Origin of the sequence: Spirosoma sp. SC4-14, assembly GCF_037201965.1 — a bacterium.
Lineage (GTDB): Bacteria > Bacteroidota > Bacteroidia > Cytophagales > Spirosomataceae > Spirosoma.
Genome location: NZ_CP147518.1, coordinates 1,972,816 through 2,030,486, shown reverse-complemented (window position 1 = coordinate 2,030,486; position 57,671 = coordinate 1,972,816). Strand labels below are relative to the sequence as shown.

At 48.9% G+C, this 57,671-nt stretch carries 47 protein-coding genes (2 of these 47 only partly in view); 35 read left to right on the top strand and 12 right to left on the bottom strand.

Annotated features, from left to right (window positions below):
* Nucleotides 1-70 carry the end of an ATP-binding protein gene (locus WBJ53_RS08215; protein ID WP_338875589.1) on the top strand. The gene continues 1,862 nt to the left of window position 1, outside the view, so the window shows 70 of its 1,932 coding nt (coding positions 1,863-1,932); its start codon lies beyond the left edge, outside the window; its stop codon occupies nucleotides 68-70.
* Nucleotides 71-90: 20 nt separating this feature from the next.
* Here the strand turns inward: WBJ53_RS08215 and WBJ53_RS08210 are convergent, their stop codons facing one another.
* The gene (locus WBJ53_RS08210; protein ID WP_338875588.1) at nucleotides 91-1,890 is read right to left on the bottom strand and encodes a histidine kinase dimerization/phosphoacceptor domain -containing protein; all 1,800 of its coding nucleotides are present in this window, start codon (nucleotides 1,888-1,890) and stop codon (nucleotides 91-93) included.
* Between the two features lie 410 nt (nucleotides 1,891-2,300).
* Between WBJ53_RS08210 and WBJ53_RS08205 the strand changes: the two genes are divergently transcribed.
* The 29 genes from WBJ53_RS08205 (at nucleotide 2,301) to WBJ53_RS08065 (ending at nucleotide 36,278) form a co-directional block, all read left to right on the top strand.
* Entirely contained in the window at nucleotides 2,301-3,086 is a 786-nt protein-coding gene (locus tag WBJ53_RS08205; RefSeq protein WP_338875587.1) for a response regulator, read from the top strand.
* Nucleotides 3,087-3,414: 328 nt separating this feature from the next.
* Nucleotides 3,415-4,242 carry a type 1 glutamine amidotransferase domain-containing protein gene (locus tag WBJ53_RS08200; RefSeq protein WP_338875586.1) on the top strand — a complete coding sequence of 276 codons (828 nt, stop codon included), beginning with the start codon at nucleotides 3,415-3,417 and terminating at the stop codon, nucleotides 4,240-4,242.
* The gene (locus tag WBJ53_RS08195) at nucleotides 4,232-5,929 is read left to right on the top strand and encodes a thiamine pyrophosphate-binding protein (protein WP_338875585.1); all 1,698 of its coding nucleotides are present in this window, start codon (nucleotides 4,232-4,234) and stop codon (nucleotides 5,927-5,929) included. Before WBJ53_RS08200 ends, WBJ53_RS08195 begins: the two co-directional genes overlap by 11 nt.
* A gap of 118 nt (nucleotides 5,930-6,047) precedes the next feature.
* Nucleotides 6,048-7,565, top strand: a complete 1,518-nt coding sequence (locus WBJ53_RS08190; RefSeq protein ID WP_338875584.1) for a GMC family oxidoreductase N-terminal domain-containing protein — start codon at nucleotides 6,048-6,050, stop codon at nucleotides 7,563-7,565.
* Between the two features lie 89 nt (nucleotides 7,566-7,654).
* On the top strand, nucleotides 7,655-8,530 hold the full coding sequence (locus WBJ53_RS08185; protein WP_338875583.1) for an ester cyclase family protein: 876 nt from the start codon (nucleotides 7,655-7,657) through the stop codon (nucleotides 8,528-8,530).
* Nucleotides 8,531-8,565: 35 nt separating this feature from the next.
* Complete coding sequence (locus WBJ53_RS08180; protein WP_338875582.1) at nucleotides 8,566-8,979, top strand: ester cyclase; 414 nt, start codon at nucleotides 8,566-8,568, stop codon at nucleotides 8,977-8,979.
* Nucleotides 8,980-9,010: 31 nt separating this feature from the next.
* Nucleotides 9,011-9,793, top strand: a complete 783-nt coding sequence (locus tag WBJ53_RS08175) for a nuclear transport factor 2 family protein (protein ID WP_338875581.1) — start codon at nucleotides 9,011-9,013, stop codon at nucleotides 9,791-9,793.
* Nucleotides 9,794-9,855: 62 nt separating this feature from the next.
* On the top strand, nucleotides 9,856-10,266 hold the full coding sequence (locus tag WBJ53_RS08170) for a hypothetical protein (protein WP_338875580.1): 411 nt from the start codon (nucleotides 9,856-9,858) through the stop codon (nucleotides 10,264-10,266).
* Nucleotides 10,267-10,361: 95 nt separating this feature from the next.
* Nucleotides 10,362-10,805 carry an ester cyclase gene (locus WBJ53_RS08165; protein WP_338875579.1) on the top strand — a complete coding sequence of 148 codons (444 nt, stop codon included), beginning with the start codon at nucleotides 10,362-10,364 and terminating at the stop codon, nucleotides 10,803-10,805.
* 68 nt (nucleotides 10,806-10,873) lie between these two features.
* Nucleotides 10,874-11,311 (top strand): ester cyclase, encoded by a 438-nt coding sequence (locus WBJ53_RS08160; RefSeq protein WP_338875578.1) that lies wholly within the window; start codon nucleotides 10,874-10,876, stop codon nucleotides 11,309-11,311.
* Between the two features lie 54 nt (nucleotides 11,312-11,365).
* Nucleotides 11,366-11,773 (top strand): ester cyclase, encoded by a 408-nt coding sequence (locus WBJ53_RS08155; protein ID WP_338875577.1) that lies wholly within the window; start codon nucleotides 11,366-11,368, stop codon nucleotides 11,771-11,773.
* A 93-nt stretch (nucleotides 11,774-11,866) separates the two neighbouring features.
* Nucleotides 11,867-12,478 carry a hypothetical protein gene (locus WBJ53_RS08150; RefSeq protein ID WP_338875576.1) on the top strand — a complete coding sequence of 204 codons (612 nt, stop codon included), beginning with the start codon at nucleotides 11,867-11,869 and terminating at the stop codon, nucleotides 12,476-12,478.
* Between the two features lie 23 nt (nucleotides 12,479-12,501).
* Nucleotides 12,502-12,894: a nuclear transport factor 2 family protein gene (locus WBJ53_RS08145; RefSeq protein ID WP_338875575.1), complete on the top strand. Its 393-nt coding sequence runs from the start codon at nucleotides 12,502-12,504 to the stop codon at nucleotides 12,892-12,894.
* A gap of 114 nt (nucleotides 12,895-13,008) precedes the next feature.
* On the top strand, nucleotides 13,009-13,434 hold the full coding sequence (locus tag WBJ53_RS08140; RefSeq protein WP_338875574.1) for a hypothetical protein: 426 nt from the start codon (nucleotides 13,009-13,011) through the stop codon (nucleotides 13,432-13,434).
* Nucleotides 13,435-13,548: 114 nt separating this feature from the next.
* Nucleotides 13,549-14,121 carry a DJ-1/PfpI family protein gene (locus WBJ53_RS08135; protein WP_338875573.1) on the top strand — a complete coding sequence of 191 codons (573 nt, stop codon included), beginning with the start codon at nucleotides 13,549-13,551 and terminating at the stop codon, nucleotides 14,119-14,121.
* A 102-nt stretch (nucleotides 14,122-14,223) separates the two neighbouring features.
* A complete protein-coding gene (locus tag WBJ53_RS08130) occupies nucleotides 14,224-14,637 on the top strand; it encodes a VOC family protein (RefSeq protein ID WP_338875572.1) in 414 nt (137 codons plus the stop codon).
* A 111-nt stretch (nucleotides 14,638-14,748) separates the two neighbouring features.
* Nucleotides 14,749-16,647, top strand: coding sequence for an AGE family epimerase/isomerase (locus WBJ53_RS08125; RefSeq protein ID WP_338875571.1), 1,899 nt, complete (start codon nucleotides 14,749-14,751; stop codon nucleotides 16,645-16,647).
* A 68-nt stretch (nucleotides 16,648-16,715) separates the two neighbouring features.
* A complete protein-coding gene (locus WBJ53_RS08120; protein WP_338875570.1) occupies nucleotides 16,716-17,054 on the top strand; it encodes an STAS domain-containing protein in 339 nt (112 codons plus the stop codon).
* Nucleotides 17,055-17,056: 2 nt separating this feature from the next.
* Nucleotides 17,057-19,174: a glycogen debranching protein GlgX gene (gene glgX, locus WBJ53_RS08115; protein ID WP_338875569.1), complete on the top strand. Its 2,118-nt coding sequence runs from the start codon at nucleotides 17,057-17,059 to the stop codon at nucleotides 19,172-19,174.
* A gap of 106 nt (nucleotides 19,175-19,280) precedes the next feature.
* Nucleotides 19,281-19,595, top strand: a complete 315-nt coding sequence (locus WBJ53_RS08110) for an anti-sigma factor antagonist (RefSeq protein WP_338875568.1) — start codon at nucleotides 19,281-19,283, stop codon at nucleotides 19,593-19,595.
* Between the two features lie 227 nt (nucleotides 19,596-19,822).
* Nucleotides 19,823-20,248: an ATP-binding protein gene (locus tag WBJ53_RS08105; protein WP_338875567.1), complete on the top strand. Its 426-nt coding sequence runs from the start codon at nucleotides 19,823-19,825 to the stop codon at nucleotides 20,246-20,248.
* 33 nt (nucleotides 20,249-20,281) lie between these two features.
* Nucleotides 20,282-23,446, top strand: a complete 3,165-nt coding sequence (locus WBJ53_RS08100) for a hypothetical protein (RefSeq protein ID WP_338875566.1) — start codon at nucleotides 20,282-20,284, stop codon at nucleotides 23,444-23,446.
* A gap of 16 nt (nucleotides 23,447-23,462) precedes the next feature.
* Nucleotides 23,463-26,117 (top strand): TonB-dependent receptor, encoded by a 2,655-nt coding sequence (locus tag WBJ53_RS08095; RefSeq protein ID WP_338875565.1) that lies wholly within the window; start codon nucleotides 23,463-23,465, stop codon nucleotides 26,115-26,117.
* 94 nt (nucleotides 26,118-26,211) lie between these two features.
* Nucleotides 26,212-26,745, top strand: coding sequence for a GNAT family N-acetyltransferase (locus WBJ53_RS08090; protein WP_338875564.1), 534 nt, complete (start codon nucleotides 26,212-26,214; stop codon nucleotides 26,743-26,745).
* 33 nt (nucleotides 26,746-26,778) lie between these two features.
* Entirely contained in the window at nucleotides 26,779-29,334 is a 2,556-nt protein-coding gene (locus WBJ53_RS08085; protein WP_338875563.1) for a HEAT repeat domain-containing protein, read from the top strand.
* Nucleotides 29,335-29,382: 48 nt separating this feature from the next.
* The gene (locus tag WBJ53_RS08080; RefSeq protein ID WP_338875562.1) at nucleotides 29,383-33,120 is read left to right on the top strand and encodes an ATP-binding protein; all 3,738 of its coding nucleotides are present in this window, start codon (nucleotides 29,383-29,385) and stop codon (nucleotides 33,118-33,120) included.
* Nucleotides 33,121-33,157: 37 nt separating this feature from the next.
* Nucleotides 33,158-34,024, top strand: coding sequence for an ATP-binding protein (locus WBJ53_RS08075; RefSeq protein ID WP_338875561.1), 867 nt, complete (start codon nucleotides 33,158-33,160; stop codon nucleotides 34,022-34,024).
* Nucleotides 34,025-34,061: 37 nt separating this feature from the next.
* On the top strand, nucleotides 34,062-35,234 hold the full coding sequence (locus WBJ53_RS08070) for a SpoIIE family protein phosphatase (protein ID WP_338875560.1): 1,173 nt from the start codon (nucleotides 34,062-34,064) through the stop codon (nucleotides 35,232-35,234).
* Between the two features lie 33 nt (nucleotides 35,235-35,267).
* Complete coding sequence (locus WBJ53_RS08065; protein WP_338875559.1) at nucleotides 35,268-36,278, top strand: bestrophin family ion channel; 1,011 nt, start codon at nucleotides 35,268-35,270, stop codon at nucleotides 36,276-36,278.
* A gap of 53 nt (nucleotides 36,279-36,331) precedes the next feature.
* Here WBJ53_RS08065 and WBJ53_RS08060 read toward each other — a convergent pair whose 3' ends face one another.
* The 3 genes from WBJ53_RS08060 to fmt form a co-directional block, all read right to left on the bottom strand.
* Nucleotides 36,332-36,865, bottom strand: coding sequence for a dihydrofolate reductase (locus WBJ53_RS08060; RefSeq protein WP_338875558.1), 534 nt, complete (start codon nucleotides 36,863-36,865; stop codon nucleotides 36,332-36,334).
* A 3-nt stretch (nucleotides 36,866-36,868) separates the two neighbouring features.
* A complete protein-coding gene (locus WBJ53_RS08055; RefSeq protein WP_338875557.1) occupies nucleotides 36,869-37,867 on the bottom strand; it encodes a polysaccharide deacetylase family protein in 999 nt (332 codons plus the stop codon).
* A 134-nt stretch (nucleotides 37,868-38,001) separates the two neighbouring features.
* On the bottom strand, nucleotides 38,002-38,925 hold the full coding sequence (gene fmt / locus WBJ53_RS08050) for a methionyl-tRNA formyltransferase (RefSeq protein ID WP_338875556.1): 924 nt from the start codon (nucleotides 38,923-38,925) through the stop codon (nucleotides 38,002-38,004).
* A 317-nt stretch (nucleotides 38,926-39,242) separates the two neighbouring features.
* Between fmt and greA the strand changes: the two genes are divergently transcribed.
* From greA to WBJ53_RS08030, 4 genes are all read left to right on the top strand, one after another.
* Entirely contained in the window at nucleotides 39,243-39,716 is a 474-nt protein-coding gene (gene greA, locus WBJ53_RS08045; RefSeq protein WP_338875555.1) for a transcription elongation factor GreA, read from the top strand.
* 115 nt (nucleotides 39,717-39,831) lie between these two features.
* Nucleotides 39,832-40,221 carry an HIT family protein gene (locus WBJ53_RS08040; protein WP_338875554.1) on the top strand — a complete coding sequence of 130 codons (390 nt, stop codon included), beginning with the start codon at nucleotides 39,832-39,834 and terminating at the stop codon, nucleotides 40,219-40,221.
* Between the two features lie 516 nt (nucleotides 40,222-40,737).
* On the top strand, nucleotides 40,738-41,250 hold the full coding sequence (locus WBJ53_RS08035; RefSeq protein ID WP_338875553.1) for a hypothetical protein: 513 nt from the start codon (nucleotides 40,738-40,740) through the stop codon (nucleotides 41,248-41,250).
* 524 nt (nucleotides 41,251-41,774) lie between these two features.
* Nucleotides 41,775-42,734, top strand: a complete 960-nt coding sequence (locus tag WBJ53_RS08030) for a hypothetical protein (RefSeq protein WP_338875552.1) — start codon at nucleotides 41,775-41,777, stop codon at nucleotides 42,732-42,734.
* A gap of 209 nt (nucleotides 42,735-42,943) precedes the next feature.
* Here WBJ53_RS08030 and WBJ53_RS08025 read toward each other — a convergent pair whose 3' ends face one another.
* Nucleotides 42,944-43,864, bottom strand: a complete 921-nt coding sequence (locus tag WBJ53_RS08025; RefSeq protein ID WP_338875551.1) for a metallophosphoesterase — start codon at nucleotides 43,862-43,864, stop codon at nucleotides 42,944-42,946.
* Nucleotides 43,865-43,997: 133 nt separating this feature from the next.
* Complete coding sequence (locus WBJ53_RS08020) at nucleotides 43,998-46,727, bottom strand: DUF5686 family protein (RefSeq protein ID WP_338875550.1); 2,730 nt, start codon at nucleotides 46,725-46,727, stop codon at nucleotides 43,998-44,000.
* A gap of 212 nt (nucleotides 46,728-46,939) precedes the next feature.
* Between WBJ53_RS08020 and WBJ53_RS08015 the strand changes: the two genes are divergently transcribed.
* Complete coding sequence (locus tag WBJ53_RS08015; RefSeq protein ID WP_338875549.1) at nucleotides 46,940-48,319, top strand: M24 family metallopeptidase; 1,380 nt, start codon at nucleotides 46,940-46,942, stop codon at nucleotides 48,317-48,319.
* A 748-nt stretch (nucleotides 48,320-49,067) separates the two neighbouring features.
* On the opposite strand, the gene WBJ53_RS08010 is transcribed toward WBJ53_RS08015, so the two are convergent.
* The 6 genes from WBJ53_RS08010 to WBJ53_RS07985 all read right to left on the bottom strand — a co-directional run.
* Nucleotides 49,068-50,192, bottom strand: coding sequence for an efflux RND transporter periplasmic adaptor subunit (locus WBJ53_RS08010; RefSeq protein ID WP_338875548.1), 1,125 nt, complete (start codon nucleotides 50,190-50,192; stop codon nucleotides 49,068-49,070).
* Nucleotides 50,161-53,490 (bottom strand): efflux RND transporter permease subunit, encoded by a 3,330-nt coding sequence (locus tag WBJ53_RS08005; protein ID WP_338875547.1) that lies wholly within the window; start codon nucleotides 53,488-53,490, stop codon nucleotides 50,161-50,163. Before WBJ53_RS08005 ends, WBJ53_RS08010 begins: the two co-directional genes overlap by 32 nt.
* 418 nt (nucleotides 53,491-53,908) lie before the next feature.
* Nucleotides 53,909-54,241 carry a hypothetical protein gene (locus WBJ53_RS08000; RefSeq protein WP_338875546.1) on the bottom strand — a complete coding sequence of 111 codons (333 nt, stop codon included), beginning with the start codon at nucleotides 54,239-54,241 and terminating at the stop codon, nucleotides 53,909-53,911.
* Nucleotides 54,242-54,457: 216 nt separating this feature from the next.
* Nucleotides 54,458-54,676 (bottom strand): hypothetical protein, encoded by a 219-nt coding sequence (locus WBJ53_RS07995; protein ID WP_338875545.1) that lies wholly within the window; start codon nucleotides 54,674-54,676, stop codon nucleotides 54,458-54,460.
* 84 nt (nucleotides 54,677-54,760) lie between these two features.
* The gene (fbaA, locus tag WBJ53_RS07990; RefSeq protein ID WP_338875544.1) at nucleotides 54,761-55,840 is read right to left on the bottom strand and encodes a class II fructose-bisphosphate aldolase; all 1,080 of its coding nucleotides are present in this window, start codon (nucleotides 55,838-55,840) and stop codon (nucleotides 54,761-54,763) included.
* Nucleotides 55,841-55,985: 145 nt separating this feature from the next.
* Nucleotides 55,986-57,671: the 3' portion of a gliding motility-associated C-terminal domain-containing protein gene (locus WBJ53_RS07985; protein WP_338875543.1), read on the bottom strand. It continues 759 nt past the right edge of the window; only the last 1,686 of its 2,445 coding nucleotides appear in the window; its start codon lies beyond the right edge, outside the window — the gene reads right to left on this strand; the stop codon is at nucleotides 55,986-55,988.

The following is a 57,671-nucleotide window of genomic DNA, read 5'->3' as shown; positions in this document are numbered from 1 at the left end:
CGGAACGCTGACAACCATGTCGGAAGAAGGGCAGTATACAGAAGTAACGATTCAGCTTCCTGCCGACTAACGCACTGCCTGTGGGCGTTGTTACATCCGCAACCGACGGCGAGGAACCGTTAAGCGAAACAATGTTCCATTCTGTTTAATTAGCTCAAAAGTTCCCTCCAGTTGCTGACTCAACAACGTAACCAGGTGTCGGCCAAACGAATGCCGTTGTCCTGGTCGGTTCCAGTCGTCCCTATCTACTCCTGGACCATTGTCCCGAATTTCCAGAATAAGATCCGCTCTGAACTCGTCGGAGGACTCCGTTAAGCCTACATATAACAACGGGTGCTGGCCCAGGTTATAAGCATATTTCAGCGAATTGGTAACCAGCTCGTTCAAAATTAAGCCAAGTGGCATGGCTAGGTCTACATCCAGTTCCAGATCGTCGATAGCTAGTTGCAGCTCAAAATCAGTATGCCGATAGCCATAGGCTTTCAGCAAATTATCGATCAGCTCGGTCAGGTAATCCCGTACGTGAATGGTTGTAGTCTGATCGGTCTGATAGAGTCGCTGGTGAATAAGCGACATTGCTTCGACCCGCTGCTGCCCAACCCGCATGGTCTGAATGGCATCATCATCGTCGAGCTGGGTAGTTTGCAGGTACAACAGGCTCGACACAATGGCCAGATTGTTTTTTACCCGATGATGAATTTCTCTCATCATCAGCGTTAGCTGGTCCGATTGCTGCTGAATTTTCCGACGGCTATGCCGTACGCGCACATACAAATTATATAAGGCAGCCACCAGAACAGCCAAAATCAGCAGGCCAGCCACAGCAGCCCCAATCTGGCGTGTCTGCTGGGCATTAGCTTCGCCCAGTTTCTGAATTTCGGCTTCTTTTTCGCGAGTCTGATAGCGGGTTTCCAGTTCTGCTACCTGACGGCTACGTTCGGCATTGATAATACTATCGTGGTTTGCCGTTTGAAGGCGATAATAGTGGAGTGCTTTCTGATAGTTACCCCGCTTTTCCCACAATCGGCTGAGGTGCCCATTTATTTCCTGCAGAAATGTACTCTTCTCAATTCCAGTTGTTTCGACCCACTGCAATGCCTGCTGGCAACAGATTTCAGCCTCATCGAGCTTATTCTGAGGAATTAGCGCGTATGGCAGGCTCAGGTTCGCGTATCCGATCAAATAATCGCTTTTCTGTTGCTCGCCAAAAGTCCGCACTTCTTTAAAAGCGCGTTCCGACCGGGTATACTGCCCCATGTTTTTATACAGTAGACCAATATTATATAAGGCCTGGTAATAGGATATTGAGTCCTTAGCCGCCCGGTAGTAGGCAAGTACCTTCTTCCGGAGCTCCAGCGCTTTCTGATAACGACTAGCTTTCGATTCGTAAATAGCCAGGCCTTCATAACTTTCGATCAACAGATCGGTATACTGTTCCTGCCGGGCAATGGCCAAACATTGATTGATGTAATTCAGAGCCCGTTTATAGTCCTGCAATCGATCATAACTCGAACTAATAAATAGCAACGTGCGGGCATACTGTCGTTTATCACCCAGTTCTTTAAATAGCCCCAGCGCTTTCAGATACCACTTGATTGCCTGTCCATAATCGCCGGTTTGTTCGTTCCAGAAACCCAACCCCCGGTAGCCCAGACTGATCGCTTTTCGATCGCCCGATGCAAGTGCCATATCGAGCGCCTGCTGAAAGGCCTCCCTGGAGGAAATGTATTGTCCGGCATAGGCCAGCGAATCGCCCACATGACGCAACGCCCACATTTTCAGCGAATCGGGAGCTTTATTAAGTGAATCAGGCAATAAATTCGATTGAGCCAGCAATACGTTACGGACAATGCAAAACAGGAAAATAGACAACAGGTAGTATTTACTCATACACTATGCGGCTCAAAATATACCTCTGACCAAGGCTCTTAACCCTTTCTGAAGAGCGTTTAAAGTTATATGATTTTTATTTTATATTTGCTAATCTATAGATTAACAGATTTATGAAAGAATGCCGTTATGGCCACTAGCTGCACAAGCTATTCCGGCCATACATTTTTAGTACACTTGTCGATTTTGTCATTACTTCGGGTTATACAGAAGCCTTACTACTAGTTAACTTATCAGGTAGTGACAATTAGTATTACCGTATAATTAATAAAAGCCGTATAATAAATGCTTACGGTGTAAAATAGATACTTTCACTGCCAAAACTCGGTATTTCGCGGTGGATTAACGCCTTAAGTCGGAAGAATTGAGAATAAGTATCTACTCATATACCCATAAGAGTTACTAATATCATGACTGCCAGCCCCGTTAGACCTGTTTCAATTTTAATCATTGAAGATGAAGCAATCTTAGCTCTTGAGCTTTGCGTTAAACTTGAATCCGAAGGATACCATATCGTTGGAACAGCTACAACGGGTCGCCAGGCACTTGCCTTGCACAAAGAACAACATGCCGATATTGTCATTTGTGATATTAACCTTCGGGGCGATTGGAACGGCATAGAAACGGCCCGGCAACTCCTTGCCCAGGGGCCCGTACCAATCATTTACCTCTCAGCCCTCACCGACCGGGAAACGCTGGAACAGGCAAAAGCCACAAAACCAGCCGCTTACTTAACAAAACCCGTTACGACCGACAGTCTGCGCATAGCTATTGAAATTGCCCTGAGCAACTTTGCCTATGTCAATGGCAGCAACAAGCCCGCCGTTGTTGAACCCATGTCGAACGCAATGAGCCCCCGCGAAGGTGAAACCATCTTACAGATTGGCGATTATATCTTTATTAAGCAAAACTATCAGTTTGTGCGGTTGCACAAAGCGGAAGTCCTCTATGTAGAAGCCGAAGACAAATACACCACCGTAGTTACGCCCACGCGTAAGTTTGTCCTACGCCTGTCGCTGGCGGTATTGCTGCAACGCCTGGCCGATATGGCCCTGATTCGGGTTCACCGATCTTTTGCCGTTAATCTCTCCCATGTTGAGTCGTTCAGCGACTACGAAGTGCAGGTTCCGGGGCAGACCGTTCCGCTGGGCCGGGTCTATAAAGAAGAGTTTTTACACCATTTCCGATTCCGCTGATTTAACCTCTCCCTACTTCACGCCCAAAAGCGTGTCGTTCACTCCATGAGGTCCGTTGTTCACGGCAAATGTCTTTTCGGGTGATTACTTATTTGATAGTTTTGATTCGTACTTCAAAACCAAGTCATTACCTAAGCCTTCCTCTTTTTATATGAAACACAACAACTCCTGCTTAGAATTCGATCTGTAATACTATAGCGCTGCTATGGTACTTCCGTTTTCTACTTTGTCTGGCCCAAGGGCATCCTACATCCTCACTCGTTTGCGCGGGTGTTGTTAATTATTCTCGTGCATTAATTTTTCTTTTTTACCACAACTACTCTGTTACATGTCAAAGAAAGTTCTGGCAATCCTATCAGAATATGGATACTGGGGGATTGAACTGGTGGGTCCGTTGACAAAACTCGAAGAAGCCGGCTACACCGTCGAGTTTATGACCCCAAAAGGAAAGAAAGCAGAAGCCTTGCCCCCTAGCTACGACACAACGTATGTAGATCCACCGTTAGGCGTTTGTGTAACCACTCCCGAGGCAGCCGAGATGGTGAAAGCCTTTGAAGCAACAAATCGACTGGAAACCCGGCGGAATATGTCGGAGGTAGTTCCTGAGCGCCCTTACTTTTCGACCTCCGATTTTTTGCGGAAGTTCGAAAAATACTTCAGCGATCTGAAAGTAGCCCAGGACGAACTGACCAGCGAATATGACGCGTTGCTTCTGGTTGGTGGCAGTGGCCCCATCATCGATATGGTGAACAACCAGCGCGTACACGACATCATTCTGGCATTCTACAAGAAAAACATGCCGATCGGTGCCATTTGCTACGGGGTTGCTCCACTGGTTTTTGCCCGCGATTTCAACGAGCGCCGGTCCATTATTCGGGGTAAGCACGTAACCGGCCACTGCATCGAATACGACTACCACGACGGCACAGGATTTCTCCACACCGACCTCAACATGGGGCCCCCACCCTACGTGCTCGAATATATCCTGAGCGATGCAGTTGGCCCGGAAGGTCAATTCCACGGCAACTTCGGAAAAGAGACTTCAGTTATTGTCGATTATCCGTTCATTACGGCTCGCTCGCTACAATGCTCATTTGAGTTTGGAGACCAGTTCGTTAATGTACTTGACAATGGCTTGAAGCGGTATGGCTGGTAAAACCGGAAATCAGAAAATCATCGAGCAGTTTCTGGCCGATGGCATGGACCACATGTTTGGTAATCCTGGTACGGTAGAGCAGGGCTTCCTGGATGCCGTTGCCGATTACCCCGACATGAAGTACATCCTGACGCTTCAGGAAAGTGTGGCGGTGATGATGGCCGACGGCTACGCCCGTACTACCCAAAAGCCAACCCTGGTGCAGCTCCACAGTTCGCCTGGTATTGGCAACGCCGTTGGTGCCTTGTATCAGGCCAAACGTGGCCACGCGCCACTGGTTGTGATTGGCTCCGACGCGGGCTTGCAGTATATGAATATGGATGCTCAGATGGCCAACGATCTGGTGTCGATGATGGCTCCCGTTACGAAGTATTCGACACTGGTTCTTTCGCCAGAGTCGCTGCTGCGCACACTACGCCGGGCCATCAAGATAGCGGCAACGCCACCTATGGGCCCCGTCTATGTATGTATGCCAATGGATGTGCTGGATGCGATCAACAATGAACCGGTTGTTCCAACCAGTTTGCCTTCTACACGGGTTGTTCCTGCTCCCGAACAGATCGAAGAAGCGGCCCGCTGGCTGCTGGAAGCCGAAACGCCAGTCATTTTTGCGGGCGACGGCGTAGCCTATTCCGGTGCCAACGACGACCTCGCTCACGTTGCTGAGCTTTTGGGTGCCGATGTCTACGGAGCCGATTTCGGCGATGTCTTCATAGACAATACGCACCCGCTCTACAAAGGCACAACGGGACACATGTTTGGCGACTATAGTTACCCCATGACCAGCAAAGGCGATGCGAATCTGGTTGTTGGCACCTATATGCTGCCAGAGGTTTTTCCACGGCTGGAAGACATCTACAAGCCAGGAGCCAAAGTGATTCACTTCGACCTTAACGCCTACGAAATCGCTAAAAATCACCACGTCGACCTGGGGGTTGTCAGCGATCCGAAGCTCTCCTTACAAGCGCTGGCCGAAGCTATCGAACGGCTGCAAACCGACGATCAGAAAGCAGCAGCGGCCAGTCGTTTGCAGGCTGCCCGCGCTGCAAAACAACCCGCACCCGCTGCCAGCGCATCGGAGCCAGAAAACGGCAAACCACTGAAAATGGCGCAGTTTGCCGAGCTACTGGCGCAGAAAGTGCCTGACGATGTCATTATTTTCGACGAAGCCCTAACCAACTCTCCCGCCGTGCAGCAGGCAATTCCGCCACGGTTACCCGGCTCCTACTTCGTAACGCGGGGCGGCTCACTTGGTGTTGGCTTTCCGGGGGCTATTGGCGTCAAACTGGCTCATCCCGATAAAACAGTAATCGGATTTTCGGGCGATGGCGGTAGTATGTACACCATTCAGGCCTTGTGGTCGGCCGTTCGGCACAATACGGGAGCCAAATTCGTGGTCTGCAACAATGGGTCGTATAAACTGCTTCAGCTAAATATCGACGTCTACTGGAAAGAGCGTACGATCGACAACCGGGCGCATCCGCTTTCGTTCGACTTGTCCTATCCTGCAATTCGGTTCGATTTACTGGCCCAATCGATGGGTGTCGATGCGGTTCGGGTAGAGAAAGCCGAAGAAATTGGCCCAGCCATCGAACGCATGATGGCCGACGATAAACCGTTCCTGATCGATTTAGTTCTGGAAGGCAACTTCCACCCCGATTGGGTAAAAACCAATTGTTCGCAATAAAGAAGTTTACGGTTTGTCGTTTATGGTTGCTTCGCCTATTTAGGTTCTGAACAAGCGAAGCAACCATAAACGATAAACCATAAACCGAAAAAACCCTACCTCTTTTTTAACCGTACTCATGAAATCACATTGTCACTACGCTATTATTGGAGCGGGTGCGTCAGGAAGTGTCATTGCCAATCGGCTTAGTGCCAACCCTGCCTTTGAAGTGGTTGTACTCGAAGCCGGTGAGTGGGATAATGATGCCACAGTATCTGATCCTGGCGGATTCGTACAACTATGGGGTTCGGCCGTCGACTGGGCGCTTCCAACAACTCCGCAGGCAGCTATGGCTAATCGCGAACTAACCATCAACCAGGGCAAAGTGGTTGGCGGTAGCACGTCGATCAACGCCATGATGTATGTACGTGGTAATGCGGCCAACTTCGATCAGTGGAACGAATTAGGTGCCGAGGGCTGGAGCTATGCCGATGTGCTGCCCTACTTCAAAAAGCTGGAAACCTATGAATGTGGGCCGTCGGAATACCACGGCGACACGGGCGAACTATCGGTCGTGAATTGCCCCGACGATGTGATGCGTTCGGAAGAGTTTCTTCAGGGCGCAGTCGAACTCGGATACGATGGCCCACACTGGGACTATAATGGAGCCCGCCAGGAAGACGGAGCCGGGTTTCTGCAATTTCATATTACACCCAACGGACAGCGTTGTAGTGCTGCCACGGCTTTTCTGCAACCTATACAGGATCGATCTAACTTCACGCTCGTTACCGGGGCACAGGTAACCCGCATTCTGATTCGCGAAGGCAAAGCCGTTGGCGTTGAGTACATTCAGAATGGGCAAACAAAACAGCTTCTGGTCGAAAACGAAGTGATTGTTAGCGCCGGAACCCTTAGTTCGCCCAAACTGCTGATGCTATCGGGCATTGGCCCTGCCGAACACCTGAGCGAGCTTGGCATTCCGTTACACGTCGACCTGCCGGGTGTTGGTCAGAACCTTCAGGACCACGTACAGTTGCCGGTCATTTTCCGGGCAAAAAGTGATCGACCCATGACCACACTGCTCACCGGCAACGTTCTGTTTACCCGCACCGACAAAAGCGCGATTGCTCCTGATTTACAATTGAATTTCACGCCCAGTATTCCGGCACCGCTCGCTCCGGTTCTGCCCGATTTTGGCGGTAGCGTCTGCATTTTTCTGGCCATTCTTGTGCAGCCCAAGAGCGTTGGTGACGTAAAACTTCGGTCGGCTGACCCGCTCGACAAACCCGTGATCAACCCCAATTATTTGCAGGAAGAAGCCGACATGGACGTGCTTCGGAAAGCCATTGACCTGTGCCGAAAACTGGCCGAAACCGACGCATTTTCGTCGCTCAACGGGGGCGAACTGGCTCCGGGCCCCGGCGACCCCGACGGTTTTATTCGCAGCCAAAGCTCTACCCTCTGGCATCCGGCTGGAACCTGCAAGATCGGAAACGACGAAATGGCCGTGGTTGACTCACAGCTAAAAGTTCGTGGTGTGGCGGGGCTGCGCGTGGCCGACGCATCGGTAATGCCCGTTGTTACGAGCGGTAATACGGTTGCTCCCTGCTTTATGATTGGCGAAAAAGCCGCCGACATGATTCTGAATGGGGCCTAGCTGGCCCTGGTCAGAAAACCTCTGCTGAACACGATTAAGTAGTGTAAACCAAATACTGAAAAACCACTAATCAAACCCTACAACTCCCAATGGCACAAGGTAATCCAAACAAAGCTATAGCCCGGCGTTACTTCCACGAGATCATGAATCAGGCCAGTAAGGATACGGCCTACGAAATTCTGTCTGACGATTTTGTCTTTACGCTGCCAACTCATCCCGAGCCATTTCACGGTCCCGACGGCTTCCTGGGTCTTGTGCAAATGCTGCATGGTGCCTTCCCCGATTTTTATATCGATCCGCAGGATATGGTAGCCAATGGCGACTGGGTGGCAACACGCTGGGTAGGCGGTGGCACGCACACGGGCGGGCCGCTATTGACCGTAAAAGGCAACGTTGAAGCTACCGGTAACTACTTCCAGATCGACGGCATGACCTGGCATACCATCAAAGATGGCAAGATTGTGGAATCAATCGGGCACGAAGATACGCTCGGCCTGATGCTACAACTTGGCGTAATTCCGGCCGCCGAAGGAGCCAAAGCCGAAACAACAGCGGCCGAAAACGAAGCCCTGGTAGCGAAATATTTCGGGGATATTATGAGCGAAGGAAAACTGGACGTGGTCGAAGAAATTCTCGATCCGCAGTTTGCCTTTATCATCCCAACCCAACCCGAACCAATTGTTGGCTACGACGCTTTCAAAGGGTTTGTCGGCTACCTGCGCAATGCCTTCCCCGACATCAAGTTTACCGTATTGCGGCAAATGGCCGAAAACAATAAAGTAGCCAGCCGCTGGCAAATTGAGGGCACGCACAACGGTGAGTTCCTGGGTGCTCCGCCAACCGGCAACCACATCAAAGATTTCGGTATCGACATTTTCACGATTCGCCACGGCAAAATCGTTTCGGTCCACGTCAACGAAAACGACTTCGGACTCATGCAGCAACTGGGTGTTATTCCAGCCTAATCGAATTCAATTGGTTCTCTCAACGACCTAAAGCCATGTCTACCGAAGCCAACAAAGCCGTTGTTACCCGGTATTGGGAAGACTTCTGGAACAAAAAGCAGGGTGATCTGATCAACGAAATCACGGCTGCCGATCTGAAGCTTCATTTTCCGCCGGGGCAGGCTCATCAGCCACCTTCACTGAAGAAATGGTTCGAAACGGCCCAGTCGGCATTCCCCGATGTGCATTTCACCATGCACGATCTGATTGCGGAAGGCGACAAAGTAGTCTGCCGGTGGTCGTATGAAGCAACAAATACGGGGGGCTTTCTGGGCAATGACGCCACTAACCGAAAAGTTACGGATCAGGGTATCAATATGTTTCGTATCGAAAACGGGAAGATAGCCGAACTATGGATGTCGGGCGATAGCCTGGGTTTATTGCATCAGCTCGGCGTTATTCCCGGATAATCAATCGCAAACCAAGAAGCCTACATCTCCCATGCAACCAGCCAATCAACCCCTTGCAACGAGTCCGTCCGAAGCTCTGCAGGCCACCCAGATGGCGTATCTGCAACGGGGCGACATCGACGGTATGATCGCGGCCTGTTATACAAACGATGCCCGAATGCATGGCTTTATGTTTCGAGCCCAGGGACATGCCGCCATTAAGGAACTGGTGCTTTTGTATCTGGAACGACTTGGCTCATTGGGCGATCGGACGATGGATAAATACGAGCTGGGCGACAACTATATCTGGCTCGAAATGACCATCCAGAATCCGCAGGGCGATCCGATCAAAACCTACGAAGTGAAGTTTCTGCGCAACGGCAAGGTTTACCTTCAGTTGTTCGGGCTTCGTCAGGGAACGCTTTGGCAACCCGGCGATTTTGCAGGTTTTACGGCACCAGACACAACCGAAGCCCGTATGTTTCATGAGCGCTACCTCGACTTCCACAGCCGGGGCGATGCCGATGGACTGGCCGATGATTTTTTTTCGGACGATATACGGTTGATTACGGCTCGGGTCGATGTGAGCGGGCGCGAAGCGGTTCGGCAAATGTTTCATGATTTGTTCGCCAAAGAATCGGGGTTTACACCTCTTTCGGTCGAAAATATCACCAGCGATTCAGATTATGTATGGTTTGAAGCAACGGTTACGAGTTCGCTGGGCAAACGGCGCGTCTACGACATTATGCTGGTTGGTGATGGCAGGGTTCACTTACAATTGGTGGGGCAACTTATGGGAATTCTTCCTACAGAAGCAGCTTTTGGCAGTGAATAAGTCAGAAGAAAAGTCATTCAACGACTAATGGTGCGCTAAACCACAATGAATTCAAGGCCAATATGAATCCTTTTGTCTTTGTCCTATTGTTCGCCACAACCCTAACCGCCTATGCGTATCAGGGTACCACCAGAGCAGATAGCACCAGCGCTCTGCCGACTCCGTCGGTTAAAGCACATGCCCATTACGATGGCATTGTTTCGCTATCTACTAATGGGAAGTATACCTTTTTCTGTTTAGGTGGTCCGTCGGTAGGCATTAGTGAGGGACAGTGGCGCATTGCCATTAATTTCTATCCCTCGCTCCGAATTGGCCGACCGGAAGGTGGCACATCGACCCTGGTTGTACCATCGTTGGGCGCTGGTTTTTATGTGGGCTATAAACGAGCGATACTCATCATCCCCTTCCACTACATAACCGAAGAGCGACGATGGATAATGACAGCTGGATTAGGCTGGCGAATTACGAAGTAGTCACCGGTCATTTGTTATTAACTATTTACCAATGACCAGCAACCAATTACCAATTACTTAATTAAAACCAAATAACCCTTTTAAACACACAAGCTATGGCACTCACGCCCGAAGAAAATAACGCGATATGCATCGAGTTTTTCGACACAGCCTGGAATACTGGCGTCGTTCGCGAAGATTTACTATCGTCTGATGCGGTCGACCATTCTTTAGTCGGTGGAAAGACCAAAACCGAACCGGGTTCGGGCAGCTTCAAGCAAATTATCGGTATGTTCCGCCATGCCATGCCCGACATCCACCTGACCATTCTGGACCAGATTTTTGCTGGCGACAAGGTCGTTCACCGCTGGAGCCTGACGGGCACCGACACGGGCGGTGTAATGGGAATGCCCCCCAGCGGCAAATCGCTAACGTTTATGGGTACAACCATTGCCCGTATGCAGGATGGAAAAATTGCCGAACGCTGGGCCAATGTCGATGAACTTGGTCTGTTGCAGCAACTGGGCGTTGTGCCTCCTCCTCCCGGTGCTGGCGAATAATGCGATCATTTTTTGACTGGTATAAAAGCTAGCCAGGCATCTATCAATCTTAAAACAAACCTGTCGGAATGACTCGTATTGAAGAGAATACTAAAACAATACGCGAGTTCATGGAACTCGTCTGGTCGAAGGGAGATATTGACGTAGCCGAACGAATTGTTGATCCGGGCTTTCAGTTTGTTCTGGCATTTGCTCATTTAGATGGGCGGGATGCCTTTCTGGGGCTTGTTCAGCGGAACCGGAGTATTTTCGAAAACCTGACCTATTCCGTTGCTCCCGACGACATCGTTGCTGAAGAACTGAAAGGAGCTGCTTTCTGGCAAATGGACTCCAAACATATTGGTACGTGGCGCAATGTGCCAGCCAGCAACAAACAGGTTTCCATCCAGGGTATGACGTTCTTCCGTTTCAACGAAGACGGTAAGATTATCGAAGCACGAGTTCAGAACGATGTCATGAGCCTGATGAGTCAGATCGGCGGTATCAAAAAACTCTACGACTTCTAAACCATGTACGCTTGAGTACTACTCAATTTTCCATTCAATAAATACCAAATCATTATGTCTGTCGAAGAAAACAAAGAACTCGTTCGGGGGTATGTTAAGGCGATTCTGGTCGAACGCGACTTCAGCAAGTTCAGTCACTTTACGGCACCTGGTTTCTACATCGACCGTTCGGCGGTTCCGGAAGCAATCAAAGGTGAAAATGCGCTGCATAACCAGATGGACATGCTCTATGGTGCTTTCCCCGATCTGGATCTGCAAATTGTTGATATGGTAGCCGAGGGCGACAAAGTGGTTGTTCGTTTTGCCGCGCCAGGTACGCATACAAACACGTTTGCCGGTATTCCCGGAACAGGCCGGAAAGCAACCTGGAAAGGGCTGGTTATGTACCATGTTGTCGACGACAAAATTGTTGAAGCCTGGGCTAACTGGGACGACTGGGGCCTGATTGAGCAGCTTCGCTAAGCTTACTACATTACGTCACCTTCCTCTAATTTAACAGAAATGGAAACTAGCACCTTATCAAAGGTCCTGATACGGTTACCGAATCTAATCACCATGTTTTTTTCGTTAACGTTGGTTACGGGGTTTCGTTTGCTCAACGACCGATTCCACTGGAATACCGCTCCAACGTTTGATATTACCAACTGGAACGATGTGCTGGTGTTAGTTTCGTTTCTAACTACGCTGCTTTTCATTGTTACGGCCTGGCTAGGCTTTAGCGTGCTGATTGAGCGGGTGCCTTATCAAGGCTCATTCAATCGGTTCTTTTTCGATACGGCCCGCTTCTCGGCCATATTCCCGCTCCTGATGTGGTCGTTTCTGGCCGAATCACCCCAGCACTTCCAGCTTTTCGTATGGGGACTGGCCACCTGGCATTTTGCCATGGCTCTCTGGTACGTATGGCCAATGCTGTTGGGCAAATCGCACCGAACGGGCCATTCGATCGACCTCAATAGCCACATCGTTATCAGTGTGGTCTACTTTGGCTTAGGGCTTGCCTATTACTTGCTGATCGCTAAAAAATGGGAAACTGCCCCCAACAATACCTTACGAATCGCACTCGTGCTGATAACGATGGTGGCCATTGCCATCTGGTCAATTGATCGGTTATTGAACTTACAGAAACGGCTTGTACAGGAAGCTGCACCCAAAGAACTAACGACTTAAATCTTCCTCTTTTTTCGTTCGTCATGACAAACGTACCCGATACTCCACTGGGAAAAATGTACCGTGAGCACATCCAGCTTATTCTCGACAAAAACATCGAGGCTCTGCTGGATCAGTACACCGACGATGCGCTCCTGATTAGTAGTTTCATGAAGAAGCCCATCATCTATAAAGGCCGCGATCAGATCAGAGAGCACATGCAGGGCATTCTGGGAATCGACGGTTTGGAAACCGACATCGTATTCTGGGGTGAAACCGACGATCCGCAGACATTGATGATTACCGAACAAATTACGATGACAACCAAAGATGGGGAAGCCAATATGCGCTTTGCCGATAGCTGGGTACTGCGCGATGGCAAAATTGCCATCCACTTTGCCGGTATGGTTCAACACCCCGACGGGTCGCTGGCCTAATTCGGTTTACGGTTTATGGTTGCGTTGCTACAGAAAGGTGTATGCTACTATGCAGAGCAACCGTAAACCGAAAACAGTAAACCATCAACCCAACACTCATAACCCAAACACTCAATGCTGACTCAAGAATCTATCCAGAAGTTTGTTGCCGATTGGTATTACAAATTAGATGTTCACGTGCCAATGGTTGAAATACTGCCCCTGCTGGCCGACGATGAGCTGGAATGCGTATTCCCAGAGGTAACGGTTTATGGCTATGCTGGCTTCGAAAGCTGGTACCAGCGCGTAATCCGTACGTTCTTCGATGAGGTACACACCGTTACCAAAGCCGACGCCACCATCGACGGCGACACGGCAACCGTTTCGGTTGTTGTTCACTGGGAAGCCAGCGTCTGGACAGCCCCTGAAGCGACCAGCAAGCGCATCGACGCCGATGCCTATCAGACCTGGAGCCTGAAAGCAGGCCCATCGGGCGAGCCCATCCTGACTAAGTATGTCGTTGATGATTTCGTTCCCCGCGAAGGGTCAGCATCTCTATAATGGGTTTATGGTTTTTAGTTTATGGTTTATCCACGAGAGGAGGTACGTGTTGCAGCGCAACTATAAACTAAAAACCATAAACCAATCACCACAGACCATAAACCAAACGAGCACATGAAACTGATCGGCAAAAAAATCGGGGTACTTTTCGAGAGCGACTACTTCGAAAACGAAATCTTTTACTACAAGTATCGCTTCCCCGAGGAAGGTGCTGATCTGCACTTCCTGACGCGGTTATGGGGGCAGGAACGAATCACCTTCCACGGTCACGAATACAAGGTGCCGATGGATTGCTGGGAGAGTTTCGAGAACATGAGCGACGAAGAGCTACGGAGCTATTCGGCCATTATTGTGCCTTCGGGCATGGTTTCCGACCGGCTTCGGTATACAGAAGATGTTACGAAGATTCCACCCGCTACCGAATTTCTGAAGCGTGTTTTCGCCGAAAAGTCGGTTCTGAAAGGAATCATTTGCCATGGGCTATGGCTAACAGCTCCAGCTCCTGAACTGGTGGCGGGTCGGCCGCTCGTTTGCCATAATAACCTCATTGGCGATGCCAAAGCTTATGGTGCCATCTACACAAACGAAGATGTTGTTGTCGATGGCGATCTGGTTACAGGCCGTTCGGGAGGGCATGCCCATCTGTTTGCGAAAAAAATTATCGAACTGTTATCCACGCCAGATTAACTGTTGAACAAAATGGGTCAAATGATACTGTGTTGAATCCTTTGCCCACCATTCCTGCAACTGCCTAACTCAACCACCAACGCATTTGTAAACAGAGTAGTTATGATTTTTTCGCACATCGCACTGTCCTGCACCGACCCCATCGCTACCGAGAAATTCTATAGCGATCATTTCGGTTTCCGGCGGGCTCGGGTCATACCCTTAGGCGACGATAACCAGATCGTATTTCTAAAAAACGATCAGCCTGTTTATCTGGAACTGTTCCGGGCCGATGCCGAAAAACCGGGATTACCGGCGGCTACCAACGATGGCCCCCACTATTCGGGTATCCGGCATCTGGCTTTTCAGGTCGATGATATTGAGGCAACCATACAGGCTATGGGTTCGGCTGCCGACATTACCCTCGGCCCACTCGATTTCAGCGATTTCATTCCAGGCTGGAAAACCGTCTGGATCAAAGATCTCGATGGCAATATCGTCGAGATTAGCCAGGGCTATACCGACGAAGTAGCATAAGGGTGTATGGTTTACGGTTGCTCCACCTGTGAGCATACTTCCTTCTTATGCAGCACAACCGTAAACCAGAAACCGAAAACTGAAAACTAACCAAACCCCAATCAAGCATTTATGGCAACCGATATTACAAACGTGGCTCCTGGTGCCGATGGCCTAACCTCTGCGACACGAACCGCTAATATGCGGATCGACTTTACGTTTACAGATACGATCTCGGGCTATGTAGTCGAATTTATTCCGTCTGAGAAAGCATTTATTCTCCAAACATCCGATGGTCGTCAGTTTAAACTTTACCTGATCACCTCCACCTACGCCCGGTCGGTACGAAATCTAAACGAGCCCTATCAGGATGCAACAGGAATGATGTTCGAACTGCTTTCGCAGAAAGGGCAGTATGTTCATGCCTATGGCACATTTTATCCGGGACTCGACAACGAAGAGCCCGTATTTGAGGTGCAATGGATGATTTTTCCGGGTCAGAAACCCTTACAATACCGCCACGAAAGTCAGGACTGGTGGATTCATCAGATCAGTTCCATTGCATCCAGCTATCTGAAATGGCAATTCAACTATCCCGAAGAATCCATCGACTATAGCAAGTATCGGACGATGCTACACCTGGCCGGTGCTAAAAAAGGCGATTACCTCCAGGAAACCGATACCATTTCGCGGATGGTTTACGGGTTTGCTTCGGCCTATATGCTGACCGGTAACGATGCGTTTCTGGAAGGAGCCGAAAAAGGTACTGAATACCTCCGCGAACACATGCGCTTCTTCGATCAGGATGCCGATCTCATCTACTGGTACCATGGCGTGAAAGTAGACGGTGCGAAAGAAACCAAACTGCTCACGTCTGAATTCGGCGACGATTTCTACTCGATTCCGATGTATGAGCAGATTTATGCGCTGGCGGGTCCAACCCAGACCTACCGCATCACTGGCGACAAGCGGATCATGTTCGACATCGAAAAAACCATCGATCTCTTCGAAACCTACTACAAAGACACCGAAAAAGAAGGCTATTTCTCGCACATCGATCCCATTGGTCTCGATCCGCGCGATGAATCGCTGGCCCACAACCGCGCCCGTAAAAACTGGAACTCAGTTGGCGACCACGCCCCAGCCTACCTCATCAATCTGTATCTGGCTACGGGTGAGAAAAAATACGCCGACTTCCTGGAATATACGTTCGACACGATCACCAAATATTTCCCGGACTACGAAAACAGCCCGTTTGTTCAGGAGAAATTCATGGAAGACTGGAGTAAGGATCAGACTTGGGGCTGGCAACAAAACCGGGCCGTGGTTGGGCATAACCTTAAAATAGCCTGGAACCTGATGCGGATGCAATCACTCCGGCCGAAACAGGAATACCTCGATTTTGCCAAAAAGATCGCTGAATTGATGCCAAAAGCGGGATCTGACCAACAGCGGGGTGGCTGGTACGATGTGGTTGAACGGGTTGTTAGCCCAAGCACCAAACGGCATCAGTTTGTTTGGCACGACCGCAAAGCCTGGTGGCAGCAGGAACAGGCCATTCTGGCCTATATGATTCTGCATGGTCTGCTGGACGATAAAGAATACGAGAAACAGGCCCGCGAAGCCGCTTCGTTCTACAACGCCTTCTTCCTCGATACCGACGACGGTGGCGTATACTTCAACGTGTTCTCAAACGGTATGCCCTATCTGATGGGAACCGAACGCTTCAAAGGTAGCCACTCGATGAGTGCTTACCACAGCACGGAGCTTTGCTACCTGTCGACGGTTTATGTTAACCTGCTGATTACGAAGCAGCCAACATACTTCTACTTTAAGCCATACCCCGATTCGTTCAAAGATGGAATCCTGCACGTATCGCCGGACATTCTGCCTCAGGGTAGCGTATACATCAGCGAATGCTACATCAACGACGAACCCTACCAGGATTTCGACGCGCAGGGACTGACCGTTAAACTGCCCGACTCCGGTGAGCAGGTACGGGTGAAAGTATTACTCACTCCGGTTCAATAGGACTTGTTGCTGGTTGCTCCAATCAACCAGCAACGCCTAAACTTCAACTTTTCAAACTTTATACAGGCATGAATGTAACGTCCAGCACGGTTGATGACATCACCGTTATAGAAGCAACCGGCAGCATCGACAGCAAAACTGCACCCGAGTTTGAACGAAATGCCATCGCTGCCATTCAGGGTAAAAGCGCAGCCATTATCAACCTGTCCAATGTCGATTTTCTGTCGAGTGCGGGCTTGCGGGTACTGCTGATGATTTATCGGCAGATAAAAGCGCAGAATGGCAAAGTCGTACTGGTAGGCACCTCGGAAGAGATTCTGGATATTATGGCAAACACGGGTTTCCTGTCGTTTTTCATTACGGCCGAAACCCTGGAAGAAGGCATAAAAACCCTTAAAGCAGCGTAATTATGCTCGATAATCGGATCGATTATTACCCGACTCACGAACACCAGGGCATTAAGTTCAGGCGTGGTCATACGTTGCCGTTCGGTGCCACAATGGTAGCCAACGGAGTTAATTTCAGCATTTTCTCCAGTGCTGCTACCAATTGCACACTCGTACTTTTTGAACGGGGGGCCGACGAGCCTTTTGTCGAAATTCCGTTTCCCGACGAGTTTCGCATTGGCAATGTCTACAGCATGATTGTTTTTGAACTCGACTACGAACGGCTGGAGTATGGCTACCGAATGGATGGGCCCTACAATCCAACGGCCGGACATCGGTTCAACAAATCAATTATTCTGAGCGATCCCTACGCGAAAGTGATCGGTGGACGCGATACGTGGCTGGCAAAACCAAACTGGGACAACATCTACCCCTATCGTTCCCGCCTGGCGTTCGAAGACTTCGACTGGGAACACGATCACCCGCTCGAAACACCGATCGAAGATCTGGTCATCTACGAAATGCACGTTCGTGGGTTTACGCAACACCCAACGTCAAAGGTCAAAAATCCGGGAACATTCAGTGGGCTGCGGGCCAAAATTCCGTATCTGAAAGAACTGGGAATAAACTGTGTTGAGCTACTACCGATCTACGAATTTGATGAGTGGGAAAACAGCCGCGAAAGTCCAACAACGGGCGAAGTGCTGCTCAACTACTGGGGCTATAGTACCGTAAACTTTTTCTCACCCAAGGCAGGCTATGCCGCTACCGGAAAATTTGGTATGCAGGTCGACGAGCTGAAAACGCTCATTAAAGACCTGCACAAAAATGGCATTGAAGTCATGCTCGATGTGGTATTTAACCACACTGCCGAGGGCGACCACCGGGGACCTACCATTTCGTTCCGGGGTATCGACAACAAGACGTATTACATGCTTACGCCCGAAGGCTATTATTTTAACTTTTCGGGAACAGGCAATACGCTCAACTGTAATAACCCTGTGGTTCGAAACATGGTACTCGACTGCCTGCGTTACTGGGCGTCGGAATACCATATCGACGGATTCCGCTTCGATCTGGCAGCCATTCTCGGACGCGCTCAGGATGGTAGCCCACTGAGCAACCCACCCCTGCTGGAATCGCTGGCCTCCGACCCCATTCTGGCCAAATGTAAACTTGTTGCCGAAGCCTGGGATGCGGGTGGTCTTTATCAGGTAGGATCGTTCCCGGCCTACGGACGCTGGGCCGAGTGGAATGGCAAATACCGCGATAGTGTGCGTAAATTCCTGAAAAGCGATCCGGGCGAAGTTGGAGGCATGATTCAGCGGGTTATGGGCTCGCCCGACCTCTATCATCAGCGTGGACCAACGGCCAGCATCAATTTCATTACCTGCCACGACGGTTTTTCGCTCTACGACCTGTTTGCCTATAATGAGAAACACAACGAGGCAAATGGCGAAAACAACAACGACGGCGCCAATGATAACAACTCCTGGAACTGCGGCTGGGAAGGCGAAACCGACGACCCGGCCATCAATTTCCTGCGCCACAAACAGATCAAGAATTCGCTCGCTATCCTGCTGGTGAGTCAGGGCGTTCCGATGCTGCTCATGGGCGACGAAGTTGGTCGGACACAGAAAGGCAACAACAATACCTACTGCCAGGACAATGACCTGAACTGGTTTAACTGGGATCAGGTAGAGGCTAATGCCGATCTGTACAATTTTGCCCGAAACATGATTCATTTTCGGCGTTCGCACCCAGTTCTGCGTAGCCCAACGCATTTTCAGTATTGGGATTACAAAGGCAGTGGCTACCCCGACATTAGTTTCCACGGCGTAAAAGCCTGGAACTGCGACCGGTCGCAATACAGTCGATCATTTGCGTTTCTGCTCTGTGGCGACCATGCCAAGCAGGGTATTGTGAAAGACGACATGATTTATGTTGCCATGAATATGTTCTGGGGTGGGCTTCATTTCGAGTTACCAGCCCTGCCACCCGAGAAAAAGTGGTATCTGTTTGCCAATACGGACATGCCTGCTTCGGCCGACATCTACGAAAATGGCAAAGAAGCACTACTGGCAAATCAGTCCGACTTTTTGGTTGGCGCCCGAAGTGTTGTAATCCTGATTGGAAAATAAGCGCACAAGGATGAGTTATAAATGATTATAGTCCTATCGTTTTTTCTCTATCATTCATAACTCATCATTTATCATTCTTTTTTCACCCTCAAAACCAAGCATTATTATGAGTTTTCAAATACTGGCCGAAGCAAAAAAAATCGCCAAAATCACGCTGGTAGGCGAAATCGATTCGCTGTCGGCACGGGAGTTTCAGAAAGAGATTGAAAAAATGGCGGCCGAATCGCCCGATGAACTCGTTCTTTTCGTAGAAAATCTCTCGTTCATTTCATCGGCGGGGTTGCGCGTACTCATTTTCGCCAAACAGAAAATGGGTACCAATCTGGCTATTTTCATCGTGAAGCCCCAGGAAGCCGTTCTCGATACGCTGGATAAAACCGGCCTGCTACACAGCGTCAATATCGTGGATCAGTACCTCTAGGGCCGAACCGCTCGAGTTCGGCCCGGTGGGAACGTATTCGCCTGACTGTGGCACGGTTAAAGGTGGGTACTGATCGGAAATAGTTGTCGGTTTACAGGGGGCTTCGTTTGTTCGGGTCCCGGCTTTTGCGAAGCCCTGTAAACTGACAACTTCCCCTAAGCCATAGTTCAGCGAATTATTTCCCACTACCCCAATCCGGGTTTGCAAACCATTTCAACCCCATACTGATGGAACGTAAAACGTTTCCGGGTACGCTCGATTCACTCGCAGGTATCCGGCAGGTGGTCAAAGATGCATCTCTGCAGGCAGGCTTGTCAAAAAAAGCCGCTTACAATCTCATGCTGGCCATTGATGAGATTGCCACCAACATAATTGTACATGGCTATGAGGAGACAGGTACCGAAGGCCCCGTTGATGTGCTGGTTGAACATACCGACGATACCCTTCGTGTCATTCTGGAAGATGAAGCCGTTCCTTTCGACCCTCTCAAGCGTGAACTCCCCAACGAGGACTTCTTCGCCAAACCGCTCGAAGAACGACCAATCGGCGGCATGGGTATTCACCTGACGGTCAATGCTGTAGACGAGTTCAACTATGAGTTTATCAATAACCGGAACCGGAACATTTTTATCGTAAAAACGAGCAATGCGTGAGTAGGCAGGTTGTGGTGAGTACAGGAATACGACATGATTGAAGTTTATAATAAAGTCGCCTATACCAATCCCTTTCCGGGGCTAAGGAGCTTCGAACGCGAAGACTCCTACCTCTTCTTTGGGCGCGACAATCAGATTCGTGACCTGAAAGAAAAACTTACCTATTCACGTTTTTTAGCCATCGTGGGTTCGTCGGGCAGTGGTAAATCATCCCTCGTAAAAGCAGGACTGATCCCTCACCTGGTCGATAGTGGCTTAGCTTCATCGCGAAATCGGTGGCAGATTGTTTTCTTCAATCCAGAAGCTACGCCCATCCATAATTTCGCCCGGGCGCTCTACCAGACCTTCAGTGAAACCAATCGTCAGTTTGCTACAAGTTTCACTCCCGAAGCCATAGAGTCGCTATTACGATCGGACCCTAATGCCATTGTCGACTGGTATCGGGATACCAACCTGATGATCGTTATTGATCAGTTTGAGGAGTTATTCCGGTATCAGCAGACAGAAATAAATCGGGTTGAAGTTACCAGTTTCATTAACCTGATTCTGGATGCCAGTAGCCGACAGGACTATGAGGCCTATGTGGTGCTGACCATGCGCTCCGATTATCTCGATGATTGTACAGACTACGAAGGGCTAACCGAAGCCATAAATCATGGCTATTATCTGTTACCCAAAATGAATAAGGATGAGATTCGGCAGGCCATCACCACCCCTATTCATGTGATGGGGGCATCCATTTCGGATGCCCTCATAACCCGTATCCTGCGCGACATTGGCGACAAAGCCGACCAGCTTCCCATTCTGCAACATGCCCTGATGCGCACCTGGAACCACTGGCAGCTTAACCGAACAGCCAGCAACCTGATCGATATAGCCAACTACGAAGCCATCGGAACCATGCAAAAGGCGATAACCTTACATGCCGAGGAGGTATATGCCGATCTGGCCGATGAGAAAAGTCAGCGCGCTGTCGAAAAATTATTCAAAGCCCTCATTGTGTTGGGCGAAGGCGATGCGGGCGTCATTCGCCCTGCTTCGGTCGAAAGCCTTACGGCCATAACAGGCGTGGCTCACTATCTGCTGATTGATGTGCTGAATCGGTTTCGCGAGCCAGGAGTCGCTTTTCTGACTCCTATCGTAACCGTTCATGCCGACCCCGATCTGATTATCGACATTTCGCACGAGCGAATCATGAATCTCTGGGACCGGCTGCAAACCTGGGTAAAAGAAGAAACCGAGTCGGCAAAATTTTACAAACAGGTTAGCAGTTCGGCTATGCTCTACCATGAAGGCAAAACGGGGCTTTGGGCAAATCCTGAATTGCAGATCGGGTTGAAGTGGCTGGCCGAAAACCGGCCAACACAGGCATGGGCCAATCGGTATGACCCTTACCTGGAGCGAGCCGTCAATTTTCTGGAGTATAGCCGCGACCAATTCGATTTCGATACCAGAAATAAAGAACAACGGCAAAAAAATGAACTCCGCCGGGCTCGTTTTTTTGCCATCTTTCTGGGAATAGGTGCCCTGATTTCGCTCCTGTTTCTGATTGTCTCAGCCGTTCTGCGCACTCAGGCCAAACAAAGTGAAGAGGAAGCGCTGGCCGAAAAAAAAATTGCCCTGTTTGAGCGAAACCGGGCCGAAGAACAGACTCGCGAAGCCGTTACGCAAAAGAAAATAGCCGAACAGCAGGAAATTATTGCCGAACAACAACGACGGCTAACGGAAGAACAACGGGTTATTGCCGTACGTGAGCAGCAAACCGCCGACGAAAAACGGAAGGAAGCCGAAGCCGCCCGAAGCATAGCCGTTGAGGAACAGAAACGGGCTAATGTAGCGCGTCAGGAAGCGGAAAAACAACGCCAGCAGGCACAACTGGCCCAGCAATATGCCGAACTTCAGAAAGGGCGGGCTCAGGAATCTCAAAAAGAAGCAGAATCGCAGCGAACCCGAGCCGTTTCGGCTCAAAAATTTGCCGAACAGCAACGGGGTAAGGCCATTGCCCGGTCGGTAGCCATTCAGTCGTACCAGATGTCGGAAACCAATCAGAACGATTTACCGGCATTGCTCGCGCTGGAAGCCTATAACCTGAATGTGAAAAACGGAGGCCAGACCGACAATCCCGACATTTTCAATGCGCTGGCCAAAGCTGCCGATACCCGAACTGTTCTGCGAAAACATACCGACATTGTGCGCACAGTGGCTATTCAGCCCGGTAGCAACGATCAGGTTATTGCTTCTGGCAGCGACGACGGCACCGTGAAACTATGGGACTATACTCATCCGGCTCAACCGCTACGGTCGTTTAACACCCCCGGCAAAAACTCCGATGGTATTCGCGCTGTAGCCTTTGGGAAAGACGGTAAAATCTTATATGGTGCCAGCGAAAAAGGGATTATTTATCGCTGGGAAACCAGTCAGGCAACTGGAAAACCAACGGCCGTTAAAGCAAACTCGGGACCCATTCAGGCATTACTGTTTTCAGATGATTTCAGCCAGTTGATTGCGGTTGGCTCAAATGGGCACATCAGCCTCTGGAATCCTGGCACCAATCGGCTCGATTCACTCAGGAGTGTGTATACAGGATTGCCAATCTACTGCGCCCGTATGCCCCCCGATGGCAAACAACTGGTTTGCGGCTCGAACAACAGCCGTATCGTGCGTTTCGATCTGACTGACCTGAAAAAGCCCCCGGTTGTTATCAATCGTCGGGAGTTTGGCAATCGCATCACGGCGCTGGCTTTCAGTCCTGACGGCAAACAACTCATTACGGGAAATGCGGGTGGGCAGATCTATGCCTGGACCATTTCGAACAACACCCTTTCGGAGTTTGGCAGTCTGCTTTCGGGGCGTCATACCTCAACCGTTAACGACATTGCCTTCTCGCCAAACGGAAAATTCCTGGCGTCCTGTAGCGCCGACTGGTCGATGCACATCTGGGACTATAGCAATTTATCGCAGCAGCAACAGCCGATTGTTATCAACGACTTCGACTCCTGGGTAATGAGCATTCGGTTTACGAGCGACAACAAACGACTGATTGCCAGCAGCGCCGACAAAACCATCCGCGTTCGGAACGTTAACACGGCTGATTTATATGCCGAATTAACCCGAAAAGTAAAACGCAACCTAACCGCCGAAGAGTGGGATAAATACATCGGAAAAGATATTCCATACGAAAACGTAAAACCCGAATAACGGCTATACCAGCATCATGAAAACGGCTTACCTCATATCGCTATTAGCTACGCTGCTGCTTGCAGGACTGACCGGTCCATTGGCGGTAGCGCAGGATAATTGCGACGAACTGGTGGCTATTCCTGAAGCCGAAAAACGCTACACGACCGGGAATTTCGATGATGTTTTTTCCCTGTTATTACCCTGTGCCGACAAAGGCTTTTCGGAAAATGCCCGTGTGCAGGCCTACAAAATTCTGTCGATGACCTATCTGGCTATCGACTCTCTTCAGCAGAGTGCCCGCGCCATCAATCAGCTCTTGGCAATAAACCCTCGGTTCGAACCCGACTTTCTGGCATCTCCGCGCTACAAAGCACTGTTTCAGCAGGTTCGCGATTCGCAGGAGCAGGTTACTCAGGTTACGTCGGTATCGAAAAAGGCCGAAAATATTCTGTACGTCCCCGCTACGGTGATGGTACTGACCAGCAAAGATTTTGCCCAGCGGGGCTACCAGAGTCTGGAGCAGGTGCTGCACGATTTACCGGGTTTCGACATGATTAAAGGGAACGGCCCCGGCTATTCGTATTTTTATCAGCGCGGCTACCGGTCTATTTCCAACGACCGAACGCTGATGCTCATTGATGGGGTTGAAGAAAACGACCTCGCATCGAGCAATATCCCCCTGTCGCGCCAGTATGCGCTGTCCGACATCGACCGCATCGAGGTCATTTACGGTCCAGCTTCCACATTGTATGGGGCCAACGCCTTTGTTGGTGTGATCAATATTATCACCAAAAGCTTCCGAAACCTACCGGGTCCTGGTCGTCAGATCGCCTTCAATGGCCAGGCGCGGGCAGGCTCGCTCAATACGCAGTACTTCGACGGTGTTCTTACGGCAAAAACCGCCGATGTAGCCCTATCGCTGACAACAAGGGTTTTCAAATCCAATGAAATGGATCTTTCACGGTATCCGGAGTGGGATTTTAGCGCCCGCACTGCCGACGACTATACGGGTTTGTTAACCATTTCGGGCACCGATGCCAGCGGAAATTACCTGGCTCAGCAATACGTCAACAAAACCAACCTGCTCAATCGCTACCCAAACAGCAGTCTGTTTTCAACGGCCTATGCCCCCAACGGCATGGTTAGCGCGCTCACACTGACGCCACAGGGAGCCCAGCAGGCCGCTACGCTCGACAACCATCTGTTCGGAAATACGCTGAATGGCAACCCGGTTCGCTTCAACGATTCGTCGCTCGACTGGCTAATTCGGGCAAAACTGGAGTTCAAAGAGTTGACCATTTCGGTTCTGAACTGGAGAACCGACGAAGGAGCAACGCCCTGGTATACCAATCGCTCAACACTCTCGTCGTCGGGCAATCCGCGCTGGGTTACCGAAGACCGGGCCTTTTCGATTACCTATAACAAATACGTCAGCGATAAATTTCAGCTATTGAACATTACCTCTTACCTGCTTCATGAGATCAATGGCAAAACCAGCCTTGTGACCTACAACGGGTATTATAATGGCAAGCTGGGCCTGCTCGAACTGGCCAAAGATTCGATCCCCAAAGCAACCACTACCTACCAGTACCGAATTTCGAATCAACTTCGGAATGAACTTCGGCTTTTCTGGACACCTGTCCCGAATGTAGAAGTCAACAGTGGCATTGAGTTTCGGAGTGGCCTCATTCAGGGCAATTACATTACCTCGAACAAACCCCTTCCCGACGAAACCGGTGCCATTGCCACATCCTCAGGCAACGTAGCGGGCGGCAATAACTTTAAAACCCTCGATCTTGGTATCTATTCGCAGGTAACGTATCGGCCCTATAAAGACCTCCGGCTGGTGGGTGGTGCCCGGATCGATCATAATCAGATCCGCACAAACGGTGGCTACGGTACCGTAGCCAATCCCCGGCTGGCGGTGGTCTATAACCGGGGTAAATACGTCTTCAAAGCCATTTATGCTACGGCGTTTAAAGATGCTTCGTTTCTACAGAAATATGCTACTACGGCCACCCGAACCCTGACGAATCCAACACTTTTGCCCGAGCGGGTACGCAACCTCGACCTGAGTCTGTATTATCAGATAACCAAAAAACTATCGATGAATGTGGTGGGGTATACGGCCCACTACAGCAATGCCGTTGGAACGGCCGTTGTACAGCTCGAAACCGGGGGTACCACCCAACAGTTTCAGCCCATTGGCAGCCGCCGTATCTGGGGCCTCCAGGGCGAAGGAGCGTATAAAAGTGACCGGCTGAATCTCTGGTGGAATTTCACCTACACCAACCCTATTGATCCAGATGGCAACCTGCGCGTGAGCGACATTGCCAACTACATGATCAATGCAGGAGGCAACTACCAGGTCTTGCCCAAACTGAGTCTCTATCTGTCGGGCAACTACGTTAGTCAGCGGTTGTCGGGGGCTGGCACGTCGGGCAGCAATAATCCGATCCGGCGGTTCGATCCGTATCTGATTCTGAATGCTAACCTGACTTATCATAACCTGCTGAACGGGTTATCGGTACAACTCTCAGCCAACAATCTGCTCGATAAAGAATACTTCGTTCCGGGCATCCGCGAAGCCGATAATACAACCTACGCATCGCGGTTTCCGCAGGATCGGCGGTTTTTGTCAGTAGGTCTTTTCTATACCCTAAAACCATCTGAAAATCAGCGACTATAACAACCCGACAATTAAAACCAACGGTCTGTTTATCGCTTAAAAATATAGTATACAAATGGAAATAGCAGAGCTTTTGATTCCGACAAAACCGCGAATGAGCACTAATCAATACTGTCTTACGAAGGTATCGTTTCCTGATTTCATTCATGAGATCGGTGCGCTCCGTATTCGGGCGTGGCGAAGTGAACCCGGTATCGATCCCGTATTTTTCGCCAGAAACACCTGGATCGAAACCCAGGATCAACTGGCGCATCATTGGATCATACGGGATAAGAACCAGATTGTAGCCGCAGCCCGTCTGAGTATTCATGAAGCCCTGGAAACGGTTCCCTACGCAGCCTTACTGCCTGCCGAGTATGATAAGCGCTATGAAGGAAAACGGATTGCCTCGATCAATCGACTGGTAGTTGATCCCGACTACCGGGGCAGAGGGTTTGCCCGAATGCTCGATCAGGCCCGTCTCGACCTGGCGATCAATGAAAATATAGATATTCTATTGGCCCAACCGCAACTGAGCCGATTAACGACACTGTCGAAACTGGGTTTTTCGTATGTCTGTGAACTACCCAGCACCCCCGAAATGCCCGAACGCCCTTTATTTTTTATGGAACTTAGGCTTACTGATTGAATAAACTACTGCTTTCAACAATTCAATACGTTGATGAATAAACGGAAAACGGCATATAAATTATTCAACATGCAGCAGGGCGAAGGCAAAACCGTGCTGCTGTTTGTCGCCTACTCTCTATTTATGGGAGTAGCGGTTGCTGTTTTCTATACCTGTACGACATCACTATTTCTGACCAATTTCAACCGTACACAATTGCCACTGGCATTTATTGCGGGTGGGCTCCTGGTTTATGGGCTGGGGTTACTGGTGCGACAACTACACCACCGACTAACGTTTGTGCGGATGAATGGCTATCTGCTAACGTTCCTGCTGGTTTCGGTGAGTTGCCTGCTGCTGGTGCCAGACCGGGAACACAACAAATGGCTATACTTCGTTCTGTTTCTCTGGAACCGCGTCTTTGTTTTTGTCAATGGACTTACGTTCTGGGCAACAGCCGCCCGCATTTTTAATTTCCAGCAGGCAAAGCGGCTGTTTAGCTTCATCAGCATGGGCGATGTTATTTCGTCGGTTCTGAGTTATTTTTCGGTGCCTATTCTCCTCAGTTTCATCCCGACAGAGCAATTACTGCTCATTTCGCTGTTCTCGCTACTGATCTGTGCGGGCCTAATGATTGTTATCAACAAACGTTTCCACGAGCAACTGAACATAGCGCGCAAACCACAACCCGCTTCAGATTATCAGCAGCCGCAGGAAACCCTTGAAAAGAACAGCCAGCTCTATTACCAACTGCTGTATTTTCTGGCTTTCATGTCGGTGTTTGCGCTCGCCTATGTCGAGTTTATGTTTACGGTGGAGGTGAAGGAAGTATTTCCCAACAAAGAGATTCTGGCTAGTTTTCTGGGCATCTTTTTCGGCATCTGCTCTATTATTGAAGCCGTTATCAGGGCGTTTCTCTATAATCGGCTAATCAGTGCCTATTCCATTCGGGTTGGCGTTGTTATGCTCCCTCTGTGCCTGTTATTCAGTTATATGCTAACGGCCATTTATGGAACCATTTTTGGTCCTACATCTTTGTTCATCGCCTTTATAGCCCTGAGTCGTTTTTTCATGAGCTCGGTGCGCCGATCCATAAGCGAACCGGTTTATCAGGTGCTTTTCCAGCCAATTCCGGCCGCCGAACGCTCTCTGGTACAAAGCAAAGTTGAAGGGGGACCAAAAGCATTGGGCAACATTATGCCAGGAGTCTTGCTGCTGGGGCTCAACAGTCTTAGTTTCATCACAATGGTTCACCTGAGCTACATATTTCTGGTGATCCTTATTTTCTGGGCCATAGCTGCTTTCCGAATACAGACCGAATACCGAAAAATGTTGCGCAATGTTGTGCTTCGCTCATCGGTTTATCTTCGAAAAATAACCAATGTGTCGACCTCAGCTCAAACCGACGCACTACCCAACTTACCGCAGGCGTCTAATAGCTCATTCGACGAAATGGTTCGGCTGGCCAGCTCCGCCAATGCCGAAAATCGAGCGCGGGCAGCGTTGGAACTTGGCCATTCGGGACGTTACTATGCCTATATACAGTTGCAGACATTGCTGGACGATTCGCATCCGGCCGTCCGGAAAGCAGCCATTATAGCAGCCGGCAATTTACGTAAGCCCGAACTATGGCCACGTCTGTTCGAACACCTGGCTATCGACCGATACCACGATACTGCCAGGTCGGCCTTACTGACCATTGGCGAACCCGTCGTTCCGGCACTCGTTCGCTTTTTCAATGAAGCCGACGAGCAGTCGAGTGCGGCACAGATTCGAATTATTGAGCTAATTAATGAGATTGGAGGCCATGCGGCCCTGCGTTTTCTGCGGACGCGAATCAACCATCCGGTTCAGAGCGTCCGGGATAAGGTTTTCGAAGGACTCCATCGCATGAACCACCGCGCCACCGTTACGGAACGACCGCATCTGCTTCGGGAACTCGACGACCAGGTGGCTTTGCTGGTGTGGCTGGCCGCAACCCGGCTGGATATGAACAGCTATCCAAAACAGTCGCCCATCATCCGAGCCTTACGGAACGAAAAACAGCTCGTTGTGCCTAAAATTTTCAACCTGCTGGGCGTACTCTGTGGCGACGACCGATTCGATGTTATTGGCGAACTGATTACTCAGAAAAGCGATGAAGTTAAAGGGTATCTGGTCGAACTCCTGAGCAATCTGTTACCTGCCGAAGTAAAAAATACGGTATTGCCTTTGTTTTCTGATGTACCACTACCCGAAAAACTACGGCTGTGTTCGATCAATTATCCGCAGCAGCGGCTATCGATCGAAGAACGGCTTCACGACATTATCAATAAAGATTTCAATAAACTCACGCCCTGGGTTAAGGCCGTAGCCATTCGGGAACTACTGAACTGGCACGAAACCGATCCAACGCCGATACTGGTGGCAAACGCAGCCTCGTCCGATAAATTGATTGCCGAGACATCGTTTTATGTACTGCGTATACTGAATCCCAGTCGCTTTGCCGAATTGCACCGCATGTTGCTCTTACAGCCCGACTCGGCTCAGTGTGCCATTGCCGATTATGTAGCTAACGAAATGACCGAAGCCGATTTGCTGGTTTTACAAAACGACACAGTGTGTTTATAACCAACAAAACCAATTGTACTAAATACGAGTAACCCGAATTCTTAAACGATGAAAACTTTTCTGTCGATACTGACCTGGAGTATGCTGCTGATCTGCCTTATCGGCACTGTGCACGCTTATGGCCAGATCGGCAGCGAAAAAATTGGCAATGGTATGCCGCCAATCCGGGTGTATTTACCCGATCAGTACGATGGTCATAGCCAGAACTTCGCCATCACGCAGGACCATCGTGGTGTTCTGTACATCGGCAATTTTGCGGGCGTCATTGAATACGACGGCCTGACCTGGCGCACCATTCCAACCGAAAACACGACCAAAGTATCGGCTCTGCTGACAGCATCAACCGGGCGCATCTACGTTGGTGCCAATGGCGAGTTTGGCTACCTGCGTCCCGACAGTACGGGCAAACTTGGTTTCTCCAGCTTAAGTCAGCGCGTTTCAAATCGATTCAATGAGATCATCTCCATCCTGGAAACAAAAGATGGTCTTTACTTCGTATCAAGAAACATCCTGTTCTTCTGGAACGGCAAAAAACTCACCGAATGGCATACCCCGCACGACATTGTGTCGGCCTCTCGGATCGGCCAATCCATTTATGTATTTCAACGGCAAAAAGGACTAAGTCAGGTTAAACAGGGCCGCTTTGTTCCGGTTCAGCAGCAAGGTAGTGTGCCAACCCTCTACGACATGCCTGTCATATTACCCCTGAGTTCGAACAGATCATTACTGATTACCAGTAACCAGGGATTATTTCAGTTGGCAAACAACACGGTTGAACCTTTCGCCAGCTCGGCCAATACGTATCTGGCCACCAATCAGGCAACGAGCGGAGCCATTCTGAACGACCACACAATTGCGATTGGAACCGTGCGCGGGGGCATTGTCCGGCTCAGCACCGAAGGGCAACTGGATCAGATTATTCCGGCAGCGGGCGGCCTAAACGATCAGCTTATTAACGCCATGTTTGCCGACCGCGAGGGCAACCTGTGGCTGGCGCTCAACAATGGCATTGCCGAGCTTGAAATTCCGTCGCCAATCACGCTCTTTTCGGAAGCAACCCGACTCACGGGCGAAGTAATGGATATTCGCCGGGTAAATGGCACTATTTATATGGCCACCATCAATGGCCTGTTCAAAATTGAGAATTCAATCGTTCGGCCGGTCGATCAGTTGAACATTAGTTGTTTTTCGATTGCAGAAGCAAAAGGGTCATTATTCGTTGCCACCAGCAAAGGGCTTTATCGGTTAACAAACGGACAAGCCACCGCCCTCACCCGAACGTATACCCTCTCGCTGGCAGCCTCCAAAACATACCCCGATCGGCTTTATGCTGGCACCGAAAGTGGTTTCGATATTATCGTTTTATCTGGCCAACAGGCAACCATACATCCCGTTCCGGCGCTGAACGAGCGTATTTTTGGTGTCGTCGAAGATCAGTCGGGCAATGTCTGGCTCGAAACACTGCGGGCTGGTCTTTACAAATTTTCGGCTGCCACCAACGAGCTAAAGCAATATACAACCATTCAGGGGTTGCCAACGCTGCTCTACAATCGAGTCGCAACCACGTCGCAGGGGCTATTGGTCTATAATGAAAAAGGCATTTATCGGCTCGATCCTCAACTCGACCGGTTCTCGCTCTATAATCCATTTCATACCCAGGCGCCAGGATCGGCTTTCTGGAAAAACGAATTGCTGGAAGATGAACATGGCGACTTATGGACAATAGAGGGCGACAAAAAACGAGTTACGCTCTTCAAAAAACGAGCCCAGCGGTTTATTCCGATCACGATGCCATTTCTACCCATTTCGACCTCGCCCATCAATGTGATTTATCCCGACGAGCAGGGGCTGGTTTGGTTTGGCGGACGCGACGGCATCGTTCGCTACAACGCCAACGTACACAAAAGTTACGCAGTACCTTACCAAACGCTGATCCGCCAGATACAGACAACGGGCGAGAAAACGCTCTTCGACGGTTATACTCGCGCTGATACTGCCAATACCCTCGACACAACACTGGCCTATAAAACCAATGACATCAGTTTTGAATTTTCGGCGGCTGTTTACCCCGTTACCAATGCACTGACCTTTCAGTATATACTCGAAAATTACGATAAAACCTGGTCGGACTGGACCACCGAGAACAAAAAGGAATATACCAACCTGCCACCCGGCACCTATCGGTTTCGGGTAAAAGCCCGGAATATTTATGACCTCCCCAGCCGCGAAGCTACCTACCGTTTCCGGGTGCTTCCGCCGTGGTATGCCCGCTGGTGGTTCATTAGTTTTGCGTTGGTCGTGATCGGCCTACTGGGTTACTGGCTGGTTCGCTGGCGACTCAATGCGCTGGTTCGGGAAAAACAAGAACTGGAAACGCTGATTAAAGAACGAACAGAAGAAGTTGTTTTTCAGAAAGTTGAGCTCGAAAAACAGTCGGAAGAGTTGGCCGTTAAAAACGATCAGCTCGAAAAAATTGATCTGATCGTTAAGTCGATCAATGCTGAAATAGATTCAGAAAATCTATTTCAAACCATCCTTTCTAAATTTTCGGTGATCCGAAATATGGAAACCGCCAGTTTTCTGGTATACGATAAACCAAGCAACTCGTTCCGGTTTCAGGCCCTGCGAAGTAGTCGCGACATTTCGCACGTCGAATCGGTACAACTTACGCTGGAAGAGGTCGAGAGTCGGCTATTGCTGGGGGCAACCGAAGATTATGAAGACATTTACCGAAAAGACAATGTTCGTTTCGAACCGTTGAACAGCCCCATCGACGATTTGCCTCAGCCCCGGTCGCTGATCACCATTGTCATCAAAAACGAAGGGCGAATTGAAGGCTTCATTACGCTCGAAAACACCACCCGTACCCATGCCTTCGACCAGCGAGATCTGACCATGATCCGAAATCTGAAAGAGCACCTGATTGCCGCTTTCATTAAAACCCGGCTGCTCGAAGATCTGGAAAACACATTGAACGACCTGAAAAATACGCAGGACGAACTGATTCGGCAGGAAAAACTGGCCTCCGTTGGCCAGCTCACCAAAGGCATTGTCGACCGAATCCTGAATCCACTCAATTACGTTAATAACTTCTCTCAGTTGTCCGACGGGCTGATCGATGACCTGCTCGACATTCTGGAGCAACAGAAAGATGTTTTACCTGCCGATGCGCTGGATGATTTGCTGGACGAAACGGGTGTGCTGAAATCGAATCTCATAAAAATTCAGGAGCATAGCAACAGCACAACCCGTATTCTGAAAGATATGCAGCGACTACTAAAGGAGAAATCGCGCGATTTTCTGGAAACGGATCTTAACAGTTTTCTGGAAAGCAAAGCGCGTAGCGCCATCCAGGAAAGCAAAGCCCACTACAAAGATTTTGTGGTCGATCTGCAACTAAATCTGGAAAACAAGCCCATAAAAATCAGGCTGCTTCCGTATGAGTTTGGGCAGGTTGTGCAAAATATGGTTAGCAACTCATACTACGCGCTGCACGAAAAAAGCAAATCGAATCAGGCGTTTAAACCAGCAATCCATATAGCAACCCAAACCGAAGCAGGTCAGGTTCACATACGGTTTCACGACAATGGAAAAGGTATTCCCAGCCGTGAAGTCGAAAAAATATTCAGTCCATTTTTCACCACCAAACCAACCTCCGAAGGGTCGGGACTTGGGCTTTTCATGGTTAAAGACATTATTGAAATCCATAAAGGAAAAATAGAAATTAACTCAAAAGAAGGTGAGTTCACCGAAATTCTGATAACACTCCCAACCCTGTTCGATTAGTTCAATTCCCTGTTCTCAACCACTTAACACTTGCAGTATGGAAGCGCCAAAACAAGAAGCAGACTCTAGCCATCTGACTGATCCCTCCCCAACATCCGCGGTTGAGTTGGAGACGCTACGCGAACGAGTAGCGGAGCTGGACCGACTTGCCTCTATTGGTCAGCTAACGGCCGGCATCTTACACGAGATCAAGAACCCGCTCAACTTCATTACGAATTATGCGCACCTATCGGTCGATTTAATCGAAGAACTGGAGGGCATTGCCGCAAAGTTAGAAGGGCATCCAGAATACGACGACCTGATCGATGTGCTTGACATGCTCAAGGGCAACATTGTTCGGATTCGCGAAAATGGAGCGCGGGCCGAACGGGTTATTCAGGGAATGCTCGCCCAAACCCGATCAGACTCGGTTCTGTTTGAGCCAACCGATCTGAATACGCTGCTCGAAGAGTTTTCGAAGCTTGCCTATCAGGGTATGCGGGCGGGCGACAAAGAATTTGTGGTATCGCTCGTTTTTCAGCTAGACCCCAGCATTGGGAAAATCTCGCTGGCACCATTCGAATTCAACCGGGTTATTCTGAACCTGGTACTTAATGCCTGCTATGCTGTAAACGAACGGCGCAAAAAGCAGCAGGATAGCTATAAGCCAACCATTACAATTATGTCGCAAAAACTTGACGACCGTGTCGAAATCAAAATCCGTGACAACGGAGACGGTATTCCCGACGAGGTCAAAACCAAACTTTTTACACCTTTTTTCACGACTAAGCCTGTAGGTAAAGGAACCGGGCTTGGGCTATCGCTCAGCCGAACCATTGTCGACGAATTGCACAAAGGCTCGTTGAGTGTTGTCTCAGAAACCGGAAATTTTACTGAATTCACGATTAGTCTGCCACTGAACTAAAGGCAGCAAACCCAAGAACTCTTTAACTCCCAAAACAATGGCAATTAAAATACTTAGTGTGGATGATGAAGCGGACATGGAAATGCTGATTATGCAGCGATTCAGACGACAGATCCGCGACAAGAATTTTGAGTTCATTTTTGCGGCTAATGGAGCCGAAGCACTCGAAAAACTGGAACAGAATCAGGATGTTGCGCTGGTCCTGTCCGACATCAATATGCCCGAAATGGATGGACTTACGTTTCTATCCAAACTGAACGATAAAAAGAATCCGTACCTGAAAGCGGTGATGGTTTCGGCCTTCAATGACATGGACAACATTAGAACGGCCATGAACCGGGGAGCTTTCGATTTCGTCACCAAGCCCATCAATTTCGAAGATCTGGAAATTACCATCAATAAAACCATTAAGCATATTGAGCAATTGGTGAATTCTCAGAAAGAGCACGATCAACTGGTAGCTATTCAGAACGACATCAACATTGCGCAGGAAATTCAGCAGGCCATGTTGCCCAAAACATTTCCGCCATTTCCTAACCGCACCGATTTCGATCTGCACGCGTTTCTGAAAGCCGCCAAACTGGTTGGTGGCGATTTGTTCGACTACTTCCTGATGGACGATAACCGGCTCTTTTTCCTGATCGGTGATGTGTCGGACAAAGGCATTCCGGCATCGCTGTTTATGGCCATTACCAAAGCCATTTTCAAAAGCCATTTTTCGAATAAAAACTGTGGAACAATCAGTGAGGAAGTCCGCCGAATCAACGATTTTTTGAGCGCCGATAACCAATCCATGATGTTTGTGACGGCCTTTGTTTGTATTCTGGACCTAACCACTGGCGTAGTCGAATACATCGACGCGGGCCACGAACCTCCGCTCATTCTGCGCAAAAACAATGAGGTTGAACTCCTCAAAAAGAAAGGCGGGCTGGCGCTGTGTATCGATGGCGATTTTCCGTATACCTCCAGCACCTTTAAACTGGAACCGGGCGATACGCTCTTCACGTATACCGATGGGGTTACGGATGCAAACAACCGAACTGGCGAACGTTTTGGCATAGAACGCGTCAAACAGTTACTGATACAAGCCACAGCATCGGCAAAACCGCAGGCGATCAATGATACGCTGCTGAGCCAGATTCAGGCATTTATCGGCGACAATGCCCAGTTCGACGACATTACGGCGCTTACGCTTCACTATGCGGGCTGAGGCACTTCATCCTCTTAAACTTGTGCTCAAATTATGTACACTGCCAAACGTATTCCCTTTCGCATTATAGCGCCGTTTGCCTGGAAGGCCGTTCTCTTCTTTGCTCTGTATTCCTTTGTGGTCTGCGCGTTATATGCGTGGGCCGACTGGAAATTCATGGCTATTCCGTTCGTACCGATTGCCACCATTGGTACGGCGGTTGCGTTTTATATTGGTTTCAAAAGCAACTCTTCGTATGAGCGGTTGTGGGAAGCCCGCCGAATCTGGGGGAGCCTGGTCAATGCCAGTCGGTCGTGGGGAATTCTGGTTATGGATTACATCTGTCCGCTCAATGCCAATGAATACTACTCGTCGGCCGACCTGTATAGAATCCAGCAACTCCTGATCTATCGGCACATTGCCTATCTGAATGCGTTACGGATTCAGTTGCGCAGCCGTCCGATCTGGCAGGAAGAGAACATTGGAGCCAATATTGTGGAAAAACAACATGCCTTCAATCAGGGTCAACTGGATAAAGAGCTGAGCCTTTTTCTGCACGACGATGAGGTAGAATACTTTGTTAACCGACAGAATCCGGCTACGCAGATCATTAAATGCCAGTCGAAACAACTGCGCGAACTGCGGGCGGCTGGCCTGATTTCAGAGTATTACCATGCCGAGATGGAGCGGCTACTGATGGAGTTTTACTCGCAGCAGGGTGGAGCCGAACGCATCAAATCGTTTCCGTTTCCCCGGCAGTATGCGTTTTTCAGCTACCTGTTCGTCATGATTTTCGTAGCCATTCTTCCATTTGGACTACTAACCGAAATGAGCAAGGTTGGTCCGCTGCATTTCTGGCTAACGGTGCCGTTCTATACCGTTATTGCGTGGGTATTCTATACGATGGAAGTGGTGGGCGACACCAGCGAAAACCCATTCGAGAACAGCATCAACGATATTCCGATGACAGCCATTTGCCGAAACATCGAAATTGACCTTCGCGAAATGCTGGGCGAAACAGACCTGCCGCAACGCGTCCAGGCTGTCGACAATATTCTGATGTAGGCCGTGTATTGACTTTCCGGACGAATCTTATTTTCGGGAAGTCAATACACGAATTATCGATCATTTCGCCGTTCATACGTAACGAAATCGAACGAAAATGCATGTCGTTCGTCGGCAGGGTGCGGGCGTCGGCTCACTTCCTGCCATTCGTCTGTATTGAACGTTGGGAAACAAGCATCGCCATCGACACTGGCATGAATTTCGGTCAGGTATAGTGTGGTGGCAATGGGCAATGCCATGGCATAAATCTCCCCCCCACCAATCACAAAAATTTCGTCGGGCCGATGTTCTGAAGCCGCATCGTTCTGTGTTTCAATTGTCTTTTTCGCTTCATTGATCGCTTCATCCAATGTATGTACGACAACGACACCCGGAGCCAAAAAATCAGGATTTCGGGTAATCACAATGTTCGTACGGTTCGGCAGCGGCTTGCCAAGGGCGTCCAGCGATTTCCGGCCCATAATGATCGGATGATGGCTGGTCTTACGCTTAAAAAAGGCAAAATCGTCGGGCAAATGCCAGGGCATATCATTCTCCCGACCAATAACACCATTTTGCGCAACGGCCGCAATAAGGCTAATTTTCATAATTCAATCATTTATTTTTTTCCGTCGTTCGATCAACTCGCGCCAGGTTGTTACAATAATTCCTTCTTTCTCGACAAAAGCTTTCAGAGCGGGGTCCATCATGGCCAGCATGTCGCCTTTGCGCGTTTGGCCCGATGTGCTGATCTGATCGAAGGTGGGCGTTGGGGCCGTGCAGTGCATAATCACGTAAGTCAAACCTGGCTGAGCCGATTTCAGGAGTTCAATAAATTTCTGGGTTTTGTAGTTCTGTAGGTTCTCGTCAGTAACGGGTGTGCCTGCCGGAAGCGTCCAGCCATAGCTTGTGCCATCGAGATCATCGAAAACCGGCAGGCCCGCATTCCAAAGCTGCTGACCAAGCTGCCGAATCAGTTTTTGCAGATCGGCGGGCACGTTGTTTTCCTTGATAATCAGCGATGCATGGCCGCCCGGAAACAGAATCGGAATTTTTTCTTCCATTGCCAGCTTCACATAACTCATCACGAATTTGGGCTGAAACAGTGTTCCCATATGCGAGTCCATATGCGTAGGTTCGACGCCAAACGCGCGGTATCGGGCTAGTTGCGCCCGGATTTCGGCATCGACATCGGCCGTCGACGCATGTTCAACAACCTGCGCCACCGAATGCCAGAAAGCCCCCTGCTGGTCGTATAACCCCGGTGCCTTGTCGCGCCCCGCCAACGGTGTCCAACGGTAGTTGTCCCATTCCGACGTAAGCGTCAGGTGTACGCCTGCATCTACATTCGGATGTTTTTTCAGATAATCGAAAAACTGCGGCACCCAGCCACAGGGCATCATGATACTGGTTGAACTGGCAATGCCTTTTTCGAGCGCATTGATCGTGCCCACGTTCGACTCATAACTCATACCCGCATCATCGACATGAAACACAACAACTTTCTTTCCCTTCGGGAAACCTAGTTTTTCGGCATAGGTGGGGGTTTGGGCATACGCGCTAAACTGGCTCAGCGCAGCAACCAGTAGACAGATAACAAATCGTTTCATGAATGGTATAGGAGTATTGAGGTAATACTAAGACGTTGTTTCAGGAGCGATTCGATGGCCACAGAGGCACAGAGTCCACAGTGTTTTTACTCCATTCGTAGTTATCCTCTGTGGTCTCTGTGGTTATCAAATCACTAAAGCTTATTCCCCCGCAAAAACTCCTCGGCGGTCATTCGGCGCTTGCCCTCGGCCTGTAGCGCATCCAGACTTAGCCAGCCATCGGCAGCCCGAACCAGAATTTCTTTTTTATTGTCGGTATAAGCCTCCCCCACCCCGGCCGCAAACGGCGATTCGTTTGCTACCGACACGGCATAAATCTTAAAAAATTTCCCATTAATGGTTGTCCAGGCAGCCGGGTAAGGCGACAGTCCCCGCACAAAATTCCGAATGACCGTTGCGGGCTGATTCCAGTTGATTTCGGTGGTTTCGCGGCTAAGTTTTGGTGCTGGTTTCAGTTCTGCCGACGCGGGTTGTGGCGTTCGCGGATACTCTCCGGCTTCAATGGCCCGCACGGTTTTCAAGACCAGGCCAGCCCCGCGTTCCATCAGCCGGTCGTGAACCGTTCCGGCCGTATCGTCGGGATAGATCGGCTCAACATCCTGAAAGATCATCTGGCCGGTATCGATTTCTTTCTCGATAAAAAACGTAGTGACACCGGTTTCTGTTTCGCCATTCATAATGGCCCAGTTTATGGGCGCAGCCCCCCGATATTGCGGCAACAATGACCCATGCAAATTAAACGTACCGATGGTTGGCATGGCCCACACCACCTCTGGCAGCATCCGAAACGCCACAACCACCTGCAGGTCGGCCTTGTAGCTGGCCAGTTGTTCCAGAAAGGCGGGGTCACGAAGTTTTTCGGGCTGTAAGACAGGTAGGTTAGCTTCCAGCGCGGCTTTCTTAACAGCCGAAGGGGTTAGCTGCAACCCTCGTCCTGAGGGTCGGTCGGGAGCCGTAACAACAGCGACCACATTACAGCCTCCACCCAGCAAACGTTGCAGACTGGCAACGGCAAAATCGGGCGTACCCATGAAGACAATTCGAAGCGGTTTATTCATGAATCGGTTGCTCAGTTTTGTACCGGCGAGTGAATCTGTTGTTGATATAGCCGGGAAGTATTGCTATTTTTGCCAAATAAAAGACGCGTTGCTCCAAATGCGTTGTGTCAGATAAGTCATCGGCCGGTCAGCGGCTTTGCCTATGCGACGAACGAACTTTCATATCCCTAAACCGCTCGCTTCGAACCTCCGACGGCGACACTGACGCGGCTGCAAAGAAAACCAATTTGGTTGCAGAACGGGCGGTGTACCGTTCTTTTTTTGTTTTAAGGAGCAATCCAAACCCCAATGTGAAAAACGAGTAAGTACGTAGTATTATGGGAAAAATTTCATATTATACCGAAGAAGGACTCAACCGGCTCAAGGCAGAGCTGAATGATCTGAAAACAAAAGGCCGGGCCGAAATTGCCCGCCAGATTGCAGAAGCCCGCGACAAAGGGGATCTAAGCGAAAATGCCGAATACGATGCGGCTAAAGATGCGCAGGGACTGCATGAACTCAAAATATCCAAACTCGAAGAAGTACTGGCCAATGCCCGCATTCTGGATGAATCGACCATCGACTCCTCGCAGGTATCGGTTCTGTCGAATGTAAAAATAAAGAATAAGAAAAACGGGGCCGTAATGAACTACACACTCGTTTCGGAAGAAGAAGCCGATCTGAAATCGGGCCGTATTTCGGTTAGCTCACCCATCGGAAAAGGCCTGCTGGGAAAACGTGTTGGCGACGTTGCCGAAATTAAAGTTCCCGCCGGTATGATGGAATTCGAAATCGTTGATATTTCCCGTTAAAACTGTTTTGGGTTTATGGTTTAGCGTTTATAGTTGCTCCGCTTTGTAAGGATGTATGCTGCCAGGCAGCGCAACAATAAACGCTAAACCATAAACTCAAAACCCCTCCCAACCCATGCCTTCTATTTTCTCTCGCATTGTTGCCGGCGAAATACCTGCTCATAAAATCGCCGAAACCGACGATTATCTGGCGTTTCTGGATGTGATGCCGACAACCACCGGGCACACGCTGGTGATTCCTAAAAAAGAAGTCGATTATATTTTCGATCTGGACGACGACCTGTATGCGGGTCTGATGGCCTTTGCCAAAACCATTGCGCCTGCCATCGAAAAAGCGATTCCCTGCAAGCGCATCGGTGTGGCCGTTGTGGGGCTGGAAGTGCCCCACGCACACATACACCTGATTCCGCTCAACTCAATGGCCGACATGAATTTTCATAACAAACTAAAACCGACTCAGGACGAACTGGCCGAAACAGCCGCCAAAATCCGGGCGTTTTTATAACAAACCACAAGCTCTATCCTTCATTTCTGATTGCCCATATCCAGTTGGATGTGGGCATTTTTGTATGGTTTCAAGTGTAGACCTAGCCTGGAATGCGCTTAGAAACCATTGGTGAGCTTCACCAGTCGGTCAGCCTTTCTTTATGTATCGTATTTCCTCAACTTGGTGAAAGTATGGCACTGGATCAGATACAGTCCTTATGGACAGGATAACTCACATTGAATAGTGTGCCAACTTTTAACAATCTTTTTGGCGCATCTGTTGTTAATAACTAGAATACGCTATTTATATTTAGCGAACTAAAAGACAATAAGAGAAAATTTGTCATGGAAGATCTAATGCGTTTCGACAGCTTTGAGGAGCTAAAAGCCCATTTTGAGCCAGCACATTCAGATCCTCAAAGATCTATGGAGCGTCATGTTTTGTATACGAACTTCGTGTCATCGTTGAGACAGAATACGACTGTATTAAATCCAGTCTCGCAGCAAAATGCAGTTGCTGATGCTCCTTTAAATTATGCACTATAGTGAGTCTATCCTTCACATATTCAAAATTTTCAACAGAAATTCTGTAGAGTGTATGGTCGTTGGTGGCACTGCGGTGTCATTTTATGGATATGATAGGCTCTCCACCGGGCCGACCGGTGAAGTTGTGGCAACACCAGATTTTGATTTGTGGTACAATCCAGATTATACAAATTATTACCACTTGCTTGATGCACTTGATGAGCTTGGGAAAAATGTATCAAAATACAGAGATGAACAGTCTACTGATCCAAGGAACGCTTTTTTTAGGTTAAACTTTGATGACTACACGCTAGATCTTCTTCCAACATTAGCAGCTCCGTTGAGATTTAGTGTAGCATTCGCACGAAGAAATGTCTTTCAGCAAGATGGTGTTGAGATTTCTTTTATAAGTTTTGATGATCTTATACAGGGACCACTGCTCGGCCAAAAGACAAAAACGACATTGAAGAGCTACGAAAAATTCGACCGCCACAGCCTTAGGAGTAGGTTTGATTTTCCTTAGCAACGCTACTTTCCCTGCCTATCGTGTCTTTGTGGTAGAGCTTGACTGGCCCCACTCTATCCACTGCGCGGCCGCACCTTCTTTTACAATGCAATCAATGGCGGATATGAATTTTCATATAAACTAAAACCGACTCAGGACGAACTGGCCGAAACAGCCGCCAAAATCCGAGCGTTTTTATAACGAACAACAAACTCTATACTTCATTTCTGATTGCCCATATCCGGTTGGATGTGGGCATTTTTGCTGTACTTTGTTTTTGGTGTATTTAGTCGTTGGTTGGTATGTTTTGGCCTATAGCGGATTCAAAACAAATGCCTCCCTAAGCAAACATATTTCCGAGTTGGGTAAAGGTCTATTTGGTAGTTTTCACTTGGATAATTGATCAGTGTATACAAAGATTGTACGGCACGAATAGTCATATCATAACTTCAATAAATACAAATAAACTCATAAAATACTGCAAAACTTTCGTATATTTGAGAGTTAGCTGCAACCTAAGATGACCACCATAACAAGCATTTATGATAAGAAGAGATAAATACGTAATAACATCAACACACCTTGACAAACAAGGAGATATAATGGCAAAAAGTGCTCTTGATAGTATGTTGCCATTTCTAAATGGGGAAAGGAAACCTAGACTAGGCTTAGAACACATAAGAACATTCCCACCTTTTGGAGCAATAATGAATGGAGAAATTGTAAAAGGACAGGATGAGCATTATTATTTGACTGCGGAAATGGTCTACTTTGACAAGCAAGAAATAATCCGACTTCCTGACGGAACACAACTTCTGAAAGAATTTTTTAGTGAAGGCGAATATCCATTTATAGAATGTGCTCATGAAGAAGTTTCAAAAATGACAATTGCGACAGATAGAGCTAACTTTGAAAACTATTCTGATATTAATGACATTTATAACTTAGTTAAACAAGAAGTAGATTTAGAATTTGACACACACGAGTTTGGACGAAAATCAGAATTACCTGACCCTGAAACAATCATAACTATTACAAAAATAATTGCAGGCACTTTGGGGATTATTAAATCCAAGGTGACTGAAAAATTGAGCGAAGCAATTGGTGACGACTTAGCCAAGTTTTATAAATTAGTTTCTAGACTTGCAGTAGAGACTATTAAAAAAGTTAAACCTGCAAACAGACCCAAGAATTTTGTCATATCATATCCAAACACAAACTGCAACATTGAATTAGTAATCACTACTCATAAAGCAGACAGAGTTTTAACTTCTTTGGATAAAGAGAAACTCAAATCAATCGCTGACAAAATTGAACAATTAGCAAACTTGGACCCTGAAAAAATACAATTCGTTTATAGTGACTCTGACAATTGGGAGTTTAATTACTTGCTTTCAAAAAGTGGGGCTGTAATTGGAACAATAAAATCATTTAACAAACGAAATGAACTTTATAATCAAATTTTAGAGAAACAGAAAAAGGATGAAAAAGGCAGCAGCTAACACGGGTTTTGTGTCAGGCGGGCTGACGTGCAAAATTTGGGCGGCAGTTTTTCAATTAAACTTTAGTAATAAAACCAGCTTTTGTGCTTCGATTTCCCGCCCGAACGCAAAGCCCGAAACCGTTCTGAGATAGTTTACAAATAGGTTCTAAAAATAACACATAGACCTTACTTACTAATTCCCAATCCAACCCAGCCCGATTCAATCCCCTAATAATTCATATACGTATTCTCCACCGAGCCATCGTTGTATAAATCGACAAGGGCGTAGCCAGCGGCCGTATGATGGTATTTGCCGAACCACCACGCCCCACTAACGGCGCCGTTACAGAAATACGATACGCCCCCATAATCGACCCGGTCAACCAGATGAATGTGGCCGCTTAGAGCCGCTTTTACGTTTGGGTAACGATAAAAGAGGTTGGTTAGCCGGACGGTGTCGCTGTGCATCCAGCGGGCCGGAATGTTCCAGTTTTCGTCCGCGAAACGCTGGCCATCGAAGAACACACAGGCCGCCAGAATCGGCACGTGCGATACAACCAGAATCGGCGTTTCGGAAGGCGTCGCTTTCAGGTCGGCTTCGAGCCAGTGGTATTGTTCGTCGTCCAGATGGGCTGTGTACCAGCTTCCGTCGGCTTTCGGCTGTACGCTGTCGAGCACTACAATATGCCAGCCATTCCGGTCGAGGCTATAGTAGCGGCTGGTCATTTGCAGTTCGTCCATCGCCCACTTGCGGCCATCCTCAAAACAGGCTTTCGTTTCCTTTCGGCACCAGATATCGTGGTTGCCAATGCAGTTGAGCACCGGAAGCGCATTGTCATTGCGCATCACATCCTGATAGAGCCGCCACTGCCGCCGAACGCTATCCTGACCGCGACCGTGGGCTTCCATAATGGCATCGCCCCCGTTCATGATCAGATCAGGCTTTTCGGAAAGGTCCTGTACGTGATGGAGCGATTTAGCGAATCCTTTGGCAGCCCCAACCAGCGGTTGTATGTGTACATCTGTCAGGTGAGCAATTCGCAGTACGCGCTGTTTTGAGATTGGAGCCGCAGGAGCGGCCAGTAAGCTGGTTGAAGAAAGAGCCGCAAGGCCCGCACCCATTCGCCTAACAACGTCGCGACGATTCATGCGTTAGAGTTGGTTTGCGCAAAGTACGGGCCGTGCTATGAACTCCTGATTACGGGCAGTTTATGTTTCTGTTAGCTAATCGGCAGTTTATCAACGCTTTGTTTACACAAAAGCAACATAACATCCATCATGCTCATCGCCCAAATTTCAGCGTTGTGCCAACGCGGAACCCTAAGCCTTGGTACCTGGCGTCCTGCCACTGCGACACAACTTCTACCCGAAAGAACGGAAACACCTGCGGAATCAGGCCGTCCAGCCCATAGCCTACTTCGGTATACTGCTTCGAATTGGGCGTGTAGAGATAATGCACGAACAGGTTTTCTTTCAGGCCAATGAGCCGAACGAGCGTTAGCTGCGTCACGAAAAACTTACGAAACTCCGCCAGCACATGCCCTTCAACAAACCGCTTACCGGTGCTGTATTGGTAGTAGGGCAACAGCCGGAATGTCGATACTACATCGCCCTGCTGAAAGAAGAATTGATTCCCGGCAAAATGCTTGAAATCGGGGAAGTAGAGTTGCTTATCGGTCAAAAACGCACCCGCGCTCAACTGATAGTTCAACCGACTGCGAATGCCGGTCTCGAACGAATGGCTGATGCTGGCCTGCAAAAAATCATAATCGACATCCGAACTGGCAAGACCACGAATACCCTTCCGGTAATTGACCGTCAGCAATGGTGCGTCGTTATCGCGCCGGGCAATGCGTCGGCCATTACGAATGATATATTCTGTAGAACCCAATCGCGCCGAAGCCGTCAGGTCCAGGATCAGCGCGTTGTGGTTCGCAAATCCAGTGTTAGTTAATTCGGCATTGTCGGGGCGGTTGGGCGTGTAGGCCCGGTTTTTCCAGTCGATCCAGGGTTTCAGGTCTTCTTTATAGTTCATCAGCTCCGACCGCTGCGCATACTCCAGACTACCGCTAAGTTTCAGCCGGTCCTTAAACGGCGATGCCGTAACGGTCAGATTCAGAAAATCTTTCTGGTATAGCTTGGCAAAATTCTGCTCAAACAGCAGTGTCGTCAGCGAATTCAGAAACGGGCTGATCGGGTTATCGGGGTTGTACTGATACAGATACCGCCCGCCCGACAGTGCGATTTTCGTATTCTTGTGCTGATAACTGGCCAGTCCGTAGCCAACAAACTGTTTACGGCCAAACTGGTAGCGGCCCGTGCCGCCAATGTTCCACTCACTCAGCGGAATCTGCCGGAAACGGCTCACAGAATCGGTTTTGGCCTTATAACGTAAGTTCAACGCCCCTTCGAGCGTGTAGCCTTCCACCGTATTGTATTCAATCCGGGTAATGGGGCTGGTATAAATCAGCGAACTACGTTTGCTCAATCGCCACGTGTTGCCGCCCAGCAACTGCCCTACCGAAAACGTTTTCGGTTTCTTTTTCTGCGTCGTATCCTTGCGGGCCGTATCGACTTTCGGCGCTTTTATTTCGCGAATGAGTCCAAGACTATCCGCTTTGTGGTAGCTTTTGATTTCGGCCGTTGTCAACGGTACCGACCGCAGCGAATCCCAGAACGTATTGGAGCGTTTGAGCGCCATCGAATCGACCACCATCGAGTCATTACGCACGACGGCTACATCTTCCTTCCGTTTCTTGCGGTCTTCCTTTTCCTGCTTTTCGTATTCTTTGACAAGCTGACGCAGGTTTTTGGTCGAAAACTCTTTCTGTTTCTTCACCAGTTCGTCGATCGGCTTCCCTTTTATCTCGCTCTTCGAAAGCGTATTGGCGGGTGGTGCTTTTTTCTCATCAGCTACCTCAATATCTTCCACAAATGCCGGATTGACCACAAAGTCGGTAAACGTCAGGTTCCGAATGTAGTAGCCCTCAGCTTTTACGCCCAGATACGACCCTTTGCCATTATAGCGCTGGTTGGTTGGCATCCAGACGCCTTTGATGGGTGTGCAGACATGACGAATCGTGAACGATATGCCAATGTTGTTGACTGTTTCGAGTTGCAGGCTGTGAATGGCCCAGGTATTTTCGATAATGTAGATTACGCCCCGAAAAACGCCTTCGCCATACTGGCGCGGAATCACCTGGATTTTACTGATCTCTACCGGTTTACCGTCGGGGGATGTTTCGCGAAAGGTACCTTTGTATTCGAACTTATAGTAGGCAAATGCCTTTGGCGACAGCGGAGAAACCGTATTGGCAATGGTTGGGTCGTAGAAACTGGCATTATAAAACTGATTGGGACTCAAAAATTCACCCTGCGAGTTTCGGTTGGCAATAATCCGCTGTCGGTATGTATTAGGCTGACTGAACGAAACTTCGGCTACGGTTTCGTTCAGGATGGGCACGCCCACTTTGAAATTGGCTTCCTTTTCGGCCTCCTTCAATTGCTTACGAAACGCCATTTCGGCCAGATTGGGCAGATCGAGAACCGTAATCGACGATTTAGTATAGACCCGTGCCTTAAACGACTGCACCTGAAGCTTATGAAACCGGCTCTTGGCAATGGCCCGGCGCATAATCGTGTAGGCAGGATCTTCGTTTCCGGCTTTAGCCTCCACTTCGGCCAGCCGCAACGCCTGCTCTTCGAGCGTTATATCCAGCGTAGTAAAACCAGCCCCTATTTCGACCGACTTCTGAACCGTCTGGAAACCCAGATACTGAAAAATAACGCTGTATTTCCCCGGCGCCAGGGCAATCTCGTAGCGTCCTTCAGCATTGGTGATTGTCCCTGTAGCCCGTGCCGAAGCTTCAGCGCTTTTCACCACAACGGCGGCATAGGGTAAGGCTTCGCCCTGTGCGTTTTTAACTATGCCACGCAGCCCCGAACTACTGGTTTGAGCGTTGGCAATGACTGTGCAGAAAATAACAGACAGGATAAGTACGATAGACTTCATGCATGAATAGGTTGATATTCAATTAGTAAGTATAACAAGCGAATGAACACAACGGAGCATTTTATACATGAATGGGCAATTTTGCACGATGGGTCCGGTGGCTTCACTCAGTTAGAAGATGCAGCAAGGTAAAAAAACGTTGTCTGGCAAATTGTTAAAAAACTATAACGTCTTTGCGTATCTTGCTACAAACTGCTCACAACCTGCCATCTATGCATCAATCAGTACGACTTCTCATCAAATTATTCACATTTTCGCTTGCTCTTTCAACCGCAACGGCCCAAACGGCGTCTCCTTCGGTTATTTTATCGGAACGTGATCGCGCCCGGATTGTTGACGATATTCTGGAAGATCGCTTCACAAATCTCTTACCACAGTTGATGCGTCGCGAAGGAATCGATATGTGGATCATTATCTCCCGCGAGTATAACGAAGATCCTGTATTGCGAACCATGTTGCCCAGCACCTGGCTGTCGGCCCGACGACGCACCATTATGGTCTTTTATGATAACGGGAAACAACAACCGGCCGATGCAATAGAAAAACTGGCTATTGCCCGCTACGATGTCGGGAATCTGCTTAAAGGTGCCTGGGATATCGACGTTCGACCAAATCAGTGGGAAGCGCTGGCTAAAATCATTGAAGACCGTAAGCCTAAAAAGATAGGTCTGAATACGTCGGCCAACTACGCTCATGCCGATGGCTTATCGTTTACCGAACACGAAGAGTTTTTGCAGAAACTCCCGGCCGAGTATGTAAAACGAATTGTTCCGGCCGAAAAACTGGCCGTTGGCTGGCTCGAAACCCGCACCGAAAAAGAGATGACGATCTATCCGCTCATTTGCCGACTGTCGCACCAGATCATTCAGGAAGGTTTTTCGGAGCAGGTCATTCAACCGGGCGTAACCACTACCGACGATGTGGTCTGGTGGTTTCGGCAACGCATCACCAACCTGGGGTTAGACACCTGGTTTCATCCAACGGTCGATATTCAGCGGGCCGACCCTGGCGACGAGTTCAACCATCTCCGCACGTTTTCCAAACGTCCCGAAAAACAGGTAATCATGCCGGGCGATTTACTGCACGTCGATTTTGGAATCACCTATCTGCGGCTCAACACCGACCAGCAGCAGCACGCGTATGTGCTTCGTCGGGGCGAAACCGATGTCCCCGAATCGATCAAGGCTGCGTTCAAAAAAGGCAATCGACTACAGGAAATTCTGACCGAACAATTTAAAGTTGGCAAAACGGGCAATCAGATGCTGCTGGCCGCGCTGGAGCAGTCGAAAAAAGAAGGAATTAACGGTACTATTTACACCCACCCCATTGGGGTTCATGGTCATGCCGCCGGACCAACCATTGGCTTGTGGGACCAGCAGAAGGGAGTACCCGGACCTGGCGATTATCCATTGCAGGGCAACACCGCCTACTCCATTGAGCTTAATGCTGCCGTGGAAATTCCGGAGTGGAAGAAAACCGTTCGCATCATGCTCGAAGAAGACGGCTTTTTCGACGGCCAGAACTTTCAGTATATCGACGGTCGCCAAACCGAAATTTACACCATCCCCCGGAAGCTAGGGTACGTGAAGTAGAGACGCATCCTTGCGTCTCTACTTTTGCCGTTAAATCATTAACTTTGGTAAACAGAAATAGCGCATAGTTATGATCACGACAACCGAACAGGAGCAACTGGCGCATGAAGAGTTCCAGAAACGTATGGTTACCATTGCGCGACGTATCCAGGAAAGTAAACAGCAACTCCTGGGACGACATCCATAAACCCGAAGTGCAGGCGGCTATTACAGAGCTAAAAAAGCGCCAGAAAGAAAATGCCAGAAAAGTGATATGAATTTATTTTTCTGGGCGGTATCAACAATACGTATGTTTTTATAACCGCTAATCAGATTGTATACGAATTAAAGTTTAAACCAAGTACCTACTATTTTTGGCAACCAGCCCCCTTTTACTGAATTTACCTACGAATTTGTTATTGGGTTTGCTGAAAATCCACTCTCAAAACTCCCTCCACCCGACGAAATCATCCCTCTCACGATTGCCTGCATCTTCAATAACTTCTTTTCCCAAAAAGAAACAGTGGTCGTATATATCTGCGAAAATGCCGACGGCCGAGCCAATGCCAGGAATCGAAAGTTTAATCAGTGGTTCGAACAGGCTGGACAAGGTGGATTAAGTTTTGTAAAATTTGACTACCGGTTTGGTAACGACAGAGAGCTTTTTTACACATCACTTATAATGCGGATTGATAACCTGGCTGATGTGATTATATCCTTTCAGAAATTAGTACTTGATTGTAATGAAAAATAACGCGGTGGTTCCGCGTTATTTTTTCACATTTACCGGCAAACCATCCCGAATCTCTTCGGTAGCGTCCGTAATCAATTGATCGCCTTCGGCCAGGGAGCCAAATATTTCGACCTGCTCATCGGCTTCCAGCCCTTTCTTGATCGGTACCCATTCGGCTTTGCCGTTATTGACTTTAATCACAAAAACGCCTTTCGTCGAATTAACGATGGCCGATTTGGGTACGATCAGCGTATTGGCTTTGGTAGGCAACGGAACGTTTACTTCGGCTACCATGCCCGGCAGTAGTTTTTTATCGTTGTTGATCACATCGACCTCAACCCGTTCGGAGCGTAGGCGTTTGTCCAACGCGCCTGCCTGCCGTTTCACCTGACCCGTAAATTTCTTATCGGGAAACGCTTTCACCGAAAAGCTCACCACATCGTTCTGATCGACGTAGCCCGTATAAGCTTCCGGAACGGCAATAACCAGACGTAGTTTTTTCTGCTCAGTCAGCACAAACAACGGAAATTCAGAACCTTTTCCTGCTGGTCCAATATAAGCGCCGGTACTGGCATTCCGGGCACTGATGATACCATCGAAAGGGGCCCGGATTTCGAGGTATTTTTTCAGGTCAGACACTTCACGATAGGCCGATTTTGCGGCATCCAGTTGAGCCAGATCGGCATTTCGTTTGGCCAGTGCCTGATCGACATCGTTTTTCGATACCGCGCCCGAAAATTTGCTGGCTTCCAGTATCCGTTCGTAATTCGCCTTGCTGGCAATGGAGAGTGCTTCCTGCGCTTTCAGCTTCGATTCGGCCGAGGCTACCTGCGCACTCAGTTCCGGCGCTTCGGCCAGTGCCAGCAACTGTCCCTGACGAACCTCTGAGCCTACATCGGCATGTAAGGCTTTGATATAGCCGCTAACCTTGGCGTAAATATCGACATCCCGAAACGCAACCAGTTCGCCCGGCAATTGCAGCGACGACGACAGTTTTCCTCGTTTCAGCGCAAACACATCGACCGCAGCAGGCCCAGTCGGAGCCTCCGTTGCATCTTCCTTACCTTCCGAAGAATTACAACTGGTTAATGAACTCAGCAGGAACAGCCCTCCTACCAGGGCAAGCAAACTAGGATATGGTTTCTGAATTAACCGGTTCATACGAGGATGGAATATAGAACTTACTTTCTTTGTCTTCAGGATCAAGCGATACTGAATCGGTTGTGGTTTTCTCCTGAACCCAGGCAAATACGAGTGGCAGAATAAACAGAGCGGCAAAGGTAGACGCAATCAGGCCGCCAATTACGGCACGGCCCAGCGGGGCCGCCTGCGAACCGCCTTCACCCAGGCCCGATGCCATCGGAATCATACCAACCACCATGGCCACACTGGTCATCAGAATAGGCCGCAGCCGAACCGATGCGGCTTCTTTAGCTGCCAACAGGGCATTTCCATGACGCATCCGTAATTCTTCAGCATTTGTTACGAGCAGCACAGCGTTTGAAATTGACACCCCAACCGACATAATCATACCCATGTATGACTGTAGGTTGAGCGTCGACTTCGTAAGCATCAGTAATACCAGCGAGCCTACCAATACGGCAGGAGCCGTACACAAAACAACCAGTGATACCTTAAAAGACTGGAAATTAGCTGCCAGCATCAGGAAAATAACGATAATGGCCGTAAAGAGTCCGGTCTGCAAACTATCGAGTGTTTCGATCAGCACTTGTGTCAGACCCTGCATTTTCACAGTCAAACCACGCGGTAGTTCGCCCAGCGAATCGATGGCTTTCTGCACATCGCGGGCGGCCGTTCCCAAATCCTTATCGTTCAGATTGGCCGTTACCGAGAGTACAGGAATAGCCCCAATATTATCGTTTTCGCCATAAGTAGTTCCTTTTTCAATCGTTGCCACATCGCCCAGCACTGGCCGGTTGGTGTTCGGTAGTACCGGAATTTCGCCAACATCATTAATACTGGTCATCTGATTTTCCGGAATCTGCACCTGTACGCTATAACTCTGGTTCGATTTCGGGTCGATCCAGACGCTTTTATCGGTATAGCGCGACGACGATGTGGAAGCGATAAGCGAGCGCGAAATCGCCGAAATGTCGGTTCCTAACTGAGCCGCTCGAACCCGATCGATATTAATGTCGATGGTTGGGTATTTGGTTGCCTGTCCAATCTGCACATCACGCAGATACGGAATCTGCTTCAGTTTGGCAATAACTTTATTGGCATATTCTTCATTCAGTGGTTTATTCTTACCCGCTACTTTCACCTCAATCGGCGTTGGCGATCCCTGACTCAGAATCTTATCGGTTAGTTCGATTGGTTCGAACGACATTTTCACATCGGGCAGTGCCTTTTTCATGCTGGCCCGGAACCGATCTTTCAGTTCGTCGAGATCCACTTCGTAGTCTTCTTTCAGAGCCACCTGCAAAACGCCTTCCTGCGGCCCGGCCATGAACAGATAAATAGGGCTTGTTGAGAACTGCGCTCCGTGCATACCGACCATAGCCGACGTAATGGCGATGTTCTCCTTACCGACCAGATTATTCAGCACATCGAGCGTTTTCAGCATGATGGTTTCCGTTTTTTCGAGTCGGGTTCCATCGGGAGCCCGCAGTCGAACCTGAAACTGACCGGCATTTACTTTGGGTAATACATCCTGCCCAATAGACGTAATCAGCAGATACGAAAGCCCGATGGCCCCAATTACATAGCCAATTACAATTGGTTTTCGGTAAGCCATTGTCCGCTCCATAAACCGGACGAACCGAACCCGGCCCCGTTCGAAGAAACCAAGCTTTCCATCGTTGTCGAGATCGGCTTTGGTGGCCAGAATTTCTTTTGCCCGCAACAAATCGTCTTTTTCGCTATGGCCATTATGTCCATTGCTGGTAGCTTTTCCATTCGATTTCAGCAGCTTTGCATTGACGCCTTCGGGCTTATGTGCTTTGCCATTTTTCAGATGACTATGCTCTTTCATCATCCAGTTCGACAATACCGGCACCAGCGTTTGCGCCATCAGATAGGAGGTGACCATCGAAAAAGCAATGGCTAGTGCCAGTGGCAGAAACAAGGCCCCCGGAATGCCTTTCATCGTAAACGCCGGAGCAAATACGGCCAGAATACAGAACAGAATCAGCAGTTTCGAAAAGGCAATTTCCTTACAGGCGTCCCATATGGCCAGCGCTTTGGGTTTGCCCATGTCCATATGCTGGTGAATATTTTCGATGGTTACCGTCGACTCATCGACCAGAATCCCGATAGCCAGCGAGAGCCCACTCAACGTCATGATATTAATCGTTTGCCCCAGCAACGACAAAAACAGCACCCCCGAAATAATACAGGTCGGAATGGTCAGAATTACGATCAGCGCACCGCGCAAATCGCCCAGAAACAGCAAAACCATCAAGCCCGTCAGGATAGCGCCAATAGCCCCTTCGGTCATCAGGCTTTTAACCGAGTTGATCACATATACCGACTGGTCGAAGGTATACGTCATTGTCACGTCTTCTGGCAGCAACGCCTGAAAACGGGGCAAAGCGGCTTTCAGGTTTTGCACCACCTCCCAGGTCGACGCGTCGGCCGATTTGGTGATAGGCATATAGACCGATCGTTTCCCATTGACCAGCACATAGCCTTGGGTTATATCGGCCCCATCTTCAATAGACGCAATATCTTTTAGAAACAGGTTCTGCACCGTACCCGTATAGAGCGGAATATTCCCGAAGTCCTGAATATTCTTAACGGTTGTATTGGCTGGCGTAAAATAGTTCAGGTCGCCAATCCGCACGTTTCCGGCTGGTGTTGCCTGGTTATTGATCCGCAAAGCTGCCACTACCTGATCGGGCGACAGATTATGCGAACGCATCAACCCCGGATCGACCTTGATTACTACCGTTCGGGAGTTTCCACCAAAGGGTGCCGGCGATACCAGTCCGGGAATAGAACTGAACCCCGATCGTATATATACGTTGGCCAGATCCTGCAATTCATTATTTGATCGTTTCGGACTACTCAATACCAATTGCCCAACCGGCAGTGTCGACGCATCGAAGCGCAGAATAAATGGCGGTTGCGACCCAGGCGGAAAAATAGCCTGCGCCCGGTTCGAATAGGCCGATACTTCAGCTGCGGCCTGAGCCATGTTGGTACCTTCGTAGAAACTTAATTTTATCAGCGTTAACCCCTGAATATTTTTAGTCTCGATGCTTTTTACACCCGATACATACAGCAACAGATTGACGTATTGTTTACCAAAAAAGGCTTCCATCTGGGTAGGTGTATAGCCTCCAAATGGCTGAGAGATGTAAATAACCGGCAGATTCAGATTCGGGAAAATGTCAATTTTGATATTGCGGACGGCATTAATCCCGAAATAGAACAAGCTGGCGACTAAAACGAGAACTGTGATGGGTTTTCGTAACGCGGCTCGAATTAAATTCATTACTCGATTGAGCTAGTTAAATGGTTTTACTTCCAGATTTTCTGTATTTGAAGGCTCAGGTAGATTTTTCCCAACTTTTTCCGGAATACATCACATCCGACAGTAATTGATCCTAAAAGTTACGAATTTGTCGGCGATAATTCACCTATAACAGTTCAGCTTCAATGATCAAATTTTTGCGTCAGATTTCAACATAATCTACTCTGCATGATATACTTACGTATAAGTATCCAGTAAAAATGCTTACATAACAGGACGCAATAGACGCACCCTAAACGTATGAATGTGTCTTTTGTACGTTTTCTACTGATGAAACAAAAAAAGTGTCGGGGTTTAGCACCCCGGCACTCGATAAACTCTTCGCTCTGCGCCCTGCTCGTCGGCGATTGTATCGTGGATGAGCAGCGTTGAGATAGCTTTAATATGGCTCTGCCCGGCTAATCAATATTGCCCACTCCGCTTCTAGGGTCAATTCGTCAATCCATACGTTAATGTAGCCCATATCTAATTGATCGAATTGCATTTCAAATACGCGAATGGCATCAGTAAGTTGTTTCTCGCTCCCTCCAGCAAGTTTAGCCCAACGCAGTTTACTAATAATTGTATCTTCTGGCGAAGTAACATAAAAGGACTCAATACCTAGTACCTCCACTTGTTGCCTTCGTGCGAAACGTGTTTGGTCATAGTGCTCTGTTGTCAATAACCAGAAATCGACTTTATTACCTGAGAACATATCGATGAGATTAAACATACTTTGGCGTTTAATGGCATCAATGATAACTCTCTGTATTGATATAAAAACTATCTTTTGGAAATAAGCTAGCCAGCAAAGGAGCAATCTGAGGTTCCAGCACAATAATAATATTAATATCGTGAGTTGAGCGCGGCTCACCCTGCAAACTGGACACTATCGAACCTGCAGCCATCTAAGGAATGCCATTTTTGTTCAATTGAGCCAGAACAAAAATCAGTAATTCCGATTGTGACATTTCTCAAGTCGTTGCAAATAAATAACATGGAGTTCGTCCTCCGACTTATCAGGAAACCGTTTTCGCAACCCTTCTTTAAAAAGCTGACGGCTGAATTCCGACAGCTCAAATGCTTTCAACAAACGGGCTTCGGGCGTCATTGCCCGAAGCGTTTGCAAATACACCTGATGATTCGGACGAGGCTTAGGATCAGTCATAGCGACATAAATAAGAATGGCTACTAGCGTATATACTGCCGGAATCGACAATTTACACACTAGTAGCCATTTATGCCAGCAACCTTATGCCAGACGGTTGATGCAGTTCAGATCTTCGAAGGCAATTTTCAGGCGCTGTACCATGCTTTCTTCGCCTTTACGCAGCCACACGCGTGGGTCGTAGTATTTTTTGTTTGGCGAATCAGGCCCTTCGGGGTTGCCCAGTTGCGATTGCAGATAGCCTTCTTTCGATTGATAGTATTTCAGAATGCCTTCCCACATCGCCCACTGCATGTCGGTATCGATATTCATTTTAACCGCTCCGTAGCGAATAGCTTCACGGATTTCTTCGCGGCTCGATCCTGATCCGCCGTGGAAAACGAAGTTAACTGGCAGCGGCCCCGTTCCAAATTTCTCCTGAATGTAATCCTGTGAATTCTTCAGAATAATTGGCGACAGTTTCACATTACCGGGCTTATATACGCCATGTACGTTACCGAATGCAGCTGCAATGGTGAAGTTAGGCGAAATTTTGCCTAATTCTTCATAGGCATACGCCACTTCTGATGGTTGCGTATACAATTTCGAATCATCGACATCCGAATTGTCGACACCGTCTTCTTCGCCACCAGTCACACCCAGTTCGATTTCGAGCGTCATACCGATTTTAGCCATACGCTCCAGATATTTGGCTGAGATTTCGATATTTTCTTCGATTGGCTCTTCCGACAGATCGAGCATGTGCGAGGAGAACAGCGGCTTACCGGTTTTATCGAAATGCCGTTCGCCCGCGTCGAGCAGGCCATCGATCCAGGGCAACAGTTTCTTTGCGCAGTGGTCGGTATGCAGAATAACCGGCACGCCATACAGTTCAGCAATGTTGTGCACGTGCAATGCGCCCGAAATGGAACCGGCAATGGCGGCTTGCTGCTTATCGTTGGGAAGGCTTTTTCCGGCATAGAAAATACCTCCACCATTTGAGAACTGGATGATTACGGGTGAGTTAACAGCTTTAGCCGTCTCTAATACGGCATTGACGGAGTCCGTACCGACTACATTGACGGCAGGAAGGGCGTAATCATTTTCGTTGGCGTGACGGAAAATTTCGGTAACGCCTTCTCCGGTTACAACGCCAGGGGCAAAACGAGTGGCTATTTCGCTCATGATTAGGGTATTTTTTTTGGATTCGTTCAAGAAATAGTTTGCCGAAAAGATGACCGGCCAACCTATCTGATTTCAATGGGTAAAATTGGGGATATTAACGGAAATTTACTACTACTCCCCCACTTTCAACGTATGCCAATAGACGTTAACGGGCTACCTCAATAACACCCTTCTGAACAAATTCATTCGGATAATCACGGCTTTGCATCACTAGCCTATATACGTAAAGACCACTATTAACCCGCTGGCCTTTATACGTTCCATCCCAGGTCGACCAGCCCGCCGAGGCCGATTCATCGCCCGTTCCCGTATAGAGCAATTCGCCCCAGCGGTTATAAATACTTAATATCATCTGTTTCGCACTGGAACTATAAATGACCAGCGTTTCATTGATTCCATCCTGATTGGGGGTAAACACATCGGGCACATAAGCAACCGGCAGCCTGGGCGGGCAGTTGGCGTTAATACGCAGCGAATCGGAGGTCTGGCAACCAGCCGCCGTTCGAACCACCACCCTATAAGTACCGTATGCCTGAGCTTCCAGTACTTGATTTGTGCTGATTATATTTCCATTTTTCAACCAGCTATAATCAGCGTCGACAACCGTCCCCGGATCAATCTTCAGATAATCGCCCAATGCCAGGCAGGTATCTATCTGTTTGTTGGCCAGTAGTACCTCAGGATTCGGATTCAGGGTAACCCGTATCGCGGTTTCACTTCTACACCCCGTTGCTGTGCTAATGGCGGTAATGGAATAGGGGCCGCTTTGGCGAGCTATGAGAACAGAGCCAACTGCCCGACTCCCATTGGGTTGTTGCCAGCGGAACGAATCCCAGTCGGCAGTGGGCGTTGCCCGTAGTGTAAGTGTGTCGCCACAGGCTGTGCGGGTTGAACTGGCAAATAGAAATGGGTCTGGCCTGGTAAACGTTACCGAAACCTCGGCTTCAACAAAGCAGTTTTCGTTGTCAGGGTTAGTAACACGAACCTGAAACGTTTGCCTCCCATTCACTCCCGAAACAATAAGCGAATCCTGTTGATTTTGCGATAACGAAATGCCCATTCCAGTCCAAAGGGGTATTCCTCCGGTGGCATGTGCATTCAGCAGAAAAGCGCCACACGAATCGGGTATTGCACTGGCTGTTGGATTAGCTTCGACCAGCACAACGGGCAGTTCTTCATCCGATGCAATCTGAATATCCAGACATTTGGTTTCCCGAACCTTCATCAGATACGTACCCGATTTAGAAACCGTTAAAGAAGACGATGTAGCTCCCGTTACGGCAACCCCATTCCGATACCATTGATAAACGAGATAGGCAGGGTCCAGATTTTCGGTTTTAGACGACAATACGTAGTTGTTGCAGCCGCTGAGTTTCGTAAGCGCAATATTGACTTTGGGCGGTAAATAGGGCAACGTATCGACATTGAACGGCAACCCGGCCATTGCTTTGATGCCTCCCAAATTAACAGCCTGCGACACCAATCCGCAACCTGTTCCGGGCTGGTCGGGCTGGTTGATGGCCATCAGGTAGCTCCCGCCCGGCTGAGTCCCATAGACCTTATTGTCGATGCCGGTTTGTAAAGCACCTATACCGGGCGATGATCCCGACAGGCTCTGCGCAGTGATGGTTGCTGTAATGGTTAAATCGCTAACGCGAATCTGGTAGATTTTTTTGCTGAATAGCGTCGACAGATAGATCAGGGAATTGTCGGGCGAGAACTCAATACCATAAGCGCCAACGGTTTCGGCTGTTTCCAGTTTTACCGGATTCGACACAGCGCCCGTTTTGTTGTCGAAATCGAATAGTTCAAGAAAACCACCTGCCACACT

Bases quoted from the DNA above. Each gene is read 5' to 3' on its own strand.
- WBJ53_RS08070 (WP_338875560.1), top strand. From the start codon at position 34,062: ATGGCAATTAAAATACTTAGTGTGGATGATGAAGCGGACATGGAAATG.
- WBJ53_RS08140 (WP_338875574.1), top strand. From the start codon at position 13,009: ATGCTGACTCAAGAATCTATCCAGAAGTTTGTTGCCGATTGGTATTAC.
- fmt (WP_338875556.1), bottom strand. From the start codon at position 38,925: ATGAATAAACCGCTTCGAATTGTCTTCATGGGTACGCCCGATTTTGCC.
- WBJ53_RS08025 (WP_338875551.1), bottom strand. From the start codon at position 43,864: ATGAATCGTCGCGACGTTGTTAGGCGAATGGGTGCGGGCCTTGCGGCT.
- WBJ53_RS08090 (WP_338875564.1), top strand. From the start codon at position 26,212: ATGAGCACTAATCAATACTGTCTTACGAAGGTATCGTTTCCTGATTTC.
- WBJ53_RS08035 (WP_338875553.1), top strand. From the start codon at position 40,738: ATGCACTATAGTGAGTCTATCCTTCACATATTCAAAATTTTCAACAGA.
- WBJ53_RS08135 (WP_338875573.1), top strand. From the start codon at position 13,549: ATGAAACTGATCGGCAAAAAAATCGGGGTACTTTTCGAGAGCGACTAC.
- WBJ53_RS08010 (WP_338875548.1), bottom strand. From the start codon at position 50,192: ATGAACCGGTTAATTCAGAAACCATATCCTAGTTTGCTTGCCCTGGTA.
- WBJ53_RS08155 (WP_338875577.1), top strand. From the start codon at position 11,366: ATGTCTGTCGAAGAAAACAAAGAACTCGTTCGGGGGTATGTTAAGGCG.
- WBJ53_RS08175 (WP_338875581.1), top strand. From the start codon at position 9,011: ATGCAACCAGCCAATCAACCCCTTGCAACGAGTCCGTCCGAAGCTCTG.
- WBJ53_RS08165 (WP_338875579.1), top strand. From the start codon at position 10,362: ATGGCACTCACGCCCGAAGAAAATAACGCGATATGCATCGAGTTTTTC.
- WBJ53_RS08185 (WP_338875583.1), top strand. From the start codon at position 7,655: ATGGCACAAGGTAATCCAAACAAAGCTATAGCCCGGCGTTACTTCCAC.
- WBJ53_RS08145 (WP_338875575.1), top strand. From the start codon at position 12,502: ATGACAAACGTACCCGATACTCCACTGGGAAAAATGTACCGTGAGCAC.
- WBJ53_RS08095 (WP_338875565.1), top strand. From the start codon at position 23,463: ATGAAAACGGCTTACCTCATATCGCTATTAGCTACGCTGCTGCTTGCA.
- WBJ53_RS08080 (WP_338875562.1), top strand. From the start codon at position 29,383: ATGAAAACTTTTCTGTCGATACTGACCTGGAGTATGCTGCTGATCTGC.
- fbaA (WP_338875544.1), bottom strand. From the start codon at position 55,840: ATGAGCGAAATAGCCACTCGTTTTGCCCCTGGCGTTGTAACCGGAGAA.
- greA (WP_338875555.1), top strand. From the start codon at position 39,243: ATGGGAAAAATTTCATATTATACCGAAGAAGGACTCAACCGGCTCAAG.
- WBJ53_RS08205 (WP_338875587.1), top strand. From the start codon at position 2,301: ATGACTGCCAGCCCCGTTAGACCTGTTTCAATTTTAATCATTGAAGAT.
- WBJ53_RS08210 (WP_338875588.1), bottom strand. From the start codon at position 1,890: ATGAGTAAATACTACCTGTTGTCTATTTTCCTGTTTTGCATTGTCCGT.
- WBJ53_RS08030 (WP_338875552.1), top strand. From the start codon at position 41,775: ATGATAAGAAGAGATAAATACGTAATAACATCAACACACCTTGACAAA.
- WBJ53_RS08125 (WP_338875571.1), top strand. From the start codon at position 14,749: ATGGCAACCGATATTACAAACGTGGCTCCTGGTGCCGATGGCCTAACC.
- WBJ53_RS08065 (WP_338875559.1), top strand. From the start codon at position 35,268: ATGTACACTGCCAAACGTATTCCCTTTCGCATTATAGCGCCGTTTGCC.
- WBJ53_RS08100 (WP_338875566.1), top strand. From the start codon at position 20,282: ATGATTGAAGTTTATAATAAAGTCGCCTATACCAATCCCTTTCCGGGG.
- WBJ53_RS08160 (WP_338875578.1), top strand. From the start codon at position 10,874: ATGACTCGTATTGAAGAGAATACTAAAACAATACGCGAGTTCATGGAA.
- WBJ53_RS08075 (WP_338875561.1), top strand. From the start codon at position 33,158: ATGGAAGCGCCAAAACAAGAAGCAGACTCTAGCCATCTGACTGATCCC.
- WBJ53_RS08000 (WP_338875546.1), bottom strand. From the start codon at position 54,241: ATGTTTAATCTCATCGATATGTTCTCAGGTAATAAAGTCGATTTCTGG.
- glgX (WP_338875569.1), top strand. From the start codon at position 17,057: ATGCTCGATAATCGGATCGATTATTACCCGACTCACGAACACCAGGGC.
- WBJ53_RS08150 (WP_338875576.1), top strand. From the start codon at position 11,867: ATGTTTTTTTCGTTAACGTTGGTTACGGGGTTTCGTTTGCTCAACGAC.
- WBJ53_RS08005 (WP_338875547.1), bottom strand. From the start codon at position 53,490: ATGAATTTAATTCGAGCCGCGTTACGAAAACCCATCACAGTTCTCGTT.
- WBJ53_RS08110 (WP_338875568.1), top strand. From the start codon at position 19,281: ATGAGTTTTCAAATACTGGCCGAAGCAAAAAAAATCGCCAAAATCACG.
- WBJ53_RS08180 (WP_338875582.1), top strand. From the start codon at position 8,566: ATGTCTACCGAAGCCAACAAAGCCGTTGTTACCCGGTATTGGGAAGAC.
- WBJ53_RS08055 (WP_338875557.1), bottom strand. From the start codon at position 37,867: ATGAAACGATTTGTTATCTGTCTACTGGTTGCTGCGCTGAGCCAGTTT.
- WBJ53_RS08170 (WP_338875580.1), top strand. From the start codon at position 9,856: ATGAATCCTTTTGTCTTTGTCCTATTGTTCGCCACAACCCTAACCGCC.
- WBJ53_RS08085 (WP_338875563.1), top strand. From the start codon at position 26,779: ATGAATAAACGGAAAACGGCATATAAATTATTCAACATGCAGCAGGGC.
- WBJ53_RS08060 (WP_338875558.1), bottom strand. From the start codon at position 36,865: ATGAAAATTAGCCTTATTGCGGCCGTTGCGCAAAATGGTGTTATTGGT.
- WBJ53_RS07995 (WP_338875545.1), bottom strand. From the start codon at position 54,676: ATGACTGATCCTAAGCCTCGTCCGAATCATCAGGTGTATTTGCAAACG.
- WBJ53_RS08120 (WP_338875570.1), top strand. From the start codon at position 16,716: ATGAATGTAACGTCCAGCACGGTTGATGACATCACCGTTATAGAAGCA.
- WBJ53_RS08015 (WP_338875549.1), top strand. From the start codon at position 46,940: ATGCATCAATCAGTACGACTTCTCATCAAATTATTCACATTTTCGCTT.
- WBJ53_RS08105 (WP_338875567.1), top strand. From the start codon at position 19,823: ATGGAACGTAAAACGTTTCCGGGTACGCTCGATTCACTCGCAGGTATC.
- WBJ53_RS08190 (WP_338875584.1), top strand. From the start codon at position 6,048: ATGAAATCACATTGTCACTACGCTATTATTGGAGCGGGTGCGTCAGGA.
- WBJ53_RS08195 (WP_338875585.1), top strand. From the start codon at position 4,232: ATGGCTGGTAAAACCGGAAATCAGAAAATCATCGAGCAGTTTCTGGCC.
- WBJ53_RS08040 (WP_338875554.1), top strand. From the start codon at position 39,832: ATGCCTTCTATTTTCTCTCGCATTGTTGCCGGCGAAATACCTGCTCAT.
- WBJ53_RS08200 (WP_338875586.1), top strand. From the start codon at position 3,415: ATGTCAAAGAAAGTTCTGGCAATCCTATCAGAATATGGATACTGGGGG.
- WBJ53_RS08130 (WP_338875572.1), top strand. From the start codon at position 14,224: ATGATTTTTTCGCACATCGCACTGTCCTGCACCGACCCCATCGCTACC.
- WBJ53_RS08020 (WP_338875550.1), bottom strand. From the start codon at position 46,727: ATGAAGTCTATCGTACTTATCCTGTCTGTTATTTTCTGCACAGTCATT.